The organism is Streptomyces sp. NPDC021093, assembly GCF_044333135.1.
Taxonomy (GTDB): domain Bacteria; phylum Actinomycetota; class Actinomycetes; order Streptomycetales; family Streptomycetaceae; genus Streptomyces.
Window position 1 is genome coordinate 115,343 of sequence record NZ_JBIRQJ010000012.1, and the last position, 57,108, is coordinate 172,450.

Sequence of the window (57,108 nt, forward strand, 5' to 3'; positions counted from 1 at the left end):
CGGACTACGGCATCGTCCGCGCCAACGGCGCGCCGCTGTACACCCTGGTCAACCCGGTCGACGACGCCCTGATGGAGATCACCCACGTCCTGCGCGGCGAGGACCTGCTCTCCTCCACCCCGCGCCAGATCGCCCTCTACCGGGCACTGATCTCCCTCGGCGTCGCCAAGGACACCCCGGCCTTCGGCCACCTGCCGTACGTCATGGGCGAGGGCAACAAGAAGCTCTCCAAGCGCGACCCGCAGGCCTCGCTCAACATCTACCGCGAGCGCGGCTTCCTCCCCGAGGGCCTGCTCAACTACCTCTCCCTGCTCGGCTGGTCCTTCTCCGCCGACCAGGACATCTTCACGATCCCCGAGCTGATCGAGAAGTTCGACGTCGCCGACGTCAACGCCAACCCGGCCCGATTCGACCTCAAGAAGGCCGAATCGATCAACGCCGACCACATCCGCCTGCTGGACCCCAAGGCCTTCGCGGACGCCTGCAAGCCCTGGCTGCGGGCCCCGCACGCCAACTGGGCCCCGGAGGACTTCGACGAGTCCGCCTGGGCGGCCATCGCCCCCCACGCCCAGACCCGCGTCACGGTCCTCTCCGACATCACGGCCAACGTCGACTTCCTGTTCCTCCCCGAGCCGGTCTTCGACGGGCCCTCCTGGACCAAGGGAATGAAGGGCGACCCGGTCGCCCTCCTGACCACGGCCCGCGCCAAGCTGGAAGCCGCCGACTGGTCGGACCCGGAGTCCCTCAAGAACGCGGTCCTGGCCGCAGGCGAGGAGCACGGCCTCAAGCTCGGCAAGGCCCAGGCCCCGGTCCGCGTCGCCGTCACCGGCCGCACGGTCGGCCTGCCCCTCTTCGAGTCCCTCGAAATCCTGGGCAAGGACAAGACCCTGACCCGCATCGACGCGGCCCTGGCGAAGCTCGCCGCGTAAGCGTTTCCCGTACGTAAGCGTTTCCCGTACGCACGCGATTCCCGTACGTACGCGCCGAGGGGCGGCAGCCGGACCGGCTGCCGCCCCTCGCCCGTACCCCCGCCCCGCGGCTAGCCTTGCCCCATGCCGATCCGCGCCGTCCTGTGGGACATCGACGACACGATCTTCGACTACTCCTCCGCCGACCGCATCGGCATGACGCACCACTTCGCGGCCGATGGCCTGCCCGGCGGGTACGACACCGTGGGGCAGGCCCTCGCCCGTTGGCAGGAGCTCACACAGCTGCACTGGGGGCGCTTCGCCGCGGGCGAGTCCACCTTCGACGAGCAGCGCCGCGACCGGATCCGCGACTTCCTCGGTGCGGACGTGCCGGACGCGGAGGCCGACGACTGGTTCGCCCGGCACGTCTCGCACTACGAGGCCGCCTGGGCGCTCTTCCCCGACGCCGTGCCCGTCCTGGACGCCCTCTCCGACGGCTACCGGCACGCCGTCCTCTCGAACTCCAGCATCCGCAACCAGGACCGCAAGCTCCGCGTCCTCGGCGTGCGCGACCGCTTCGAGGCCGTGCTGTGCGCCGCCGAGCTCGGGGTGTCCAAGCCGTCCCCCGCAGCCTTCCACGCGGCCTGTGACGCCCTCGCGCTGCCGCCGCACCAGGTGGCGTACATAGGTGATCACCCGGACATCGACGCACGGGGCGCCGTGGCCGCCGGGCTCACCGGGATCTGGCTGGACCGCTCGGGAGAGGGCGGCCGACCGGATCTGGTCTCCGTGTCCGGACTCGATCAGGTGCCTGAGCTGCTGCGGGGCAATACCCGTTTTGGAGCCCCGGACACCTTCGGGTAATGTTCTTTCTGCGCCGCCCGAGAGGGCCGAAAGGTCCGGCCGGGAAGCGCAAGCCGAACAAAGACCCCCGACCAGGGGGTTGCGTTTTGGTGGGCTATGGTGTAATTGGCAACACTACGGTTTCTGGTACCGTCATTCTAGGTTCGAGTCCTGGTAGCCCAGCTCGCAAGAGCTGTTGAAGTCACGCAAGTGAAGTACATGCAGCTCTGCTAGGGCCCCCGTTGTGTAGCGGCCTAGCACGCCGCCCTCTCAAGGCGGTAGCGCCGGTTCGAATCCGGTCGGGGGTACAGATCCTTTCTTTCCGACACCTTCAGGTCGCTCCTGGATGTATCGACGCGAGGATCGCTAGGGCCCCCGTTGTGTAGCGGCCTAGCACGCCGCCCTCTCAAGGCGGTAGCGCCGGTTCGAATCCGGTCGGGGGTACTGGTAGCAATCAATTCAAAATGGTTGAAACCACCATGGGCTATGGTGTAATTGGCAACACTACGGTTTCTGGTACCGTCATTCTAGGTTCGAGTCCTGGTAGCCCAGCGCAAGTTGATCCCCTTGCTCTGCGAGTGGAAGATCAATCTGCATGTTGCAGGCCCCCGTTGTGTAGCGGCCTAGCACGCCGCCCTCTCAAGGCGGTAGCGCCGGTTCGAATCCGGTCGGGGGTACGCATGGAAGAAGGCCCTCCGCATCACTGATGCGGAGGGCCTTCTCGCATGTCCGGCTCCGTGGCCAACCCGGGCGTATGGTGAAGCAGTTGGGGGCAGAGTCCGACCGTGCTCACCGCGAAGGACGCAGTGCCTTCGCCTCCGCCCACCCGAGGAGCGTGGACGTGGAACCCCTCGTACGCACCGCGGAACTTCGTGTCATCCGCCTCTACCGCCCGCACGGCCTGCGGATCGAGGGCGTCGTCGACGTACAGAGCCACCGGCACCTCCGCGACGCGCTCCAGGCGGTCGAAGGGACCGACGCGGACGTCCATCTCGACCTGTCCCGGCTGGAGTTCCTCGATCTCGGCGGCCTGCGGCTGCTGATCAACTTCGCTCGTTCGCGCACCGCGGGCCGACAGGTGGAACTGGCCGGTCTCGCCCCGCACCTCCAGCAGGTGATCACCCTCGTCGGCTGGGACGAAACCCCCGGCCTGCGGCTGGGGGTCCGGTACGGCGAATGAACTCCCGTGCACAGCACGGGAGTTCATTCGGGGCCGGTGGAAATGCCTTGTGGGCAGGGGCGGTTGGGGCCGCAGGCGGTCAGCTGCCGCCGGAGCGGCGCAGGGACTCCGAGAGGCGCGCCGCCGCGTCGATGACCGCCTGGGCGTGCATCCGGCCCGGGTGGCGGGTCAGGCGCTCGATCGGCCCGGAGACCGAGACGGCGGCGACCACGCGGTTGGAGGGGCCGCGGACCGGCGCCGAGACCGAGGCCACGCCCGGCTCGCGCTCGCCGATCGACTGGGCCCAGCCCCGGCGGCGTACGCCGGACAGCGCGGTGGCCGTGAAGCGGGCGCCCTGCAGCCCCCGGTGCAGGCGCTCCGGCTCCTCCCAGGCCATCAGGATCTGGGCGGAGGAGCCGGCCTTCATGGTGAGGGTGGAGCCGACCGGGACCGTGTCCCGCAGTCCGGACAGCCGTTCCGCAGCGGCGACGCAGATGCGCATGTCGCCCTGGCGGCGGTAGAGCTGGGCGCTCTCGCCGGTCACGTCGCGGAGGTGGGTGAGAACCGGCCCCGCCGTGGCCAGCAGGCGGTCCTCACCGGCCGCCGCGGAGAGTTCGGAGAGGCGGGGGCCGAGAATGAAACGGCCCTGCATGTCCCTCGCCACCAGCCGGTGGTGTTCCAGTGCCACGGCCAGCCGGTGTGCCGTGGGTCGTGCGAGTCCGGTGGCCGCGACCAACCCCGCGAGGGTGGCCGGACCGGACTCCAGGGCGCTCAGCACGAGCGCCGCCTTGTCGAGAACGCCGACGCCGCTAGAGTTGTCCATGCGTCGATACTCGCGTCTCACTCTGTGAAACGCAAGTTCAATTTTCCAACGAACTTGTCACGCTGTACCGGCGGCCGTACAACGGCCCGCGGTCACCGCCCCGTACGGGGGTTCGGGCGGGGTGAACGAACATCTCTAGTTGAGCCGGCAAAGCCGCCGGCCGGAGGGAAAGCGATGGGTAGGACACTCGCGGAGAAGGTCTGGGACGACCATGTCGTCCGGCGCGCCGAAGGGGAGCCCGACCTGCTCTTCATCGACCTTCACCTGCTGCACGAGGTCACCAGCCCGCAGGCCTTCGACGGGCTGCGGAAGAACGGCCGCCGGGTACGGCGCCTCGACCTCACCATCGCGACCGAGGACCACAACACCCCGACCCTCGACATCGACAAGCCCATCGCCGACCCGGTCTCCCGGATCCAGCTGGAGACGCTGCGCAAGAACTGCGCCGAGTTCGGCGTCCGGCTGCACCCGCTGGGCGACGTCGAGCAGGGCGTCGTCCACGTGGTGGGACCGCAGCTGGGACTGACCCAGCCGGGCACCACGGTCGTCTGCGGCGACTCGCACACCTCCACGCACGGCGCGTTCGGCGCACTGGCCTTCGGTATCGGTACGTCCCAGGTGGAGCACGTACTGGCGACGCAGACCCTGCCGATGGCCCGCCCGAAGACGATGGCCATCACGGTCGAGGGCGAACTGCCCGACACCGTCACCGCCAAGGACCTGATCCTGGCGATCATCGCGAAGATCGGCACCGGCGGCGGCCAGGGATACGTCCTCGAATACCGCGGGTCCGCCATCGAGAAGCTGTCGATGGAAGCGCGCATGACCATCTGCAACATGTCGATCGAGGCCGGCGCCAGGGCGGGCATGATCGCCCCCGACGCCACCACCTTCGACTACCTCAAGGGCCGCGACCACGCGCCCCAGGGTGCCGACTGGGACGCCGCCGTGGCGTACTGGAAGACGCTGCGGACGGACGACGACGCGGTCTTCGACGCGGAGGTCCTCATCGACGCCGCCTCGCTGGCCCCGTTCGTCACCTGGGGCACCAACCCGGGCCAGGGCGCACCGCTCTCCGCCAACGTCCCCGACCCTGCTTCGTACGAAGACGCATCGGAGCGCCACGCCGCCGAAAAGGCCCTGGAATACATGGGGTTGACCGCCGGGCAGGCGCTGCGCGACATCAAGGTCGACACCGTCTTCGTGGGTTCGTGCACCAACGGCCGCATCGAGGACCTGCGGGCCGCCGCCTCCGTCGTCGAGGGCCGTTCGGTGGCCGACGGGGTCCGGATGCTGGTCGTCCCCGGTTCCGTACGGGTGGCGCTGCAGGCCATGGACGAGGGCCTGGACAAGGTGTTCACCGCCGCGGGCGCCGAATGGCGGCACGCGGGCTGCTCGATGTGCCTGGGCATGAACCCGGACCAGCTCGCCCCCGGTGAGCGCTCCGCCTCCACCTCGAACCGCAACTTCGAGGGCAGGCAGGGCAAGGGCGGCCGTACCCACCTCGTATCGCCGCAGGTGGCCGCCGCGACCGCGGTCCTGGGCCATCTGGCCTCGCCCGCCGACCTGTCCGACGCAACCGCCCTCGTGGAGGCCTGAGAACCATGGAAGCTTTCACCGCGCACACCGGCCGGGCCGTGCCCCTGCGCCGCTCCAACGTGGACACCGACCAGATCATCCCTGCTCACTGGCTCAAGAAGGTGACCAGGGACGGTTTTGAGGACGGGCTCTTCGAGGCCTGGCGCAAGGACCCTCAGTTCGTGCTCAACAAGCCCGAGCACAAGGGTGCCTCCGTCCTGGTCGCCGGACCCGACTTCGGCACCGGTTCCTCGCGCGAGCACGCCGTCTGGGCCCTCCAGAACTACGGTTTCAAGACAGTTGTGTCCTCCCGTTTCGCGGACATCTTCCGGGGCAATTCGCTCAAGAACGGCCTGCTCACGGTGGTACTGCCGCAGGAGACCGTGGACCGGCTGTGGGAGCTGGTGGAGGCCGACCCGAACGCCGAAATCACCGTTGATCTCCAGGATCGGCAGGTCCGCGCCCAGGGCATCACCGCCGACTTCGAGTTGGACGAGAACGCCCGCTGGCGGCTGCTGAACGGCCTGGACGACATCAGCATCACCCTGCAGAACGAGGGTGCGATCTCGGCGTACGAATCAAGCCGCCCGGCCCACAAGCCGAGTACGATCCGCGCCTGATCGTCGGCGACCCCCCTTCGACGGCCCCTTTCGCGGCGCTCCGGTAGCCCGTTCGGCCTGAGATCCATGCCTCACTTTCGGCGCCCCCCGCCATTCGTGGCGGGGGGCGCCGAACTGTGTTCCGGGTCTCAACTACGCATGTGAGTAAGGGAGTTGGGCAGTGGGGCGGATGTGACTTGAGGGGCTGATGGAGCCTGGAATTCCGTTAGTTGCCCCCGGCGGAGGCGACAACTCGCCCCAGATGGCACAATCGGTGCATGGAACGTGACAGCCAACTCAAGCTCCACGAGGCAGTCGCGGACCAACTGAAAGAAGCACACACACGGGTGCGTGCACTGCAAGTCCCGGAGGGCGTACGGATGGCGCTGTCCCGGAAGCTGCTGGTCATATCGGCCGCGGCGAAACACGATCTCGCGACTGCGGCTAGGCGCCTCGACAGGTTGATGAAGGACCTCGACGAGGGCCGATTCCCCGAAGGCAACTAGGTCTATGGAACTCCACAAGGACTCCCGCAAGGCCTACTTCGTTGCGGCACTAGGGTGATTAGCCCGTTTCGTGTTTGATTTGCGGTATATATCTGCCTAACGTGCGAAAAAGCCTGGACATTTCGTTCCGGCAATGTCTCCGAAGGGGAAGACGTGAACAAGGCCCAGCTCGTAGAAGCGATTGCCGACAAGGTCGGCGGCCGTCAGCAGGCCGCTGACGCCGTGGACGCCGTCCTGGACGCGATCGTCCGCGCCGTCGTCGCAGGTGACCGCGTTTCGGTCACCGGTTTCGGCTCGTTCGAGAAGGTCGACCGTCCGGCCCGCTACGCCCGCAACCCGCAGACGGGTGAGCGTGTTCGGGTCAAGAAGACCTCGGTGCCGCGCTTCCGCGCGGGTCAGGGCTTCAAGGACCTGGTGGCCGGCTCGAAGAAGCTCCCGAAGAACGACGTCGCCGTGAAGAAGGCGCCCAAGGGCAGCCTGTCGGGCGGTTCTTCCACCCGTACGACCGCCAAGGCCGCGGCCAAGAAGGCCACCGCCAAGAAGGCGACCGCCACCAAGAAGGCCACCGCCGCGAAGAAGACGACCGCGACGGCCGCCAAGAAGACCACGGCGACGGCGAAGAAGACCACGGCCAAGAAGGCCACCGCGACCGCCAAGAAGGCGACCGCCACGGCGAAGAAGGCCGCTCCGGCCAAGAAGGCCGCCACCACCGCCAAGAAGGCCGTGGCCAAGAAGACCGCTCCGGCGAAGAAGGCCACCGCCAAGAAGGCGCCCGCGAAGAAGACCACGGCGCGCAAGACCACCGCGAAGAAGACCACCGCCAAGAAGAAGTAGTTCACGGCAGCGCGGTACTCACACGCCGGGCCGGGCTCCCTCCGGGGAGCCCGGCCCGCGGTGCGTTCCTGTGGTGCTTCGTGGTGGTGCGTGCGGCGGTACTGGCGCCAAGAGGGCGCCACAGGCGCCTACAGGGACCACAGGCGCTTGCAGGGACCGCAGGAGCAACAGGAGCCAACAGGAGCTCCAGAGGCCCCAGGGGCCCCACTCAGAACGTCTGGAGCGTCACCAGGGTGATCCGGGCGTCCGTGCCCCCGTCGGCCGTCTCGATCCGTACGCGCTGCCCCGCGCGCAGCAGCCGCAGCCCGCCCGCGTCGAAGGCCGCCGCGTCGAAGGGCACCGGGGTGCCGTCGTCGAGCAGCACACTGCCGCTGCGGGTCTCGGAGTCGTACGTGTACGCGGTCGCCTGCATGGCGGCAGCGTATCCGCCGGACAGGCCTCAGGGCCTGTCCGGCGGCTCAGGCCGCGGTCGCGTGCCATGGCACGCACATCTGCCGCGTTGTCGTCAATCTTCCCCAAGCTCTCAACTTCGTTCGAGCAGGGGAGACCCCACACGCTCCGCGTCGCCTCAATCCTCCGCCTTGCATCTGCACGCACCATGTCCCGCTCAGCCGCACTGAAAAGGCAAGCCACTTGCCGTGCGGCCTGATCCGCCGGACAGGCCCTACAGCTGTGGCTGGCGTACGGAATCGGCGAAGCCGGCGGGCAGGGCGGCGCGCAGGGCCGCCGTGTGCGGGCCGGTCCCCAGGGCGAACGCGGTGTGCAGGTCGTCCCCGGTATCGACGTCCTGCCGCACGGAATCCACCAATTCCAGCAGCAGCTCCTCGGCGCCGGAAAGGATGTGCTGCCTACGGGAAGGTCCCCCGAACGAGGGCCTCAATTCCACTTCTGGCGCAGCGGAAAGGAATGTAGTTCCGATTCCTGCCGCATCGGTCAGAAATGCACGCGGAAATTCTGTCGCCCGGTCGAGCACCCGCTGCAATTCCGCGGGGCGCAGCGCGGGCAGATCGGCGTTCAGGGCGGCCACCGCCGTGCCAGGTCCGGCCGCCCGCACCGACTGTGCGCCGTACGCCAGCGCCGCGTTGAGGCCCGCCGCCGGAGCGTCGGGGACGATGCGCGCCCCCAACTCGGCCAGTGCGACGCCTGCCGCGGCGTCGTCCGTGACGACCACCACATCCCGTACCGCCGCGCAGGCCAGCGCGGCGGAGACGGTGTCCTGTGCGAACGCCAGGGCGAGAGGCGGCCGGAGTGCGCCGGGAACGGCGGCGGCGAGCCTGCTTTTCGCCCGTGCCAAGGGCTTCAGCGGGACGACCAGGGACCACGAGGGGGTCCGGGGCGGGTTCAGTTGCGGGCCTCCGTCCGGGCGCGGCCGGTGCGTCTTCATCACGTGATCGGGAGGGGAACCGGCCCATTGTCGCCCGAGGTCCCGACAACCGAGAGGCCCGGTCCCCGGGCCGGGGCGTACGGTGTTCTCGACAGACGAGGGACCCGGGGCGACACTTGTCCGCCTGATCAGGGCGCACAGGTGCACACGGGGTGCAGTGGCCAGGGTCCTAGAGGAAGGTGTCCCGAGTGTCCCGCCGCAGAATCGGCTTCTGGTACCGCATGGCCGCGGTCATCGCCAAACCCCCGCTGCTTGTTCTGTTCAAGCGGGACTGGCGCGGAATGGAGCACATTCCGGCGGACGGCGGGTTCATCACCGCCGTGAACCACAACTCGTACGTGGATCCGCTGTCGTACGCGCACTGGCAGTACAACACCGGCCGGGTGCCGCGCTTCCTCGCCAAGGCAGGGCTCTTCAAGACGCCGTTCGTCGGCATGATGCTGCGTGGTACGGGCCAGATCCCGGTCTACCGCGAGACCACCGACGCGATGGCCGCCTTCCGCGCCGCCATCAACGCCATCGAGCGCGGCGAGTGCGTCGCTTTCTACCCGGAGGGCACCCTCACCCGCGACCCCGACATGTGGCCGATGGCCGGCAAGACGGGTGCGGCGCGGGTCGCGCTGGAGACCAAGGTGCCGGTGATCCCGGTCGCCCAGTGGGGTGCGAACCTCGCCATGCCGCCGTACGCGAAGGGCAAGAAGACCCACTTCTTCCCGCGCAAGACCCTCCAGGTGCAGGCCGGACCTCCCGTCGACCTGGAGCGGTTCTACGACAAGGACCCCACGCCCGACGTGCTGCGCGAGGCGACCGAGGTCATCATGGCCGCCATCACCGAACTCCTCGCGGAGGTGCGGCAGGAGCCGGTGCCCGCCGAGGTGTACGACCACCGCAAGGCGCGGGCCGAGCAGCGGCGCAGGGCCGCGGCCGCCAAGAAGGCGGATCAGACGCAGGCGAACGAGCCGCGGGCGACGACTGGGGAGAACGAGAAGTGACACGGGTCGCCGTCTTCGGCAATGGCTCCTGGGGGACCGCCTTCGGCATGGTGCTCGCCGACGCGGGCTGCGAGGTGGCCCTGTGGGGCCGCAACGCCTCCCGCGCGGACGTCATCAATTCCACGCGTACGAACCCCGAATACCTGCCGGGCGTCGAACTCCCCGCGGGCATCACGGCCACCGCCGACGCGGCACGGGCGGCCGCGGGTGCGGACTTCGTCGTTCTGTGCGTGCCCTCGCAGACGCTGCGCGAGAACCTGAGCGGCTGGAAGGACCTCCTGCCCGCCGACTCGGTCCTCGTCTCCCTGATGAAGGGCGTCGAGCTCGGCACCGCGAAGCGGATGAGCGAGGTGATCGCCGAGGTCGCGAAGGTGCCGGACGAGCGGGTCGCCGTACTCAGCGGACCGAACCTCTCGAAGGAGATCGCCGCCAGGCATCCCGCCGCCGCCGTGGTCGCCTGCCCCGACGAGGAGGCGGCCGTACGGTTCCAGGCCGCGTGCCACACCCCGTACTTCCGCCCGTACACGACGACCGACGTGGTCGGTGTGGAGCTGGGCGGCGCCGTCAAGAACGTCATCGCGCTGGCCGTCGGCATCGCCAACGGCATGGGCCTCGGCGACAACACCAAGGCCTCGCTCATCACGCGCGGCCTCGCCGAGACCACCCGGCTCGGCCTCGCGATGGGTGCCGACGCGCACACCTTCGCCGGTCTCGCGGGCATGGGCGACCTGGTCGCCACCTGCTCGTCGCCGCTGTCGCGCAACAACACCTTCGGCATGAACCTGGGCCGCGGCATGACCCTCCAGGAGGCCGTCGCCGCCACCAAGCAGACCGCCGAGGGCGTCAAGTCCTGCGAGTCCGTACTGGATCTGGCACAGCGGCACGGTGTCGAGATGCCGATCACCGAGACGGTGGTGAGCATCGTCCACGAGGGCAAGCCGCCGCTGGTCGCGGTGAAGGAGCTGATGTCGCGCAGCGCCAAGCCGGAACGCTGAATTCCGGCGGCTCGGTTGCCTGGGGTGCCTTGGGGCATCTCGGGTACCCTCAAGCCGATATGAGCAGCGAGAACCTCCCCCAGAGCCCTGACCAGGAGCCGCGGAAGCCGCGCGTGGCCGTCGTCTTCGGCGGTCGTAGCTCCGAACACGGCATTTCGATCGTCACCGCCGGCGCCATCATGCAGGCCATCGACCGTGAGAAGTACGACGTGCTGCCGATCGGCATCACCACGGACGGGCGTTGGGTGCTGACCGCCGACGCACCCGACCGGATGGCGATCGCCGACCGCAAGGTGCCCAGCATGGAGCAGCTCGCGGAATCGACCGAGGGCGCCGTGGTCCTGTCCGTCGATCCCGCCAACCGCGAGGTCGTCTACAGCGAGCCGGGCTCCGTGCCCAAGGCGCTGGGCGAGGTCGACGTCGTCTTCCCGATGCTGCACGGCCCGTACGGGGAGGACGGCACCCTCCAGGGCCTCCTGGAGCTCTCCGGCGTCCCGTACGTCGGCTCGGGCGTGCTCTCCTCGGCCGTCGGCCAGGACAAGGAGTACATGAAGCGCGTCTTCACCTCCTTCGGCCTGCCGGTCGGACCGTACGAGGTCATCCGCCCCCGGGAGTGGGACAACGACCCCGCGGCCGCCCGCAGGAAGATCGTGGACTTCGCGGGCGAGCACGGCTGGCCGCTCTTCGTGAAGCCCGCCCGCGGCGGCTCCTCGATGGGCATCACCAAGGTGGGCGACCTGTCGGGGCTCGACGAGGCGATCGAGGAGGCCCGGCGGCACGACCCGAAGGTGCTCGTCGAGTCGCTGCTCACCGGGCGCGAGATCGAGTGCGGGGTGCTGGAGTTCGAGGACGGGCCGCGCGCGAGCGTGCCCGCCGAGATCCCGCCGGTCTCCGCCCACGACTTCTACGACTTCGAGGCCAAGTACATCGACTCGGCGGCCGGGATCGTCCCCGCGCCGCTGACCGACGAGCAGACCGCCGAGCTGCAGCGGCTCGCGGTCGCGGCCTTCGACGCGGCGGCCTGCGAGGGCCTGGTCCGGGCGGACTTCTTCCTCCAGGACAACGGCGAGTTCGTGATCAACGAGATCAACACGATGCCGGGCTTCACCCCGATCTCGATGTACCCGCGGATGTGGCAGGAGAGCGGCGTGAGCTACCCGGAGCTGGTGGACCGGCTGATCACGGCGGCGCTGCGGCGGCCGACGGGGCTGCGCTAGTCAGAACTTCGGGTCGTCCAGGGACTTGGGGATCGTCCTGGCGACCGGCTTCGCGAACTCGACCAGGATCCCCGCGTCCGCGTGGTAGGACGCGGGGACCACGAGTTCCACGTACGCCTCGCGGTACATGGTGATGAAGCGGAGCCCGTCCTCGCCCCGGTCGTCGACCACCCAGCCGACGCCGTTGACCTCCACGCCGTGGGAGTTCGGATCGCCCACCTCGGCGGGCCGGTCGATCCCGCAGCGCAGTACGATCGCCGGGTCGCCCCAGGCCGCGGTGTACGGGGAATCGGGCGACGCCTCGCGGCGTTCGACGTCCTCGATGACCTTCTCCGGAAGTTCCTTGTGGAACGCCTTGCAGTACCCCGCGACCTCGGCGGACGGAGAGGGAACCGTCACGGCCGCTGAACCGTCGGTGGGAGAACAGGCGACGGCCGCCGACAGCAGGATCGCTGCGGCGGCCGATGTGCGGCGGAGCCGGTGGTTCGAAGGCCGGTGGTTCGAAGAAGTCACCGGGCCAGGGTAGACGGGGGTTACAGGTGGACGACCGGGCAGGTCAGCGTGCGCGTGATGCCGTCCACCTGCTGGATCTTGGCGACCACCATGCGGCCGAGTTCGTCCACGGTGTCGGCCTGGGCCCGCACGATGACGTCGTAGGGTCCGGTGACGTCCTCGGCCTGGATGACTCCCGCTATCTGACCGATCAGCTCGGCGACGGTGGACGCCTTGCCGACCTCGGTCTGGATGAGGATGTACGCCTGTACCACGGAACCTCCAAAGCGGCCACGAGGATCATGTGGGGTGGGGGAAAGAGACGCCACCGTATCGCGTCGCCGCGGGCGGTGGGGAGACTTGCGCGGCCGGTGACGCCCGTGGACAAGAGGCGCAAGAGGCGCGTCACGGCATACGACATGACGTACGGCCAACAGAAGTTGACGTACATGTTGACGGTACCTACAGCAGGGTCGGCTCGCGACCGCAAGCGCACTGGGGCAGAAGGGGCACATTGATGAAGGGCACCGTGGGCGAACTGGGGGAGTTCGGCCTCATCCGGGAGCTGACCTCCAGACTCACCTCCACCCCGGCCGTACGGCTCGGGCCCGGGGACGACGCGGCGGTCGTGGCCGCACCGGACCGGCGGGTCGTCGCCAGTACGGACATCCTCCTGGAGGGGCGGCACTTCCGCCGCGACTGGTCGACGGCGTACGACGTGGGCCGCAAGGCCGCCGCGCAGAACCTCGCCGACATCGCCGCCATGGGCGCGGTGCCGACGGCGCTGCTGCTCGGCCTGGTCGTGCCCGCCGAACTCCCGGCCACCTGGCCGACCGAGCTGATGGACGGACTGCGCGACGAGTGCCAGGTGGCGGGCGCCGCCGTGGTCGGCGGGGACGTCGTACGGGGCGACACCATCACCGTCGCGATCACCGCGCTCGGCGACCTGCGCAACCACGACCCCGTGCTGCGCTCGGGCGCCCAGCCCGGCGACGTGGTGGCGGTGACCGGCTGGCTGGGCTGGTCGGCTGCCGGGCACGCGGTGCTCTCGCGCGGCTTCCGCTCGCCGCGGGCCTTCGTCGAGGCGCACCGCAGGCCGGAGCCGCCGTACCACGCGGGTCCCGCGGCGGCCGGGCTCGGCGCGACCGCGATGACCGACGTCAGTGACGGCCTGGTCGCCGACCTCGGGCACATCGCGGAGGCCAGCAAGGTCCGCATCGACCTGCGCTCGGGCCTCATCGACATCCCCACCCAGATGTCGGACATCGGGCAGGCGGTCGGCGTCGACCCGCTGCAGTGGGTGCTGACCGGGGGAGAGGACCACGCGATCGTGGCGACCTTCCCGCCGGACGTGAAGCTCCCGGCCCGCTGGAAGGTCATCGGCGAGGTGCTCAACCCGTCCGCGCTGCCGCAGGTGACGGTCGACGGGGCGCCGTGGACGAGCAAGGGCGGCTGGGACCACTTCGGCGACATCGAGGGCTGAGCCCGCGGCGGTGACCGTGACGGCGGCCGCGTTACATTCGCAGGTATGCGAATAACTCCTGCCGCCCGTCACGGCGTGCTCCCCTGCGTGCTCACCGTCGCCGGATCGGACTCCGGCGGCGGTGCGGGCATCCAGGCCGACCTGAAGACGATGCTGGCGCTGGGCGTGCACGGAATGAGCGTGCTCACCGCTGTCACCGCCCAGAACTCCCTTGGTGTGCAAGGGGTTTGGGACCTTCCGGTCGAGGCGGTACGGGCCCAGTACCGCAGCGTCGTCGACGACATCGGCGTACAGGCCGTGAAGACCGGCATGCTCTCATCGGCCGAGCTCGTCGAGGAGGTCGCGGAACTGCTGGCCGCCACCGACGCCCCCGTGGTGGTCGACCCGGTGGGTGTCTCCAAGCACGGTGACTCGCTGCTCGCCCACTCGGCGCTGGAGTCCGTGCGCAAGAGCCTGCTGCCGACGGCGACCGTGGCGACCCCGAACCTCGACGAGGTGGCCCAACTCACCGGTGTACGCGTCGAGTCGGAGGATGACCTGCGCCGCGCCGCCGACGCGCTCCTCGCCTGCGGGCCGCGCTGGGTACTGGTCAAGGGCGGTCATCTCCCGGGCGACGCAGTCGACTTGCTGACCGACGGCACCGAGGAGCACTGGCTGCGCTCCACCCGCTACGACAACCGCCATACGCACGGCACCGGTTGCACCCTCGCCTCCGCGATCGCCTCCGGCCTCGCGAAGGGGCTCGACGTGCCGCAGGCGGCGCGGGCGGCCAAGGAGTACGTGACGGAGGCGATCGCGGCGGGCTTCCCGCTGGGCGCCGGGATCGGCCCGGTCGACCACGGCTGGCGGCTGCGCAACTCGCCGGAGTAGCCCGTCGCGCCCGGTGCCCTAGGGGTAGTCGCGCAGCACGATGTCCGTCGCCGCCTTCTCGGTCAGCTTCTTGAAGAAGCGGGCCAGCGGGCGGGAGCCGAGGATCCGGTACGTACGGTCGCGCTGCCGGAGCTTCCGCTCGGACGGCGGGGCCAGGAACGGGCCCGCGTTGCCCGCGATCTTCTGGCAGCCCTTCGCGAAGTCCCGGATCCCGGCCTCGTACGCGGCGAAGGCGGTGCGGTGGTCGCCGCGTGCTGCGGCCAGCTCGCCGGCCAGTACGTACGCGGCGACGATCGCGGCCCCGGTGCCCATGCCGCCCATCGTGGCCCCGTATCCCGCGTCGCCGATCAGGACGACGCGGCCGGTGGAGAGCCGGTCGATGTGGATCTGGGCGATGGCGTCGAAGTACAGCTCGTCGACGGATTCGAGGGCGGCGAGGGCCTCCAGCGCCTTCGGGGCCTCCCAGCCCATGTCGGCGAACCGCTCGGCGAGGATCTTCTGCTGCTGGGCGAGGTCGCGCCGGTCGAAGTCCAGCCGCTCGGCGGAGGAGAACACGAAGGAGGCCCCCGCGTGGGACGGTACGCCGTCCGCGTTCCCCATGCTCACCATGCGGCCGGGGTCGCTGTAGAGGCGCGCGGTGCGGTTGAGCCCGAGGTGGTTGGGCACGTCGAAGGCGGCGACGTAGTACCCCAGGTACCGCAGGTACTGGGACTCGTCGCCGAAGGCGAGGGCGCGGGTGCGGGAGTGCAGGCCGTCGGCGCCGACGACGAGGTCGAAGGTGCGGGGGGCCGCCTTCTCGAAGGTGACGTCGACGCCGGTCGCGGTCTCGTGGAGGGTGGCGACCGAGTCGCCGAAGACGTACTCGACGTTGGCCAGGTCCTTGGTGCGCTGGTACATGATCCGGGCGAGATCGCCGCGCGGGATCTCGACGTCGCCGCTCATCATGGCGGCGGGCAGATCGACGCGGGGAGTGCCGTCGGCGTCGACGACGGTCTGCACCCCCATGTGCGTCTGGTGGGCGTGCACCTCGTCCCAGATCCCCATGTCCTGAAGGACCTTGCGGTGTACGTGACCCCGGAAGTCGACGGCGAAGCCACCGGGCCGGAGGGCGGGCGCCTTCTCGACGACGGTGACCCGGGCCCCGCGACGGGCGAGCTGGAGGGCGAGAGCGGGACCGGCGATGCTGGCGCCGGAGATGAGGAGGTGGAGGTGGGAGAGGCTGGTGTTCTGCGGCTTCGTCATGCCGCGCAGCTTGGACAGGGAGGCTTACCGAGAGCTGACCGAGGACTGACCGCCGCTGACGGGAGCGCCCCTACTCGATCCCGATCAGCAGCGGCGCCGCCTGCCGCCCACCCCGGTACGTCACCGTGTCCACCGCCAAGTGCCGTCCCCGCACATGGGATTCGAGCGCATCCGCCAGCCCGTCCGGGACCTCGTCGCCGAGCACGAGCGTGACCAGCTCGCCGCCCGCCGACAGCATCCGGTCCAGCACCGTCCGCGCCGTCGCCGCGACGTCCGTCCCGATGACGGCGACGTCGCCGTCGATCAGCCCGAGGATGTCGCCCGCCTGGCAGACCCCCGCCGTCGTCCACGACTGCCGCTCCGCGACCGCCAGTTCGGCGTAACGGGTGGCGCCCGCCGCCGACGTCATCGCGACCACGTCCTCGTCGAAGCGACGGTCGGGCTCGTGCACGGCGAGGGCCGCGATGCCCTGGACCGCCGCCCGCGTCGGGATCAGGGCGACCCGCACGCCCTCCGTACGCACCTGCTGGGCGGCGGCCGCAGCCGTGTGCCGCAGGTCCGCGTCGTTCGGCAGGAGCACGACCTCGCGCGCGTGCGCCCGCCGGATCGCGTCGACCAGTTCGCCACTGGCCGGCGGCTCCCCGGGCCGCGCCAGCACGGTCGTCGCCCCGGCCTCCGTGCACAGCTCCAGCAGCCCCTCGCCCGGTACGACCGCGACCACGGCCCGCTGGGCGCGCTCACGCGGCGGGGCGACCCGGTCCGCACCGAAGTGCGTGATCCGGATGCGGTACGGACGTCCCGCTTCCACTCCCGCCTCCACGGCCGCACCCGCGTCGTCGACGTGCACATGGACGTTCCACAGGCCGTCGCCGCCGACGACGACCAGGGAGTCGCCGAGCCCGTCGAGCCGGGACCGCAGCCGGTCGACCGCAGCGTCGTCCGCCTCCAGGAGGTAGATCACCTCGAAGGCCGGGCCGCCCTCGTCCGCGTGGTCGGCGGAGCAGTCGTCGCCGACGAGCACGCCGGGCGGCGCCTGCGGACGTACGGCCACGGCCTCCCCGGTCAGCGCCTCGACCAGCGCCCCGAGCACGGTCACCAGGCCCCGGCCGCCCGCGTCGACGACCCCGGCACGGTCCAGCACCGCCAGCTGTCCGGTGGTCCGCGCGAGGGCGGCCCGCGCCCCCTCGTACGCGGCACGTGCGACGTGGGCCGCCCCGTCGGCCTCGTCGGCCGCCGCACCCGCGTCCGCCGCCGCAGTGGCCACCGTCAGCACGGTGCCCTCCACGGGGTGCGCCACCGCCTCGTACGCGGACGACGCCGCCCGCCGCAGCGCCCGCCGCAGGTCCGCGCCGTCGGCGCTCTCCCCGCGGGCCAGCTCCTCGGACATCCCGCGCAGCAGCTGGGAGAGGATCGTCCCGGAGTTCCCGCGGGCGCCTATCAGCGCGCCGTGCGCCATCGCCCGTACGGCATCGGACAGCAGCGGGGCGGACACGGAAGGGCCGGAGACCGTCTCGTGGGCGGCGAAGACCGCCTCCACGGCCTGGGCGGCCGACTCCATCGTCAGATAGAGGTTGGTCCCGGTGTCCCCGTCCGCGACCGGATAGACGTTGATCGCGTCGATCTCCTCGCGCTCCGCACCCAGTGCGTGCAGCGCCAGCGAGCACCAGGTGCGTACCGCGACGGCGTCGAGGTCGTCGGGGGACTGCGGCACCTGGGCCTCCTCCTTGAGCAGCGGGAACGTTCGCAGACTAGCTTCCGGCGGTGGGCCGCAGAGGGAAGGGGCCGGGGCGGGGGTCCCGGGAGCCGTGGTAGTTTCGTTGTACGAGAGCAGTCGTTGTATGCTGCTCCGGTTGCCCGATGAAAATCGGGACATTCCCCCGGCTGCGCCACAGGATCCTCGGATCCTTCGGCCTGCCGGAATTCACTGTAAGTGCATCTGAAGTCTTTGGAGTGACCGTGGCTGCCAACTGCGACGTCTGCGGCAAGGGGCCGGGCTTCGGCAACAACATTTCGCACTCGCACCGCCGTACCCCGCGTCGTTGGAACCCCAACATCCAGCGCGTGCGTGCAGTGGTCGGTCGGACGCCGAAGCGGCTTAACGTCTGCACCTCGTGCATCAAGGCCGGCAAGGTCTCGCGCTGACGTCTAGATAGCGCGGCCACCTAGCTGGTTGCTTAAGGAACCGGTCCACCCTCGGGTGGGCCGGTTCTTTTCTTGCCCGGAAACGGTTACGTAGCCCCAGACCCCCCTCCGCACCCCCTCTGTCCAGCAGAATCGGCGGGTGCGCTTCGGACTGCTGGGCCCCATGGAGATACGTACCGACGACGGAGAGGCCCTCGACCCCGGCGGCGAACGGCCGCGTTCCCTGCTCGCCCTGCTGCTGCTGGACGCGGGCCGCACGGTCGGCACGGAGCGGCTGCTTGAGGGGCTGTACGGGGACGAGCCGCCCACCCGCGCGGCGAACGCCCTCCAGTCGCAGGTTTCCCGGCTGCGGCGGCGGCTCGGGACGCTCGGCGCGGGCATCGAGTCGCTGCCCGCCGGCTACCGCCTCGATGTCGCCCCGGACACGGTGGACGTGCACCTCTTTGAGGCGGCGGCGCGGGCGGGACGCGAGGCGCTGGGCACGGGCGAGCACGGCAGGGCCGCGGAACTGCTGCGCGAGGCGCTCGGTCTGTGGCGGGGGCCCGCCCTGGCCGACCTGGCGTCGGTGCCGTTCGCACACGCGGAGGCGGACCGGCTGGACGCGATGCGGCTGGGCGTACGGGAGGACCTGGCGGAGGCGGAGCTGGGCGGCGGCGCGGGGCCGGGGTCCTGGCTCGTACCTGAGCTGCGCGAACTCGTCGCCGTGCATCCGCTGCGGGAGCGGCTGTACGGGCTGCTGATGCGGGCGCTGCGGGCGGCCGGCAGGCCCGCGGAGGCCCTGGCCGTGTACGAGGACGCCCGGCGGGCCCTCGCCGAAGCCCTGGGCTCCGATCCTTCGCCCGAGCTGGCCGCCCTCCACCTGGAACTCCTGCGCCCGGCAGCGGCCGCCGTACCGCGCCCCGTGCCCGCCCGGCTCACCAGCTTCGTGGGCCGTACCCGGGAGCTGGAGCGCCTCGGTGAGCTCCTTGCCTCCTCGCGCCTGGTGACCCTCACCGGACCCGGCGGGGCGGGCAAGACGCGGCTCGCGGTGGAGGCGGCGGAGCGCTGGCCGGGCGAGGTCTGCTACGCCGAGCTGGCACCGGTGCCGGACGCGGCACGGCTGCCGTACGCCGTGCTGGGAGCGCTCGGCGTAAGGGGCGGCGGCTTCCGGGAACGGACGGGGCCGGGCACGGGACTCGGGCCGGGGGACGCGACGGACCGGCTGCTGTCCGCGCTGGCCGCGTTCGAGGGGCGCCGGCTGCTGCTCCTGCTCGACAACTGCGAGCACCTGGTCGACGAGGTGGCCGGGCTGAGCGCACTGCTCCTCGGGGTTTGTCCTGACATATGGATCCTGGCGACGAGCCGCGAAGGGCTCGGCATCACCGGGGAGACCCTGGTGGCGGTGGAACCCCTGGGCGCCCCGGCGGCGGTGCGGCTCTTCCTGGACCGGGCGGCGGCGGTCCGCCCCGGCCTCGCACTCCGGCCGGGGGACGAAGGCCACGCGCGCGTGGAGCACATCTGCGCCGCTCTGGACGGACTGCCGCTCGCCCTCGAACTGGCGGCGGCCCGGCTGCGCACCCTCTCCGTCGGCGAGATCGCGGACCGGCTCGACGACCGGCTCGGCCGCGGCGGCGACGACCGCTTCCGGCTGCTGTCGCGCGGCGACCGTACGAAGGAGGCCAGGCACCGCACCCTGGGCGCGGTCGTGGAGTGGAGCTGGGAGCTGCTCGACGAGGCGGAGCGGGAACTGGCACGGCGGCTGACCGTGTTCGCCGGGGGCGCGACGCTGGACGCGGTGGAACGGGTCTGCGGGGTCGACGACGCGGACGGCCTGCTGGCCTCGCTCGTCGAGAAGTCCTTCGTGACGGCCGTCGACGGCCGGTACCGGATGCTGGAGACCGTCCGGGCGTTCTGCGCCGCACAACTGGGCGACGCGGAACGGGAGTTCCGGGACGCCCACGTGGCGTACTTCCTCGCGACGGCCGAGACCGCCGAGCCCCTGCTGCGCGGCGGGGACCAGCTCCGCTGGCTGGACCGTCTCGACGCCGAGCACACCAACCTCCTGACCGCACTGCACCACGGCAGCACCGCCGCCTCTTTGAGGCTGCTGGCCTGCCTGTCCTGGTACGCACCGCTGCGCGGCCGGGCGGGCGAACTGGCGGCCGCGGCCCGGGAACTGCTGGCGCGGGCCGGGGACGAGCCGCCCGAGGGACTCCTGGAGGAGTACGCGCTGTGCCTCCTGGCCGCCGTCGGCCACCGGGAGGGGACGGACGGCGGCGCTGCGGACGAGGCGCTGATCGCCCGCGCCGACACCCTGATGGCGGGCCTGGTCGGACGGCTGCGGATGCCGCACGCCCTGACGCTGTGGTCGCTCGCGGCGGGCCCGCAGACCGGTGCTCAGTCGACGGAGGCGGCGCAGGCGTACGGGAACAGCAGTCCGTGGGCGGCCGCGCTGCTGCGGATGGGCCGCGCCTACCAGCACCTCTTCGAGGGACGGCCGGGACCGGCCGAGGAGGGGTTCGCCGCCTCGCTCGACGGGTTCCGCGCGACCGGCGACCGGTGGGGCATCGCCAACGCGCTCGACCCGCTGGCCATGTTCGCGCACTGGCGCGGGGACACCGACCGGGCGCTGGCCCTGCTCGGCGAGGCACTCGGCCTCGTACAGGAGCTCAGAGCGCCAGAGGAGACCGCCGACATGCTGCTGCGGCGGGCCCACGTGCTGCTGCACGCGGGCCAACAGGCGGAAGCGGTCGCCCTGTTCACCAGGTCGGCGGAGCTGGCACGCTCCATCGGCCTGCTGGACAAGGCTGCGGGTGCGGTGCGCGGGCTCGGTGACGCGGCCCGCCTGTCCGGGGACACGGCACGCGCGCGCGTGCACTACGAGGCGGCGCTCGAAGGGGGCTCGGCGGACTGGTTCGGGACGGGGGAGACGCTGCGGGTGTTCCTCGGTCTTGGTCGCACGGCGTCGGCGGAGGGGGACGGGGCACAGGCCCTGGAGTGGTTCGAGCAGGCGGCGGCGCTGGCGGAGGAGACCCCGGGAAGGCTGCTGCTCGCCGAGATCGCCGAGGCGCGGGCGGCTGCGGCAGATCCGCTGCGGGCGGCGGAGCTGCTGGGCGAGGCGGAAGGGCTGCGGGGCACGGCGCTGCTGGGCGACCGGGATGTCGTACGGACGCGGGAGACGGCCCGGGGCGCGCTGTCGGGCGCCGAGTACGGGGCGGCGTACGAGCGGGGGCGCCGGGCCCGCGCTTGAGGGCCTGGGTGAGGAGCCACGTGAGGGCCTGTGGTGAGGGGTCTGCGGGTGAGGTGTCCGCGGGGTTTTCCACAGGGCGCGGGCGTTGTCAGAGGGATGGTGTCCAATGGATCTCGTGCCCTCGCTCGACGAATCACTCAAGAAGACACTCGGCGGCACCACCGCGAAGGTGATGGCCGAGCACCTCGACCTGCACACGGTCGGTGACCTGCTGCACCACTACCCCCGGCGGTACGCCGAGCGCGGCGAGCTCACCCAGCTCGCCGACCTCCCGCTCGACGAGCACGCCACCGTCGTCGCCCAGGTGGCCGACGCCCGCGTCCTGCGCTTCAACAACGGCAAGGGCCAGCGCCTCGAAGTCACCCTCACCGACGGCAGCGGCCGCCTCCAGCTGGTCTTCTTCGGCAAGGCGATCTACCACCACCAGAAGGAACTGCTGCCGGGCCGCAAAGGCATGTTCTCCGGCAAGGTCGGCGTCTTCCGCAACATCCGCCAGCTCTCCCACCCGGCGTACGAGATGCTCGGCAAGGACGCGGGCGAGGACGCCGTCGCGGCCTGGGCGAACCAGCTGATCCCGCTCTATCCGGCCTGCGCCCAGATGGAGAGCTGGAAGATCGCCAAGACCGTCGACCTCGTCCTGGCCTCCATGGAGGCGACCGAGTGGGCCGAGATCGTCGACCCGCTGCCCACCGCACTCCGCGAGGGCCGGGGCCTCGTCGAGCTTCCCGACGCCTTCCGCAAGATCCACCGGCCGCGTACGAAGGCGGAGATCGCCGAGGCCCGCGACCGGCTGAAGTGGGACGAGGCATTCGTCCTCCAAGTCGCCCTCGCCAGACGCCGGTTCGCCGAGACCCAGCTGCCCGCCGTCGCCCGTAAGCCCGTCCCCGACGGCCTGCTCGACGCCTTCGACGCCAAGCTCCCCTTCACCCTCACCGACGGCCAGCGGAAGGTGTCGAAGGAGATCTTCGACGACCTCGCCACCGAGCACCCGATGCACCGGCTCCTCCAGGGCGAGGTCGGATCGGGGAAGGCCCAGCCGCTCGACTCGCTGGTGCTGACGCCACAAGGGTTCCGACGAATGGGAGACCTGGCCGTCGGGGACGAAGTCGTGGCGCCGTCGGGCGAGGTCGCGGTACTGGACGGAGTCTTCCCCCAGGGAGAACGGGACGTATGGCAGATCCAGCTCTCCGACGGCACTTCTGTGGAGTGTGACGACGAACATCTCTGGATCGTCGGTACGAGCTGCGCCTGGGACCGGGGGCAGGCCCCCAAGGTCATGACCACTCGCGAAATCAGGTCGGACACGTACAAGGCCAACGGGAGCTCGAAGTGGTACCTCCCCGTGGCGGCTCCGGTGGATTTGGGAGGTGACCAACCCCTTCCCCTCGATCCGTACCTTTTCGGTCTCCTTCTCGGAGACGGGTCGTTCCGTCACAACCTGCGCTTCAGTTCTGTCGACGACGAACTCATTGCCGCGGTCCGATCCACAGTGGCCCCGGAGTGCGAGCTGCGCCAGGTCCCGGGATCCGGCTGTGACTTCACCATCCGTATGGCGGGGCCGAGGGGCGGGACACGTCGCAATCCCGTCATTGCCGAGCTTCGGGTCCTTGGCCTGTGGGGGGCTTCCGCGCACGACAAATTCGTCCCGATGGAATTCAAGGAAACGTCGATCAAGAACCGCTTGGCGGTCCTACAGGGCCTGATGGACACCGATGGCACGGTGCAGGCCAACGGCATGACCGCTTCGTTCTGTTCCGCTTCCCGGCGGCTGGCTGACGACGTCGCGTGGCTCGTACGGTCCCTCGGCGGGAGAGCGAGGGTTCTTCCGAAGAAGGCCGCGTACAACGTGTCCGTGGCCCTGCCCGACCACTGCCCGCCCTTCCGATTGGAGCGGAAGGCGCAACGGATGACGGGCAGGCCGAAGTACAACACCTTCCGGCGGGGAATCCGCGCGGTCGAGTACGTCGGCCGCAAAGAGGTGCAGTGCATCAGCGTTGCCCATCCGAGCCACGCATACGTGACGGACCACTTCACCGTCACCCACAACACCATGGTCGCCCTGCGCGCCATGCTCGCCGTCGTCGACGCGGGCGGGCAGGCCGCCATGCTCGCGCCCACCGAGGTGCTCGCCCAGCAGCACCACAGGTCCATCACCGAGATGATGGGCGATCTTGCGGAGGGCGGCATGCTCGGTGGCTCCTCGCTCGGCACCAAAGCGGTGCTGCTCACCGGGTCGATGGGGATGCCCGCCCGGCGCCAGGCCCTCCTCGACCTGGTCACGGGCGAGGCAGGACTCGTCATCGGCACGCACGCGCTGATCGAGGACAAGGTCCAGTTCCACGACCTCGGCCTGGTCGTCGTCGACGAACAGCACAGGTTCGGCGTCGAGCAGCGCGACGCGCTCCGCTCCAAGGGCAAGCAGCCCCCGCACCTCCTCGTCATGACGGCCACGCCCATCCCGCGCACCGTCGCCATGACCGTCTTCGGCGATCTGGAGACCTCCGTCCTGGACCAGCTCCCCGCCGGGCGCTCGCCGATCGCCACCCATGTCGTCCCCGCCAAGGACAAGCCCCACTTCCTGGCCCGCGCCTGGGAGCGCGTCCGGGAGGAGGTGGAGAACGGGCACCAGGCGTACGTCGTCTGCCCGCGCATCGGCGACGGCGAGGACGAGCCCAAGAAGAAGTCCAAGAAGGCGGCCGAGGACGCGGAGGATCCCGAGAAGCGGCCCCCGCTCGCCGTCCTGGAGATCGCCGAGCAGCTCCGTGCGGGACCGCTCGCCGGGCTGCGCGTGGAAGTCCTGCACGGACGCATGCAGCCCGACGACAAGGACGACGTGATGCGCCGCTTCTCCGCGGGCGAGGTCGACGTCCTGGTCGCCACCACCGTCATCGAGGTCGGGGTCAACGTCCCCAACGCCACCGCCATGGTGATCATGGACGCGGACCGGTTCGGCGTCTCCCAGCTGCACCAGCTGCGCGGCCGGGTCGGACGAGGCTCGGCACCCGGCCTGTGCCTCCTGGTCAGCGAGATGCACGAGGCCAGCCCTGCCAGGGCCCGGCTGGCTGCCGTGGCCGCCACCCTCGACGGCTTCGAGCTGTCCCGCATCGACCTCGAACAGCGCCGCGAGGGAGACGTCCTCGGCCAGGCCCAGTCCGGAGTCCGCTCCTCGCTGCGCGTCCTGGCCGTCATCGAGGACGAGGAGGTCATCGCCGCCGCCCGCGAGGAGGCCGTCCGGATCGTCGCCGACGACCCCGAACTGGAGCGGCTGCCGGAGCTGCGGACGGCGCTGGACGCGCTGCTGGACAAGGAGCGGGAGGAGTACTTGGACAAGGGCTGATTGTGCGCCGCCTGCCCCAACTGCCCCTTATGGCAATGAGGTTGACGCGCGCACGGGAGGTGCACAGGATCACCGCGACATCTCCGAATCCTTGAGGGGCACGATGAACAGCGGCACCACCCACAGCACCGGCAGACGTACGCTCGGACGCGCCGCCGCCGCCCTCGGCCTGACCCTGGCCCTGGTCTCCGGCGCGCTCGCCACAGCGGGCACGGCACAGGCCAGTCCGAACGACACGGGGTCGTTCAGCTTCTCGGGCGACGAGGGTGACTTCATCAGCCAGGGCCGGTCGTACGCGTACTCCACCGCGAACAAGGACACCGTCCAGGCGGCGGGCAGCGAGACCGGCAGCTCTCTCTATCTCCGGGTCGAAGCCGCCGACAGCTCCACCTGGACCCTCCGGTTCCAGGCCGACGAGGCCCTCAAGCCGGGCAAGTACACCGCCGGCGCCAAGGGCAACCCCCACATGGAGCTGTACGGGAACGGCCGCGCCTGCTTCGACGGCGCCACCGGCACCTTCGAGATCAAGGAGCTCGTCCTCGGCCCCCGCGAGTACGTCGAGAAGCTGGACGTCGCCTTCGAGTACCACTGCGGGGGCGGCGAGGCCGCCTCCCGGGGCGAGTTCCACGTCACCAACCCGCCCCCGCCCGCCGAACTGGCCGTCGGTATCGACGTGGCCCCCAAGGGGCAGGCCAACGCCCTGAACGGCAAGGCCACCGTGCACGGCGCGGTGAGCTGCAACGTGCCGAGCGAGACCCACATCTACGTCGACCTCACCCAGGTGAAGAACAAGGTCATCATCCGCGGTGCGGCCGGTGACACCGTGGCCTGCGTGCCCGGAGCACCGGTCCCCTGGACCCTCACGGTGGTGCCCACGGGAACCACCCCGTTCCAGCAGGGCAAGATCGAGGCGGTCGCCAGCGTGATGGCGGACGACCCGTTCTACGGCGGCACCACTACGGCGGGGAAGACCGGCGTGCTGCAGCTCGTCAAGAGCTGAACCCCACCCGCCCCACCGGCCCCGGTCGCACCCCACCCGTGCGGCCGGGGCCGACGCCTGCCGGTCCGACGGCGAGCTGAGAGACTGGCCCGGTAGGCAGCCCGTACCGACCAAGGACTTGAGCAGATGACCCGCGTGATCGCAGGTACCGCCGGCGGACGACGTCTGGCCGTCCCGCCGGGCGACGGCACCCGCCCCACCTCCGACCGTGCGCGCGAGGGCCTGTTCTCCACCTGGGAGGCGCTCCTCGGCACCCTCGAAGGCATCCGGATCGCCGATCTGTACGCGGGGTCCGGCGCCGTCGGCCTCGAAGCGCTGTCCCGCGGCGGGGTGCACGCCCTGCTCGTCGAGGCCGACCAGAAGGCCGTCCGTACGATCCGGGACAACGTCCGGACCCTGGGCCTGCCCGGCGCCGAGGTCCGCGCGGCCAAGGCGGAGCAGGTCGTGACGGGCCCGGCGCCCGCCGAGCCGTACGACATCGTCTTCCTGGACCCCCCGTACGCCGTCACCGACGACGATCTTCGCGAGATTCTCCTCACACTCCACGCCCAGGGCTGGCTCGCCGAGGACGCCCTGGCCACCGTGGAACGCAGTACGAGGGGCGGAGAATTCAACTGGCCCAAGGGATTCGAGCCACTGCGGGCCCGTCGCTACGGCGAAGGAACGCTTTGGTACGGTCGCGCCGCCTCACCGTGCGAAGACGCACGATGACCGGACCGGAGAGACAGGGACCACAGATGCGCCGAGCAGTCTGTCCCGGGTCGTTCGACCCCATCACCAACGGACACCTCGACATCATCGGCCGAGCCTCCAGGCTGTACGACGTGGTGCACGTCGCGGTGATGATCAATCAGTCGAAGCAGGGCCTCTTCTCCGTGGAGGAGCGGATGGAGCTGATCAGGGCGGCCACCGCCGACTACGGGAACATCGTGGTGGAGTCCCACCACGGCCTTCTGGTCGACTTCTGCAAGGACCGCGACATCCCCGCGATCGTCAAGGGTCTGCGCGCCGTCAGCGACTTCGACTACGAGTTGCAGATGGCCCAGATGAACAACGGCCTCTCGGGCGTCGAGACCCTGTTCATACCGACCAACCCCACCTACAGCTTCCTCTCCTCCAGCCTGGTCAAGGAGGTCGCCGCCTGGGGCGGTGATGTCGCCCACCTGCTGCCGGAGAACGTCCACGAGGAGCTGACGAAGCGCCTCGCGGAGAAGCGCGTCGAAGCGCGGGGGAACTGACAGACCGTCACCCGGTGTCGGACGGGAGGCGACTGGCCTTACAGTCGTCCCGTCCGTCTCCAAACCAGGCCGAGAGAGTGGCGAGCACACGGTGGACGTGCAGAACAAGCTCGATGAGATCGTCCAGGCGATCGGCAACGCCCGTTCGATGCCCATGTCGGCCTCGTGCGTGGTCAACCGCGCCGACCTGCTCGACATGCTCGAAGAGGTACGGCAGGCACTGCCCGGCTCGCTGGCCCAGGCCCAGGAGCTGATCGGCGGCCGCGAGCAGGTGGTCGAGCAGGCCCGCCAGGAGGCGGAGCGGATCATCGAGTCCGCCCAGGCCCAGCGCGGCGACCTGATCTCCGACACCGAGGTCGCCCGCCGCTCCCAGGCCGAGGCCGACCGCATTCTCGCGGAGGCCCGCCAGGACGCCGAGGAGATCCGCGCGGAGGCCGACGAGTACGTCGACTCCAAGCTCGCGAACTTCGAGGTCGTCCTCACCAAGACCATCGGCTCGGTCGGCCGCGGCCGCGAGAAGCTGCTCGGCCGGGGCCCCGGCCTCGACGAGCAGGGCTACACGGACGAGGACGCCCCGGACTACAGCCCGGACCCCTCCACTCTGCTGCACCGCGCCGACGAGTACGTCGACACCAAGCTGGGCGCCTTCGAGGCCGTCCTCGCCAAGACCCTCGAAGCGGTCGGCAAGGGCCGCCAGAAGCTGCACGGCCGGGTGGCGTCCGACGAGCTCGGCATGCACATGGCGGAGCAGGACGGCCTGGACCACTCGCAGCTGCGCGGCAGCGACGCCGACTTCCTCGCCGACCTCGCGGAGCCGCAGCCCGCGTCCCCGGCCAGGGCCCCGGAGTCCCCGCAGGTCCAGCCCCAGATCCCGGCCCAGCAGCCGTACGACCCGTACGCGGCGCAGTACGGCCAGCAGCCCCAGGCCCAGCCGCAGGCCGTCCAGCCCCAGGCCCAGCCGCAGGACGCCTACGCGGCCTCGTACGGCCAGCAGCAGGATCCGTACGGCTACCAGCAGGACCCGTACGCGGCCTCCTACCCGCAGCAGGGCTACGACCAGTACGGCCAGCCCGTACAGCAGCAGTCCCAGCCGCAGCAGCCCCAGATGCCTCAGCACCAGCCCCACCAGACCCAGCAGGCCCACCAGTCCCAGCCGTCGCAGCAGGGCGCCCTCGACGAGACCAGCATGTTCGACACGAGCATGATCAATCTCGACCAGCTGCGCGAGTACGAGCAGGGCCGCTAGGCCCCTGCGACCAGGGTCGCCGGGACCGGATTGGGCCCAGGGCGAAGCGTCCAGTATCCTGGCCATTCGTCGCGGACCACGTCTGCGATTTCGGCTGCCCGATTCGCCATGGACCTTACGTCCTGCGACGTTACGGCGGCCCTTCTCCACAGCAATCCGAAAGCAGGAAGTCCCCTGAGTACGCACCTCGACCACCGCAACCCCCTCGTGTTCGACACACACGAGCTGGGCCGGCGTCCCGGTGCGCTCCAGCGGCTGACCCGCTCCGCGGAGGCCCCCAAGGACTTCGGTGTCGAAGGGGTCATCGGCGTACCGGAAGGTGCGCCCTTGGAGATCAGGCTCCGCCTCGAATCCGTCATGGAAGGGGTGCTTGTCACAGGCACCGCCCGTGCCACGGCCGAGGGGGAGTGCGTAAGGTGTCTGGAGCCGGTGCGACTTGACGTCAAGGCGGACTTCCAGGAGATGTTCTCGTACCCTGACGCCGACGACCGGGGCCGTGCAAAAGCGGAACCGGGCGACGACGCCGAGGACGACGAGGACACGCTTTTTCTTGAGGACGGCTTGTTCGACCTCGAACCGGTGCTGCGTGACGCGGTAGTGCTTGCACTGCCGATGCAGCCGGTGTGCCGGGAAGACTGTGCAGGGCTGTGCTCGCAGTGCGGGACCAGCCTGAACGAGAACCCCGACCACCACCATGACGCCGTCGACATCCGTTGGGCGGCGCTGCAGGGACTCGTCGAGACCGGCCAGGTCGACGAGAAGGACAACGTGAACGACGCTGAATCTGGCGTCGACGAGAAGCAGGAGAAGTAGCCGTGGCTGTTCCGAAGCGGAAGATGTCGCGCAGCAACACGCGCCACCGCCGGTCGCAGTGGAAGGCTGCGGTCCCCACCCTGGTGTCGTGCGAGCGCTGCCAGGAGCCGAAGCTCCAGCACATTGCGTGCCCGAGCTGCGGCACGTACAACAAGCGCCAGGTCCTCGAGGTCTGAGCGGCTGGTGAGAGGCACCATGTCTGAGTCACACAAGACGGACAATGCCTCGTCTCACACGCTTCTGGAAGGGCGGCTCGGGTATCACCTCGAGTCCGCCCTTCTGGTGCGTGCGCTGACCCATCGTTCGTACGCGTACGAGAACGGCGGCCTGCCGACGAACGAGCGTCTGGAGTTCCTCGGGGACTCCGTGCTCGGCCTCGTCGTCACGGACACGCTGTACCGCACCCACCCCGACCTCCCGGAAGGCCAGTTGGCCAAGCTCCGGGCCGCGGTGGTCAATTCTCGTGCGCTGGCGGAAGTGGGCCGCGGCCTCGAACTCGGCTCCTTCATCCGGCTCGGCCGGGGCGAAGAGGGCACGGGAGGCCGGGACAAGGCATCCATCCTTGCCGACACCCTGGAAGCGGTGATCGGCGCGGTCTATCTCGACCAAGGTCTTGAGGCAGCTTCCGAGCTGGTGCACCGGCTCTTCGATCCACTGATCGAAAAGTCGTCCAGTCTCGGCGCCGGTCTGGACTGGAAGACCAGTCTCCAGGAGCTCACCGCGGCCGAGGGGCTCGGTGTTCCCGAGTACCTGGTCACGGAGACGGGCCCGGACCACGAGAAGACCTTCACTGCTGCCGCCCGCGTCGGTGGTGTCTCGTACGGCACCGGCACCGGCCGCAGCAAGAAGGAAGCGGAACAGCAGGCGGCGGAGTCCGCATGGCGCGCGATCAGCGCGGCTGCGGCGGAGCGCGAGGCAGCGGCGAAGGCCGAGGCCGAGAATCCGACGCCACCGGCCGAGCCGGAGGCCTCCGCGGCTCCGGCTTCCGAGTCGGAGGACGACAGCAAGTCGTCGGTCGTCTGACCCGTAGCAGTCCGTCCGGCCCCGGTACCACCCCCGCAAGGGGCGGCACCGGGGCCGGACGCATATGACCCTGCAAGAGACGCATCACACGCATCACGCGAGGAGTGCCGCCGTGCCCGAGCTGCCCGAAGTGGAAGTCGTACGCCGTGGACTGGAGCGGTGGGTCGCCGGGCGGACCGTCGCCGAGGTCGAGGTGCTGCACCCGCGCGCGGTGCGCCGCCATCTCGCCGGCGGTGCGGATTTCGCGCTGAGGCTGCGGGGACAGCGCATCGGGACGGCCCGACGCCGCGGCAAGTACCTCTGGCTGCCTCTTGAGGGCGAGCCGCTGGCGGTGCTCGGCCACCTCGGGATGAGCGGGCAGCTGCTCGTGCAGCCCGAGGCGGCGCCCGACGAGAAGCACCTGCGGGTCAGGCTGCGCTTCACGGATTCGATCAGCGGCTCCGCCGCGGGCGGTCCCGGTACGGAGCTGCGCTTCGTCGACCAGCGGACCTTCGGCGGCCTTTCGCTGCACGACACCACCCCCGACGGCCTCCCCGACGTCATCGCGCACATCGCGCGCGACCCGCTGGACGAGGCGTTCGACGACGCGGCCTTCCACACGGCACTGCGGCTGCGGCGTACGACGATCAAGCGGGCGCTGCTCGACCAGTCGCTGATCAGCGGGGTCGGCAACATCTACGCGGACGAGGCCCTCTGGCGTTCGCGACTGCACTACGACCGGCCGACCGCGAACCTGACCCGGCCGCGCTCCACCGAACTGCTCGGTCACGTACGGGACGTGATGAACGCGGCACTCGCCGTCGGCGGCACCAGCTTCGACAGCTTGTACGTCAACGTGAACGGCGAATCGGGGTACTTCGACCGGTCCCTCGACGCGTACGGGCGCGAGGGCGAGCCGTGCGGCCGGTGCGGCACCGCGATGCGGCGGCGCCCGTGGATGAACCGGTCCAGCTACTTCTGCCCGCGCTGCCAGCGACCGCCGCGCATCACGGCGTGATCATTGCGGCGGAACGGCGGAGGGCTCAGAACCCGAATGCGGCCTGTGGGCTGAGCTAGAACCCGAAGTCCTGCGTCCACCACGGGCCGCCGTCGCCCATGTGCACGCCGACACCCAGCGTCGTGTAGTCGCAGTTCAGGATGTTCGCGCGGTGGCCCTCGCTCTTCATCCAGGCGTCCATCACCGCCTGGGCGTCGGCCTGGCCGCGGGCGATGTTCTCGCCGCCGAGGTCCTTGATGCCCGCTTTCGCGGCACGGTCCCACGGGGTCGCGCCGTCCGGGTCGGTGTGCTCGAAGAAGCCGCGGGAGGCCATGTCGCGGCTGAAGTTCGCGGCCAGCGTCGCCAGACCGGTGTCCGGGCGGACCGGGCTGCAGCCCGCCTTCGCGCGCTCCTGGTTGACCAGGGAGAGGACGGCGGCGGCCGCGTCGTTCGCGGAGGCCGGGGCCTTCACCGGCTTCTTCCGCGCAGGGGCCTCGGCCGGGGGTGCGCTCCTGGTGCGCTCAGGGGCGGTGGTCTCCGGAGCCTTGGCGGGCTCCTTCTTTGCGTCCTCAACCGTCTGCTTCTGCGAATTCTCGACAGGCTTCCGGTCCTTGGCCGCCGGAGTGGAAGGCGCGGGAGCGGGGGTCTTCGAGGGACCCTGGGGCCGCTCCCCGCCCCGCGCGGAGGCAGGGGTGGACGCACGGTCGGTGGGGCTCGCCGAAGCACCGCCCTGGGCCCTGAGGTCCACCGCACCGCCCGCGGTCACGCGGTCGCCGGAGCCGTTCCCGCTGCTGCCGAGGGTGTAGTTGTCGCCGCCGGGAAGGATTCCGGAAGCAACCGCCACGGCCCCGAAGGCCACGGCCGCTGAGACTCCGAGCAGCCCGGTCCGCACGGGCACGGCCCGCTTCTTCCGGCGGCCGGCGCCCCGGTTACCACCTGTCGGAGCGTCCGTGCAGTCTTCTGCGGCGGGCCCGGCGGCAGTGCGTCGATGGCGTCCCATCTGCTGTGCCCTTCCTCAAAACTCGACGGTCAATGTGTTCACCCATATGGATGAGGCTCATTGGGTCGGGACTGTACGGCATGACGGGTGGGGGCGAAGTGCCTCGTGAGGATTTGGCCGGTTAGCGTGCAGGCATGAACGAAGATGCACGGGCGGACGCGCGGCTCACCGCCTGGGTACGCGGCCGAGTACAGGGAGTGGGCTTTCGCTGGTTCACCAGGGCAAACGCACTGGAGATCGGCGGCCTCACCGGCTTCGCCCTCAACCTCGACGACGGCCGGGTGCAGGTGGTGGCCGAGGGCCCGCGTGAGAATTGCCACCGGCTCCTTGAGTGGCTGCGCTCCAGCGACACTCCCGGCCGGGTCGACGGTGTCACTGAGATATGGGGCACACCGCGTGGGGGTTACACCGGCTTCGCGATCCGCTGACCGGGCCGGCTCCGAGGTGCTTCCCGCCGCCTCTCGTACGGGCCGCGGAAGGCTCGTACACGAGGCGGCAGGTGCGTGCGTTCCGTGGAAAGGCCCTGGTGGTTGCCAGATTGGGCTTGCCGTGGAAGGCTGCCCGTACGAGGATGATCTCTACGCCCCCAGGGCCCCGCAGGAGATGCGTCGCCGGTGCCAGCGCTCGTCGCGGCACGGCAGTACGCCCCCGGGTTTGCCCGTTGATACGGGGTGTGATCGTGTTGACCGTCAAACTTTTTGGTGAGACTCTGGAATCCCCGCGCACCTTAGCTGTTTGGCAGCGAGAACCAGTGAGAACCGCAGTGAAACAAACATCACTGCCAAGCACCGCGGGTGCGATTCCCTCACGACCCACACCGCTCTCGGTCGGTCACTCAGTGTGGAGGACCACTCATCATGGCAAAGGCGCTTCTCGGTTACGTCGGCGGCTCCGATCCGCGACTCCTCGCCGAGATGCGACGGCTTCAGCAGCGTGTTCAGGATCTTGAATCCGAGCTCAACCGGATTCAGAACGAGAACGACACGCTCACCGCCGCCGCTCAGCACCGCGGAGATTCTTCTCTGCTCGACGAGGACTTCGACATCGACGTCCCGCGCGCGGAGCCCGCGCTCACCTGATTCAGTTGTTTCCGCCCCAGGTCGTCACCTGTGCCGGTCTCCACGGATCTGCAAGGGACGTTTCGGCGTCCCTTCTTTCTTTCCTTCTTCGGCCTCGGTCTCTCTTCGGCCTCGGTCAACCCCCCGGTCGCACCGCGTTTTCTTAACGTCTGATGTGCCCTGCACGTTCATCGGTGAAACCGCGACAGCCCGGTAGAGTCCGGCTGCGTGCATCTCAAGGCCATGACCCTCCGAGGTTTCAAGTCATTCGCGTCCGCCACGACGCTCCGCTTCGAGCCGGGCATCACCTGTGTCGTGGGGCCCAACGGGTCGGGCAAGTCCAATGTGGTGGACGCGCTCTCCTGGGTCATGGGAGAGCAGGGCGCCAAGTCGTTGCGCGGCGGCAAGATGGAGGACGTCATCTTCGCCGGCACGACCGGGCGGCCCCCGCTCGGCCGGGCCGAAGTCTCGCTCACCATCGACAATTCCGACGGCGCGCTGCCCATTGAGTACGCCGAAGTCACCATTACGCGGATCATGTTCCGCAACGGCGGCAGCGAATACCAGATCAACGGCGACACCTGTCGGCTGCTCGACATTCAGGAACTCCTCTCCGACTCCGGTATCGGCCGGGAAATGCATGTCATCGTCGGGCAGGGCCAGCTCGATTCCGTTCTGCACGCCGATCCGATGGGCCGCCGCGCTTTCATCGAGGAGGCGGCGGGCGTTCTCAAACACCGCAAGCGCAAGGAGAAGGCGCTGCGGAAGCTGGAGTCGATGAAGGCGAACCTGGCGCGGGTGGAGGACCTGACCGGTGAACTCCGGCGCCAGCTCAAGCCGTTGGGCCGACAGGCGGCCGTGGCCCGGCGGGCCGCCGTCATCCAGGCCGACCTCCGCGACGTCCGGCTGCGGCTGCTCGCCGACGATCTCGTCACACTCCAGGAGGCGCTCGGCGCGGAGATCGCCGACGAGGCCGCGCTGAAACAGCGCAAGGAGGCTGCCGAGGCGCAGCTCAAGGCCGCCCAGCAGCGCGAGGCCGAGCTGGAGGAGGAGGTGCGGCGGCTCGCGCCGAGGCTCCAGCGGGCACAGCAGAGCTGGTACGAGCTGTCGCAGTTCGCCGAGCGGGTACGCGGCACCATTTCGCTCGCCGACGCCCGGGTGACCAGCGCGAACGCGGCTCCCGATGAGGAACGGCGGGGCCGCGACCCCGAGGACATGGAGCGCGAGGCCGCCCGGATCCGCGAGCAGGAGGCCGAGCTGGAGGCCGCTCTGGAGGCGGCGCGGCACGCCCTGGAGAACACCGTCGAGCACCGCGCCGAGCTGGAGCGGGACCTGGCGGCGGAGGAGCGCCGGCTCAAGGACCTGGCGCGGGCGATCGCCGACCGCCGCGAGGGTCTCGCCCGGCTGAACGGGCAGGTCAACGCGGCCCGCGGCAGGGCGGGTTCGGCCCAGGCCGAGATCGACAGGCTCGCCGAGTCCCGGGACGCGGCGCAGGAACGTGCCGTCACGGCCCAGGAGGAGTACGAGCAGCTCAAGGCCGAGGTGGACGGGCTGGACGCGGGCGACGAGGAGCTGGCCGTACGGCACGAGGACGCGAAGCGTGAACTGGCCGACGCCGAGCGTGAGTTGGCGTCCGTACGGGAGGAGCTGACGACCGTCGAGCGCAGCCGTGCCGCGACCTCCGCCCGCCGCGAGGCCCTCGCGCTCGGGCTGCGCCGCAAGGACGGGACGGGTGCGCTGCTCGGTGCGGGGGAGGGGCTCTCCGGGCTGCTCGGACCGGCCGCCGAGCTGCTGACGGTCACACCGGGCTACGAGGTCCCGGTGGCGGCCGCCCTCGGTGCGGCTGCCGACGCGGTGGCGGTGACCGGCCCGGCGACCGCCGCCGGGGCGATCCGGCTGCTGCGCAAGCAGGACGCGGGGCGGGCGGCGCTGCTGCTCGCGGGGGAGGGGAGGGCTCTCGACGCCCTGCCGCAGGCCCCCGCACCGTATGCCGTCGAATTCGTCCGGGGCCCCGACGATGTGATGCCGGCCGTGCGGCGGCTGCTGCACGGTGTCGTCGTGGTGGACTCGCTGGAGGAGGCCGAGGGCCTGGTCTACGCGCACCCGGCGCTGACCGCCGTGACGGCCGAGGGGGATGTGCTGGGGGCGCACTTCGCGCAGGGCGGTTCGGCGGGTGCGCCGAGCCTCCTCGAAGTGCAGGCGTCCGTCGACGAGGCCGACGCGGCCCTCGCGGAGCTGGGCGTTCGGTGCGAGGAGCTGGCGGTGACGCAGCGGGCCGCCGGGGAGCGGAAGGCCCAATGCGCCGCACTGGTCGAGGAGTTGGGGGAGACGAGGCGGGCCGGGGACCGTGAGAGGTCGGCGGTCGCGCAGCAGCTGGGGCGGCTCGCCGGGCAGGCGCGCGGCGCCGCGGGCGAGGCCGAGCGGTCGGCAGCCGCGGCCGCCAAGGCGCAGGACGCGCTGGAGCGGGCCACCGAGGAGGCCGAGGAGCTGGCGGAGCGGCTCGCGGTCGCCGAGGAGGCCCCGGTGGAGGAGGAGCCGGACACCTCGAAGCGGGACCGGCTCGCGGCCGACGGGGCGAACGCGCGCCAGACCGAGATGGAGGCCAGGCTCCAGGTCCGTACCCACGAGGAGCGGGTCAAGGGCCTGGCCGGACGGGCCGAATCGCTCGACCGGGGCGCCCGCGCCGAGCGCGAGGCCCGGGCGCGGGCCGAGCAGCGACGGGCCCGGATGCGGTACGAGGCGCAGGTCGCGGCGGCCGTGGCGGCGGGCGCCCGGCAGCTGCTCGCGCACGCCGAGGTCTCTCTCGTACGGGCCGGCGAGGAGCGGTCGGTGGCGGAGACGGCGAAGGCAGGGCGGGAGCGGGAACTGGTCGCCGAGCGCGGCCGGGGCCGGGAGCTGAAGCAGGAGCTCGACAAGCTGACCGATTCGGTGCACCGGGGCGAGGTGCTCGGAGCGGAGAAGCGGCTGCGGATCGAGCAGTTGGAGACCAGGGCCCTGGAGGAGCTGGGCGTGGAACCGGCCTCGCTGGTGGCGGAGTACGGGCCCGCGCAGCCGGTGCCGCCGTCGCCGCCCGCCGACGGGGAGGAGCTGCCGCAGGACCCGGAGGACCCCCGCAACCTGCCCCGCTCCTTCGTGCGCGCCGAGCAGGAGAAGCGGCTGAAGGCCGCCGAACGGGCGTATCAGCAGCTCGGAAAGGTGAATCCGCTGGCTCTTGAGGAGTTCGCGGCGCTGGAGGAGCGGCATCAGTTCCTCTCCGAGCAGCTGGAGGACCTCAAGCGGACCAGGGCCGACCTGATGCAGGTGATCAAGGAGGTCGACGAGCGGGTGGAGCAGGTCTTCACCGAGGCGTACCGGGACACGGCGCGGGAGTTCGAGGGCGTCTTCTCGCGGCTGTTCCCGGGCGGCGAGGGGCGGCTGATCCTGACCGATCCCGAGAACATGCTCACGACCGGGGTCGATGTGGAGGCGCGTCCTCCGGGCAAGAAGGTCAAGCGGCTCTCGCTGCTGTCGGGCGGGGAGCGGTCGCTGACGGCGGTGGCGCTGCTGGTGTCGATCTTCAAGGCCAGGCCCAGTCCCTTCTATGTGATGGACGAGGTCGAGGCGGCGCTGGACGACACCAACCTCCAGCGCTTGATTCGGATCATGAAGGAACTCCAGGAGAGCTCCCAGCTGATCGTGATCACGCACCAGAAGCGCACGATGGAGGTGGCGGACGCCCTCTACGGCGTATCGATGCAGGGTGACGGGGTCTCGAAGGTGATCAGCCAGCGGCTGCACTAAGTCCTGAATTCACGCCTTTCCGGGTTTTTCAGGTCTATTTCGGGCTGCCTGGGTCCATGGGGGTGCCCTGCTATTGACTTCAAAAGGTGAAGGATTACGATCTCCTCCAGCCCTTTTGGATTCAAGTAGAAGCAACCGGCTGCAAGAGGCTTCAAGTGGTGAGCGACCCGGAGTTGTGACCCACTGGTAGTCCGCTTGAAGTGCCTGCCCCCCACGGACATGCCCGGCAACGCGGCCGGGCCCAGGAGTTCACGTGACCAGCACCACGACACCGTCGTCATCCGGAGGCCAGCAGGCCGCTCCGGAGCACCTCGGCCATGTCATCTTCATCACGGCCGCGGCCGCGATGGGCGGCTTCCTCTTCGGCTACGACAGCTCGGTGATCAACGGCGCCACCAAGGCCATCGGTGCCAAGTACGACATCGGTTCCGGAGCCCTCGGGCAGGTCATCGCCGTCGCACTGATCGGTTGTGCCGTGGGTGCCGCGACCGCAGGCCGGATCGCCGACCGGATCGGCCGCATCCGGGTCATGCAGATCGCCGCCGTGCTGTTCACCATCAGCGCCGTCGGTTCCGCACTGCCCTTCGCGCTGTGGGACCTCACCATGTGGCGCTTCCTCGGCGGCATCGCGATCGGCATGGCCTCGGTGATCGGCCCGGCCTACATCGCGGAGGTCGCCCCGCCCGCCTACCGAGGGCGCCTCGGCTCCTTCCAGCAGGGCGCGATCGTCCTCGGCATCGCGATCTCCCAGCTCGTCAACTGGGGCATCCTCAACTGGGCCGGAGGCGACGACCGCCACAAGGTCTTCGCCGGTCTCGAAGCCTGGCAGGTCATGCTCGGCGTGATGGTCATCCCCGCCGTGATCTACGGTCTGCTGTCCTTCGCCATTCCCGAGTCACCCCGCTTCCTGATCTCCGTCGGCAAGACCGAGAAGGCCAAGAAGATCCTGGCCGAGGTCGAGGGCGAGCACATCGACCTGGACGCCCGGGTCGCCGAGATCGAGCAGGGCATCCGCAGCGACCACAAGTCGACCTTCAAGGACCTCCTGGGCAGCAGGTTCGGCTTCCTGCCGATCGTCTGGATCGGCATCGGCCTCTCCGTCTTCCAGCAGCTGGTCGGCATCAACGTCGCCTTCTACTACTCGGCGACGCTGTGGCAGTCGGTGGGCATCGACCCGAGCGACTCGTTCTTCTACTCGTTCACCACGTCGATCATCAACATCGTCGGCACCGTGATCGCGATGATCTTCGTCGACCGGATCGGCCGCAAGCCGCTCGCCCTGATCGGCTCCGTCGGCATGACGGTCGCCCTCGCCTTCGAGGCCTGGGCCTTCTCCGCCGACATGGTGAACGGCAAGCTGCCCGACACCCAGGGCATGGTGGCCCTGATCGCCGCCCATGTCTTCGTGCTCTTCTTCGCCCTGTCGTGGGGTGTCGTCGTCTGGGTCTTCCTCGGCGAGATGTTCCCGAACCGGATCCGCGCCGCGGCCCTCGGTGTGGCCGCGGCCGCCCAGTGGATCGCCAACTGGGCGATCACGGCGAGCTTCCCGTCCCTGGCGAGCTGGAACCTCTCCGGGACGTACGTCATCTACACGTTCTTCGCGGCCCTCTCGATCCCCTTCGTGCTCAAGTTCGTGAAGGAGACCAAGGGCAAGAGGCTGGAGGAGATGGGCTAGTCCTGGCCCGCTTCACCTGCTCCGCCCGCTCCACCCGCTGCCCCGGCTCGTTCCTTGAGCCGGGGCAGCGCCCTTTCTGCGAAGAGGCTGAGGCTGCTACGGCCCTCCTCCACCGGCATCCCGCCGCACAGCGGGTGCAGGACGAGGCTCTGCGCGTCCAGGTCCGCGCACTGCTCCGGCGTGAGGATCCGGTAGACCCCCTCGGCGCGCAGCTCCTCGACGGTGCGCGCGGTGGAACGTACCGCCGAGCGGATGTCCTTCGACTGCCAGGAGGCGTACGTCCTGGCCTCGTGCAGGAAGTGCTTGCCGTACGTCGCCCAGGCGCGGTCCGGGTCCTCGCTGAGGTGCAGCAGCGGGGTCTCGGCGCCGGGCATCATGCAGAAGCCCCGGGTGCCGTGGGCCGTGCACTGCTCCTCGTAGTACGCGGCCAGCTCCGGCAGGTGCGCGCTCGGGAAGAACGGCAGCCCGAGCCTGGCCGCACGCCGGGCGGCCGCCCGGGAGCTGCCGCCGACCAGGAGCATCGGATGCGGCTGGGTGTACGGGCGCGGAGTGACGCGGACGGTCCGGCCCCGGAAGGTGAAGGGCTCGCCCGACCAGGCCTTGAGCAGCGTCTCCAGGAGCTCGTCCTGGAGCTTGCCGCGCCGGCCCCACTCCGCGCCCAGCTGCTCGTACTCCTCGGGGCGGTAGCCGATCCCTGCGACCGTGACCAGGCGGCCGCCGCTCAGCAGGTCGAGCACGGCGATGTCCTCGGCCAGGCGCAGCGGATCGTACAGCGGGCCGATGATCGCGGAGACGGTGACGGCGATGCGCTCCGTCGCGCCGAAGACGGCGCCCGCGAAGGCGAAGGGGGAGGGCAGCCAGCCGTTGGCGGCGCCGTGGTGCTCCTCGGTCTGGACCGTGTCGATGCCGTGCTCGTCGGCGTACGCGGCCATCTCCAGGGCGGCGCGGTACCGCGCCCTCAAAGAGGCGGGGGTCGCATCGGGCTCGACCAGGTTGAACCGGACCACTGAATGGGCCATGACGCGAAGTCCCCCTCCGCCGGTGTGGGATGGCGAAGGGGGACGTTAGCTGGCGATGCGTCAGATGGACAGGCTTTCGGCGGCCTCGGTGGACTTGGGGCCGGGCTCCGGGGCCTGGGCCCGCGGCAGCACCGCGTACAGGACGGCCGCGGCGACGATCGTGACGACCCAGCCGAGGCCGTTCGCGCCGAGCCAGGTGGTGGCCAGCGGGCCGGTGAACCACTCGACCTTCGTGAAGAGCAGACCGACCACCAGCGCCACGCCCCACGCGATCATCGCGGACCAGGCGAAGCCGCCGCTGTACCAGTACGCGCTGGTGCGCGTGGTGTCCATCAGCGCCTCGCCGTCGTACGAACGGCGCTTGAGCATGTCGACGCCGAAGACGCCGATCCACGCCGAGAACGCCACCGCGAGCAGCGTCAGGAACGAGATGAACGAGCCGATGAAGCTGGTCGCCACCACCATCAGCAGGAAGCCGAAGATCAGGCTGATGATCGCGTTCACGCTGACCGCCCAGGCGCGCGGCACCTTGATGCCGAGGGTCTGCGCGGTGAAACCGGCCGAGTACATCGACATCGAGTTGATCAGCAGCATCCCGATCAGGGCGATGACCAGGTACGGAACGGAGATCCACATCGGCAGCAGCTCACCGATGAAGGACACCGGGTCCTGCGCGCTCGCCAGGTTCGGGGTGGAGACCGCCATCACCGCGCCCATCAGGACCATCGGCAGGACGACGATGTCGGCGCCGCCGATCGACGCACCGACCATGCCCTTCGACGAGGCGTTGCGCGGCAGGTAGCGGGTGAAGTCGGGACCGGAGGGGACCCAGCTGATGCCGCCCGCGGCGATCGTGCCGATGCCCGCGATCAGCATCGCCGTCGAACCGGCGGGCTTGGCGAAGACGGACGACCAGTCGGTGTTGGCGATCAGGTAGACGAGGACCAGCACGCTGAAGACGCCGAAGAGGTACGTCGACCACTTCTGGCAGACGCGCAGCGCGTTGATGCCCAGACCCGACACGACGAAGGTGCAGGCCACGAAGAGGAGCAGGGTGACGACCACGAGGGTGGTGTTGCTCTTCACACCGAAGAGCAGGTCGAGCACGGTCAGGACGGCGTACGCACCGGTGACCGCGTTGATCGTCTCCCAGCCCCAGCGCGCCACCCAGATCAGCGAACCGGGGAAGAGGTTGCCGCGCTGGCCGAACACGGCCCGCGAGAGCGCCATGCCGGGCGAGCCGCCGCGCTTGCCGGCGATCGAGATCAGGCCCACCAGGCCGTACGAGACGATCGGCGCGGTGATCGCGACGACCAGCACCTGCCAGAAGTTCAGGCCGTTGAACACGATCAGCCCGGCGCCCATGGTGAGCAGCAGCACACTGATGTTCGCCGCCACCCAGGTCGGGAACAGCTCACGGACGTGACCGTTGCGCTCGTTGTCGGGGACCGGTTCGAGTCCTCGGGTCTCGACCGTGCCTTCGGATGCGGCGGTGGGTTCGGCAGTGGTGCTCATGGTGTGGGGGTTCCGTGCCTCTCGCTCGGCGCGCGACGTTGCGGGCCGGTGGGGGAGTAATCGGTTTGGACTCTACGCGCGTGGATAGGGGTGCGGCCATCGTACTTTGACCCGACTGCGCCCCGGAAAAGGGGTATGTCGCTTGGAGGAAGTGCCAAGGAGGGCCCGGGGATGCCCGGTGGCCGATACTGGGGGGGTTATGGACATCCTCATCCTTGCTGTAGTCATCGCCCTGGTCGCGGTCGGCGCGATCAGCGGGCTCGTGGTCAGCAGCCGCAAGAAGAAGCAGCTGCCGCCCTCCACGCCGCCGAGCACGCCGACCATCACTGCCCCGCCCGCCGAACCTCAGGTCGGCGAGGACGCCGCTCCGCCGAAGGACGAAGCGCGCCGCACCATCGAGGAGGTCGACCTCCCCGCGGCTCCCGACGCGCCCGTCGCCGCCGAGGAGCCGGTCGTCGAGCCGGTGCCCGAAGCACCCGTGCTCGACGTGCCCGAGCCCACCGCCGGCCGCCTGGTCCGCCTGCGCGCCCGGCTCGCCCGCTCCCAGAACTCGCTCGGCAAGGGTCTGCTCACGCTGCTCTCGCGCGACAACCTCGACGAGGACACCTGGGAGGAGATCGAGGACACCCTCCTCACCGCCGACGTCGGCGTCGCCCCCACCCAGGAGCTCGTCGAGCGCCTGCGGGAGCGGGTCCGGGTCCTCGGCACCCGCACCCCCGACGAACTGCGCAACCTGCTCCGCGAGGAGCTGCTGAACCTCATCGGCACCGACTTCGACCGCGCCGTGAAGACGGAGAGCGGCGTCGACACCCCGGGCGTCGTCATGGTCGTCGGCGTCAACGGCACCGGCAAGACCACCACCACCGGCAAGCTCGCCCGCGTGCTCGTCGCCGACGGCCGCTCGGTCGTGCTCGGCGCGGCCGACACCTTCCGTGCCGCCGCCGCCGACCAGCTCCAGACCTGGGGCGACCGGGTGGGCGCCCGTACGGTACGGGGCCCGGAGGGCGGCGACCCGGCGTCGATCGCCTTCGACGCGGTCAAGGAAGGCATCGCCGAGGGCGCGGACGTCGTGCTCATCGACACGGCGGGACGCCTGCACACCAAGACCGGGCTCATGGACGAGCTCGGCAAGGTCAAGCGCGTCGTCGAGAAGCACGGCCCGCTCGACGAGGTGCTGCTCGTACTCGACGCCACCACCGGGCAGAACGGCCTGGTCCAGGCGCGGGTGTTCGCGGAGGTCGTGGACATCACCGGCATCGTGCTGACCAAGCTCGACGGCACCGCCAAGGGCGGCATCGTCATCGCCGTCCAGCGTGAACTGGGCGTACCGGTGAAGCTGGTGGGTCTCGGCGAGGGCGCGGACGACCTGGCTCCGTTCGAGCCGGAGGCATTCGTGGACGCGCTGATCGGGGACTGAGTCCCGGACGCGCGAGGGACTTCGGTCCGGTCGTGCGAGGGACTTCGGTCCGGACGCGTACGTATGAGGAGGGGCGCCACCTGAATTCAGGTGGCGCCCCTCCTCATACGTACGGCCGTCAGGCCAGGTGCCGGTGGCAGATGTACGCCAGCGTGCCCAGCAGCAGTCGTGCCTGCGGGGGCTTCGTCGCCGTGTCGAGGGACGGCGGGCGCAGCCACTGGACGTGGCCCAGGCCCGCGTGGTCCGACGGGGGAGCGGTGACGTACGAACCGGGGCCCAGACAGCGCAGGTCCAGGTCCGCGTCGTCCCAGCCCATCCGGTAGAGCAGCTCCGGCAGCGCCGCCGCGGCGCCGGGCGCCACGAAGAAGTGCGCGCGGCCGTCCGGCGTCACGCTCACCGGGCCGAGCGGAATGCCCATCCGCTCCAGCCTGATCAGCGCCCGCCGGCCCGCGGCCTCCGCCACCTCCAGCACGTCGAACGACCTGCCCACCGGCAACAGCACCGCGGCGCCGGGGAACTGCGCCCAGGCCGCCGTCACCTCGTCCAGCGTCGCCCCGGCGGGCACCACCTGCGCGAAGTCGAAGGGGTGGGCGCCGGGCGCCGGGCAGGACGCGTCGCCGCAGGAGCAGACGCCCGCCGCGGCCCTCGCTCCCGGGACGACGTCCCAGCCCCACAGTCCGGTGTACTCCGCCACCGCCGTGCCCTCTGACGTACGGCCGCGCCGCCGCGTGCCGGAGCGCATGTCCCGGATGCCGCCGATCGTGAAGCCCATGCCCCCTCCAACGGGTCGAACTCGCCGGTGGTTACGACGCGGAACAGGCCGATGACACTCCGTCATGCCGCGTCATGTCGGCGGTACCGCCGATCCGGCCTCGGCGGCGCTCCGGGACGCCCGGGGTGGTGCGGAGGCCGCGCGCGCTCCGGCGTGCGTCGCTCCACCCGCTCCTGATCGTCCTGTGTCAAGTGAATCGCGCCTGCCCGCAGGGGAGTTCACTCGGAGGGGTGGCGAATGGTGGCGTTTCTGTAAGTGCCCTCGCCGGAGGGGTGATCGTAGGATTACTTTCGGTGCATGGACCCCGGAGGTGCGCGCATTCATGGGTATGCCGGAGGCAAGCCGGATTCCCGTTCGAGGGGGCGCATTCTGCGGACAGAAGGGCCCAACTCACGGCATTCTGTAAGGGGTTCACACGGAGGATGTGTGTACGCACAGGATTTCCGGAGCGCGGTGTGCGGCCCGCTCCGGGCGACGGAATGGGGGCGCTCCCGTGGGCGGCAGCACCGCTAGTGGTGGAAACGCTGGAAAGCGCCCGAACGAGCAGCTCGGTTCGTGGTTCGCGCGCAGCGGCTGGTCCAAGGGCGAGCTGGCGCGCCAGGTGAACCGCCGGGCGCGCCAGATGGGCGCGCACCACATCAGCACCGACACCTCCCGGGTGCGCCGCTGGCTGGACGGCGAGAACCCGCGCGAGCCCATTCCACGCATCCTCTCGGAGCTGTTCTCCGAGCGCTTCGGCTCCGTCGTCGCCATCGAGGACCTCGGTCTGCGCGCCGCGCACCAGTCGCCCTCCGTGTCCGGCGTCGACCTCCCGTGGGCCGGGCCGCAGACCGTCTCGCTGCTCAGCGAGTTCTCCCGCAGCGACCTGATGCTGGCCCGCCGGGGCTTCCTCGGCTCCTCCCTCGCCCTGTCGGCGGGGCCCGCGCTCATCGAGCCGATGCAGCGCTGGCTGGTCCCCTCGACGCCGGGCGACCCCGGGCCCGCGGAGTCGTCCGCCACCTCCCGCCGGCCGTCCAGACTGTCCGAGCCGGAGCTGCAACTCCTCGAATCCACCACCGTGATGTTCCGCCAGTGGGACGCCCAGTGCGGCGGCGGACTGCGCCGCAAGGCCGTCGTCGGCCAGCTGCACGAGGTCACCGACCTGCTCCAGGAACCGCAGTCCACCGCCACCTCGAAGAGGCTGTTCCGGTGCGGGGCCGAACTGGCCGAGCTGGCGGGCTGGATGAGCTACGACATCGGGCTCCAGCCCACCGCCCAGAAGTACTTCGTGCTCGCCCTGCACGCCGCCAAGGAAGCGGGCGACAAGCCCCTGGGCTCGTACATCCTCTCCAGCATGAGCCGGCAGATGATCCACCTCGGGCGCCCCGACGACGCACTGGAACTGGTCCATCTCGCCCAGTACGGCAGCCGTGACTGCGCCACCTCGCGCACCCAGGCCATGCTGTATGCGATGGAGGCCCGGGCGTACGCCAACATGGGCCAGCCCAGCAAGTGCAAACGGGCCGTGCGGATGGCCGAGGACACCTTCACCGACGCCGGACTCGACGACGAGCGCGATCCCGACTGGATCCGCTTCTTCTCCGAGGCCGAACTCAACGGCGAGAACTCGCACTCCTACCGCGACCTCGCCTACGTGGCCGGCCGCAGCCCGACGTACGCCTCGCTCGCCGAGCCCGTCATGGAGCGCGCCGTACAGCTCTTCGGGAAGGACACCGAGCATCAGCGGTCGTACGCACTGAATCTCATCGGCATGGCCACCGTGCACCTCCTCAAGAGGGAGCCCGAACAGGCCGTCCGGTACTCGCAGGAAGCCCTGACCGTCGCGGGGATGGTCAGGTCCGAGCGGGTCAACAACCGGCTCCGCAAGACGGTCGAAGGGGCCGTCCGGGAATTCGGCGACGTGGCCGAGGTGCACGATCTCACCGACCAGTTGGGAGCACAGCTGCCCGAAGCCGCCGAAGCGGTGTAGGGCGCACCTACCCCGGCCGCGACAGCAACCCGATGAAGCCCGACTCGGCTCCCCCACGCCAGGTCACCCGGGCGGCTGTCGCGGTCGGTCCATGTCCACCCGGGATGATCGGCCTGTTCATTTCCGCGTAACACGCACGACGCCATCGTCACTGCGGCGAAACATCCAGCTCCATCCGCCGAAACCGCGCTCCGCCACTCTCTGGGTCCATAACCAGCCACCCCGCACTGGCCGCCCCGAGGACGAGGAGACGCCGATGCCCCCAGGCATCACGACGTTGACGCTTGCCGCAGACGCTCCGACGCTGTCCGCCGCCAACACCGGCTTCATGCTCATCTGCTCCGCCCTGGTGATGCTGATGACACCCGGCCTCGCCTTCTTCTACGGAGGCATGGTCCGCGTCAAGTCCACCCTGAACATGCTGATGATGAGCTTCATCAGCCTCGGGATCGTCACGGTCCTGTGGGTGCTCTTCGGCTTCAGCCTCGCCTTCGGCGACGACATCGGCTCCGTGATCGGCTGGAGCTCGGACTTCGTCGGACTGAGCGGCATCGGCCTCACCGAGCTGTGGGACGGCTACACGATCCCCGTGTACGTCTTCGCCGTCTTCCAGCTGATGTTCGCCGTGCTGACCCCCGCACTGATCAGCGGTGCGCTCGCGGACCGAGTGAAGTTCACCGCCTGGGCGCTGTTCGTCGTGCTCTGGGTGACCGTCGTGTACTTCCCCGTCGCGCACTGGGTGTGGGGCGCGGGCGGCTGGCTCTTCGAGCTGGGCGTCATCGACTTCGCGGGCGGCACGGCGGTCCACATCAACGCCGGTGCGGCGGCCCTCGGCGTCATCCTCGTCATCGGGAAGCGGGTCGGCTTCAAGAAGGACCCGATGCGGCCGCACAGCCTGCCGCTGGTGATGCTCGGGGCGGGGCTGCTGTGGTTCGGCTGGTTCGGCTTCAACGCCGGTTCGTGGCTGGGCAACGACGACGGCGTGGGCGCGGTCATGTTCATCAACACCCAGGTGGCGACGGCGGCGGCGATGCTCGCCTGGCTGGCGTACGAGAAGATCCGGCACGGCGCGTTCACCACGCTGGGCGCCGCGTCGGGTGCGGTCGCGGGCCTCGTCGCGATCACCCCGTCCGGCGGCTCCTGCTCGCCGCTCGGCGCGATCGCCATCGGTGTCGTCGCCGGTGTGGTGTGCGCGATGGCCGTCGGCCTCAAGTACAGGCTGGGATACGACGATTCGCTGGACGTCATCGGCGTCCACCTGGTCGGCGGTGTGCTGGGCTCGCTGCTCGTCGGGTTCTTCGCGACCGGCGGCGTACAGTCCGACGCCAAGGGCCTCTTCTACGGCGGCGGCCTCGAACAGCTCGGCAAGCAGGCGATCGGCGTCTTCGCCGTCCTCGCCTACTCCCTGATCGCCTCCGCGCTCCTCGCCCTCGTCATCGACAAGACCATGGGCATGCGGGTCGAGGAGGACGTCGAGGTCTCCGGCATCGACCGGACCGAGCACGCCGAAACGGCATACGACTTCACCGGGGCGGGCGGTGGCGCGGCCCCGCGCACTCCCCTCCCCGGTCCGACCGTCGCAGCCGGCCCCGCCGCTGAAGCCGGTCCCCCTGCCGAGGCGGGCCCAGCTGCCGAAGCGGGCCCCGCTGATGGCACGAGCAAGAAGGTGGACGCATGAAGCTGATCACGGCGGTCGTCAAGCCGCACCGGCTCGACGAGATCAAAGAGGCGCTGCAGGCCTTCGGGGTCCAGGGTCTGACAGTGACCGAGGCCAGCGGTTACGGCCGCCAGCGCGGGCACACCGAGGTCTACCGGGGCGCCGAGTACACCGTCGACCTCGTACCGAAGATCCGTATCGAGGTCCTGGCCGAGGACGGGGACGCCGAGCAACTGATCGACGTGGTCGTCAAGGCGGCCCGCACCGGCAAGATCGGCGACGGCAAGGTGTGGAGCGTTCCGGTGGAGACGGCGGTCCGGGTACGGACCGGCGAGCGCGGGCCTGACGCGCTGTAACCGTTCCGAACAGTTAGGGAGCCACTGGGTGACGAGCGTGGAAGTGACCGAAGAACCGAACCCCCCGGGACCCAGCGGCTATGCGGCGGCCCGGCTGCGACTCCTCCAGGAGGAGTCGCGGTCCGGGCCGCCGCGCCGTTCCGCCCTCGCCCGCATCACCGACGAATGGGTGGCGGAGCTGTTCCGCATCGCCGCCCGCGAATCGGGGGTGCGGTCCGCCGCGCTGGTCGCCGTCGGCGGGTACGGGCGCGGTGAACTCTCCCCGCGCAGCGACCTCGACCTGCTCCTGCTGCACGACGGCTCCTCGCCGGCCGCGGTCTCGGCCCTCGCCGACCGCGTCTGGTACCCGGTCTGGGACCTCGGGATCGCCCTCGACCACTCCGTACGCACCCCGGGCGAGGCCCGCAAGGTCGCGGGCGACGACCTCAAGGTCCACCTCGGCCTCCTCGACGCCCGGCACGTCGCGGGAGACCTCGGCCTCACGACGGCCCTGCGCACCACCGTCCTCGCCGACTGGCGCAACCAGGCGGTGCGGCGGCTGCCCGAACTGCGCGAGCTGGGCAGGGAACGGGCCGAGCGGGCAGGGGAGTTGCAGTACCTCCTGGAACCCGACCTCAAAGAGGCGCGCGGCGGACTGAGGGACGCCACCGCCCTGCGCGCCGTCGCCGCCTCCTGGGTCGCCGACGCACCGCGCGAGGGCCTCGCCGAAGCCCGCCGCACCCTCCTCGACGTACGCGACGCACTGCACCTCACCACCGGACGGGCCACCGACCGCCTCGCACTCCAGGAGCAGGACCAGGTCGCCGCCGCACTGGGCCTCCTCGACGCGGACGTACTGCTGCGGAAGGTGTACGAGGCGGGGCGCACGCTGTCGTACGCGAGCGACGTGACGTGGCGGGAGGTCGAGCGAGTGCTCAGGTCCCGTTCCGTACGGCCGAGGCTCAAGGCGCTCCTCGGCGGCAGGCCCGCACCCGACCGGACGCCGCTGGCCGACGGGGTCGTGGAACAGGACGGCGAGGCGGTCCTCGCCCGCACCGCCCGGCCGGAGCGGGACGCGGTGCTCCCGCTGAGGGCGGCGGCCGCAGCGGCGCAGGCCGGGCTGCCGGTCAACCTCCATGCCGTACGGCAACTGGCCAAGGTCTCCCCGCAGCTGCCCGTGCCGTGGCCGGCCGAGGCCCGCGAGGAACTGGTCACGCTGCTCGGGGCGGGGGAGAGCGCGGTGCCCGTGTGGGAGGCGCTGGAGGCGGAGGGGCTGGTCACCCGGCTCCTCCCGGACTGGGAGCGGGTGCGGTGCAGGCCGCAGCGCAACCCCGTGCACACCTGGACCGTGGACCGTCACCTCATTGAGGCGGCGGTGCAGGCGGCGCGCTTCACCCGCCGGGTGGGGCGGCCCGACCTGTTGTTGGTGGCCGCGCTGCTGCACGACATCGGCAAGGGCTGGCCCGGCGACCACTCGGTGGCAGGGGAGACCATCGCCCGCGACATGGCGGCCCGGATCGGCTTCGACGCGGCGGACGTGGCGGTCGTCGCCACCCTCGTCCGCCATCACCTGCTGCTCGTCGAGACGGCGACGCGGCGCGACCTGGACGACCCGGCGACGGTGCGGTCGGTCGCGGAGGCGGTCGGATCGGTGTCGACGCTGGAGCTGCTGCACGCGCTGACGGAGGCGGACGCGCTGGCGACCGGGCCCGCGGCGTGGTCGGCGTGGCGGGCCTCGCTCGTCACGGACCTGGTGAAGCGGGTGGTGGCGGTGCTGGCGGGGGACCCGCTGCCGGATCCGGAACCGGTCGCTCTGAGCGCGCAGCAGGAACGCCTGGTGATCGAGGCGCACCGCACGGGCGGGCCCGTACTGGCGCTGCGGGCGCGGGAGGAGGGGGACGCCGGGCTGGGGGTCGAGCTGGTGATCGCCGTCCCCGACCAGCCGGGGGTGCTGCCGGCGGTGGCGGGGGTCCTCGCCATGCACCGGCTGACGGTGCGGGCGGCCGAACTGCGCTCGGCGGAGCCCCCCTTGGCGGGGGCGGCACCCGTCCTGCTGCTGGACTGGCGGGTGGCGGCGGCGTACGGGGGGCTCCCGGAGGCGACGCGGCTGCGGGCGGATCTCGTACGGGCGCTGGACGGGTCGCTGGACCTGCGGGCACGGCTGGCCGAGCGGGAGAAGGCGTACGCGACCGGACGTGCGCGGCGGCGCAGCCAGCCACCCGCGCCGCGCGTGACGGTCGCCCCGACGGCGTCCCGGCACGCGACGGTCCTGGAGGTGCGCGCCCAGGACGCCCCGGGCCTGCTGCACAGGATCGGCCGGGCGCTGGACGCGGCGGGGGTACGGGTGCGCAGTGCGCACGTGTCGACGCTGGGGGCGAGCGCGGTGGACACGGTCTACGTCACGGACCCGGAGGGGGCGGCACTGCCGGGCGGTGAAGCGGCGCGGGTGGCCAAGGCGTTGGAGGACGCCTTGCGGTGAGGCACGAAGGGAACGGCGCCTTCCCACGCACCTCACGGAACGCCGTCGCCCCTGGGGCTCACAGTCCCCGCCCCTGGGCCATCGGTCCCCGTCCGCCGAAAACCAGCGGGCGGGGACTGACGTTTCGGCGGGCCGGATACTCTGGGGGGCCAAGGACTCCGCCCCCAACCCGAGGATCTGCGACCACAGTGTTCGATACCCTCTCCGATCGCCTTTCCGCGACTTTCAAGAATCTCCGGGGCAAGGGCCGCTTGTCCGAGGCGGACATCGACGCCACCGCCCGTGAGATCCGTATCGCGCTGCTGGAAGCGGACGTCGCCCTGCCCGTCGTCCGGGCCTTCATCAAGAAGGTCAAGGAGCGCGCCGCGGGTGCCGAGGTCTCCAAGGCGCTCAACCCGGCCCAGCAGATCGTCAAGATCGTCAACGAAGAGCTGGTAGGCATCCTCGGCGGCGAGACCCGTCGCCTCCGGTTCGCCAAGACCGGCCCGACCGTGATCATGCTCGCGGGTCTCCAGGGTGCCGGTAAGACGACCCTCGCCGGAAAGCTCGGCCTCTGGCTGAAGGGGCAGGGCCACTCCCCGCTCCTCGTCGCCTGCGACCTCCAGCGCCCCAACGCCGTCAACCAGCTGAGCGTCGTCGCCGACCGCGCCGGCGTCGCGGTCTACGCGCCCCAGCCGGGCAACGGCGTCGGCGACCCGGTCCAGGTCGCCAAGGACTCCGTCGAGTACGCGAAGACCAAGCAGTTCGACGTGGTCGTCGTCGACACCGCCGGCCGCCTCGGCATCGACCAGGAGCTGATGCAGCAGGCCGCGGACATCCGCGACGCCGTCAGCCCGGACGAGATCCTCTTCGTCGTCGACGCGATGATCGGTCAGGACGCGGTCAACACCGCGGAGGCCTTCCGCGACGGCGTCGGCTTCGACGGCGTCGTGCTCTCGAAGCTCGACGGCGACGCCCGCGGTGGTGCCGCGCTCTCCATCGCGCACGTCACCGGCCGCCAGGTCATGTTCGCCTCCAACGGCGAGAAGCTGGACGAGTTCGACGCGTTCCACCCGGACCGCATGGCCTCCCGCATCCTCGACATGGGTGACCTGCTCACCCTCATCGAGCAGGCGGAGAAGACGTTCAGCCAGGAAGAGGCCGCCAAAATGGCCTCCAAGCTGTCGTCCTCCAAGGGGGGCAAGGACTTCACGCTCGACGACTTCCTGGCCCAGATGGAGCAGGTCCGGAAGATGGGCTCGATCTCCAAGCTGCTCGGCATGCTGCCGGGCATGGGGCAGATCAAGGACCAGATCAACAACATCGACGAGAAGGACGTGGACCGCACCGCGGCCATCATCAAGTCGATGACCCCGGGCGAGCGCGCCGAGCCCACGATCATCAACGGCTCGCGCCGCGCCCGTATCGCCAAGGGCTCCGGCGTCGACGTCAGCGCGGTGAAGAACCTGGTGGAGCGGTTCTTCGACGCCCGCAAGATGATGTCCAAGATGGCCCAGGGCGGCGGAATGCCCGGCATGCCGGGGATGCCCGGGATGGGTGGCGGTCCCGGCAAGCAGAAGAAGCAGATCAAGCAGGCCAAGGGCAAGCGCAAGAGCGGCAACCCGATGAAGCGCAAGGCCGAGGAGCAGGCGGCGGCCGAGCGGCGCGAGCAGGCGGCGCAGAACGGCGGCGCGTTCGGTCTTCCGGCGGGTCAGGAAGGCAAGGACTTCGAGCTCCCGGACGAGTTCAAGAAGTTCATGGGCTGACGGCCGGTACCGGCCGGACCGGCCGGACGGCTTTCGTACGACACCGTGGGCGCCCTCTTCCGAGGGTGCCCACGGTGTTTTTCTGTCGTAACGTCCGAATATGAGCAACCCTGTGCCGCCGCGCCAGACCCCTGACCAGCCGTGGCGTTCGGAGGGTGCGCCGCCACCGCCGCCCGAGAAGAAGAAGATGCCCGGCGGCTGGGGCAGGCTCGCGATGACCGCGCTGCTCGTCTATCTGCTCACCAACATCGTGCTGGGCTTCTTCAACGAGGGCGACGAGCCCACGATCGCGTACACGGAGTTCAGCAAGCAGGTCACCTCCAACAACGTCTCCAAGATCTACTCCAAGGGCGACGCGATCCAGGGCGAGCTCAAGAAGGAACAGGCCGTTCCGGACGGCGACAAGGACGCGAAGTACACCAAGTTCGTCACCCAGCGCCCGGCCTTCGCCGACGACAAGCTCTGGGACGAGCTGACGAAGGACGGTGTGACCGTCACCGCGAAGCCGGTCGTCGAGGAGCGCAGCTTCCTCGCCAACCTGCTGATCTCGCTCGCGCCGATGCTGCTGCTCGTGGCGCTGTGGGTGGTCATCGCGCGGCGGATGAGCGGTGGCATGGGCGGCGGTGGCATGGGCGGTCTCGGCCGGAAGGCGCCGCCCAAACCGGTCGACGTCGCCGCCGACAAGCGGACCACCTTCGAGGACGTCGCCGGCATCGACGAGGTCGAGGGCGAGCTGTCGGAGGTCGTCGACTTCCTCAAGCATCCGGAGGAGTACCGGAAACTGGGTGCCCGGATGCCCGGCGGCGTACTGCTCGCAGGTCCGCCCGGCACCGGAAAGACCCTGCTCGCGCGGGCCGTCGCCGGTGAGGCGGGGGTTCCGTTCTTCTCCGCCTCCGCCTCGGAGTTCATCGAGATGATCGTGGGCGTGGGCGCGGGGCGGGTGCGCGAGCTGTTCGCGGAGGCCCGCAAGGTCGCCCCGGCGATCATCTTCATCGACGAGATCGACACCATCGGCCGCGCCCGCGGCGGCGGTTCCGGCATGGGCGGCCACGACGAGCGCGAGCAGACGCTCAACCAGATCCTCACCGAGATGGACGGCTTCTCCGGCTCCGAGGGCGTCGTCGTCATCGCCGCAACCAACCGCGCCGACGTCCTCGACCCCGCCCTCACCCGCCCGGGCCGCTTCGACCGCGTCGTCACCGTCAGCCCGCCCGACCGGGGCGGCCGCGAGGCCATCCTCAGGATCCACACCCGGGCGATCCCGCTCGCCGAAGGCGTCGACCTCGCCCAGGTGGCCCGTACGACACCGGGCATGACCGGCGCGGACCTCGCCAACCTCGCCAACGAGGCGGCCCTCCTCGCCGTCAAGCGCAAGCAGACCGCCGTCACCCAGTCCGACCTGTCCGACGCCCTGGAGAAGGTCCAGCTCGGCGCCGAACGCCCGCTCGTCATGCCCGAGGAGGAGCGCCGCAGGACCGCTTACCACGAGAGCGGACACGCCCTGCTCGGCATGGTGCAGCCCGGCGCCGACCCGGTCCGCAAGATCACCATCGTGCCGCGCGGCCGGGCACTCGGCGTCACCCTCTCCACGCCGGACGCCGACAAGTACGCGTACACCGAGGCATACCTACGCGGCAGAATCATCGGCGCGCTCGGCGGAATGGCAGCCGAGCAGGTTGTCTTCGGGGTGATTACGACGGGTGCCGAGAACGACCTGGAACAGGTCACCAACCTGGCCAGGGGAATGGTCGGCCGCTGGGGGATGAGCGAGCGGGTCGGCCGTCTCACCGCGATCCCGTCCGATGCGCAGCAGGCGTACGGACTGTCCGCGGCCCCCGCGACGCTCGACGCGGTCGACAGCGAGATGCGCCGCATCGTCGACGAGTGCTACGCCGACGCGCTGCGCCTCCTGGAGGAGAACCGGCCCAAGCTGGACGCCCTTTCCCGGGCGCTGCTGGAGAACGAGACCCTGGAGGAGGCGGCGGCGTACCGCGCGGCGGGCATCACGCGCCTGACGAAGCCGGACGCGTGACGCCTCTATGAGGAGCGCGGCGCCTTCGTGGTGAGTGCGGCGCCTCTTTGAGGAGGGCGCGCGACAGGGAGGGTCGCGCGGCGAGCCACGGCTCCCGCGCGACGAGCCGCGGCTGCCGCGAGAGCTACGGCCTGCGGGCGAGAGCTAGGGCTTGCGGGCGATCAGATACCGGAAGACGTTCGGCATCCACACCGTCCCGTCCGCGCGCAGATGCGGGTGCAGCGCCTCCGCCAGTTCCTTCTCCACCTGCGCCGGATCGGTCGCCCGTACCGCCGCGTCAAAGAGGCCGGTGGACAGCAGCCCGCGCACCGCACTGTCCATGTCGCCGTACCCGAAGGGGCAGGCCACCCGCCCCGATCCGTCCGGCTTGAGTCCGGCCCGCGCCGCCACGTCCTCCAGGTCGTCCCGCAGCGCGGGCCGCCAGCCGCCGGACGTACGCAGGGTGTCGGTCAGCCGGCACGCCACCCGCAGCACCGCCGACGTGGCGCAGCGCTCCGGAGGACCCCAGCCCGTCAGGACGACCGCGCTGCCGCGGCCGACGAGCGGCACGGCGGCGTCGAGCGCCGGGGTGAGGCCGTCGGTGTCGCCGGCCGCACAGCCGATCGGCTCGAAGGCGGTCACCAGGTTGTACGGAGCAGGGCCGGTGGCGTCCGAGGGGCAGCCGTGGATCACGGCGGCCGCCGTGTCCGGGGCGACCGCGCCGTCGACCAGCCGTTCGCGGGCGAGCGCGATCAGTGCGGGATCGGTGTCGACGCCGGTGACCTTCGCACCCCGGGAGGCCGCGACGAGCAGGGCCAGGCCCGCGCCGCAGTCGAGGCCGAGCAGCCGGGTGGCAGGGCCTACCTCAAGCCGCTCGTACACCGCTTCGTAGAGCGGAACCAGCATCCGTTCCTGGATCTCGGCCCAGTCACGCGCGCGCGTACACACGCGCGTGTACGCAGTGGGCGAGGTCGTGTTCGGGTGGTGCTGGACGAGCGTCGGTGTCATCGAAAGCGCCCCAATCCGCCGAGAGGTCGGTCGTGCTCCGGTGTGCAACCCCCGTGCTGCGTGCGCGTCGGCACATCCCCCCGTATGTCAGGGAACTCCGCATCCGTCCCCACGTCCAGTGGGCAGCGGGCAATGCTTGCGCGCTCCGTGCGTGCGCCCCCACCGACCGCCCCGGCTGCGCCCCCGTACGGGCGGACGGACGTACGGCGTCTGTCCGACGCACCCCGGCCGGTGTGCGGGCGGTTCCGGAGCGCCGGTACTGTCGGCCCCGGGTTCGGCCGTTCCGGTGGGCCGGAGCAGGGACCGCGGACGGCGCACGTGCCACGGGAGCCGACTGCCGCCTCCCAGCAGGCAGTTCGGGTACATGCGGGGACGTACCCGTGGATACGTACCGGCTTGACGCGAGCTGCGTGGGTCCTCCGCAGATCGGCGCACCCTCCCTCGTCGGGAAGCATCAGCGGGAACTGACTGGTACGTGCAAATTATTTGGGATGCCCCGGAATAGGAACACGGGGGCCCTCCGGCTCGTTGTCACGTCGTGAGCACGACACCACCTGTCCTCGCCGCAGAACTGGCGCAGGCGTGGGCCGACATCCAGCGGTACCACCCCGAGCTGCCCGATCTTGCCGCGCCCGAGTCCCTGATCGGAGAGTCCTCGTCCGCCTGCGGCGCGGCTCTCTCCTTCGAACGACTGCTGCACGAGGCAGTCCACGGCATCGCCGCAGCCCGCGGCGTCCGTGACACCTCGCGTGCCGGTCGCTACCACAACCGCCGATTCCTCGCGATCGCCGAGGAGTTGGGCCTGGACCACCCGGAGGAGCCGCATCCCAGCAGCGGATTCTCCCTGGTCGCGCTCAACCCCGAGGCGAAGCGACGCTACCGTCCCACGATCGAGCGACTGTCCCGCGCGCTGAAGGCGCACACGGTCGCCACGGCCGCGGACACCAAGCGCTCCTTCCGCGGCCCCGCCGCCCGGCACGGATCCTCCGGGGGAGGGGTGCGGGTCAAGGCCGTCTGCGACTGCGGGCGCAATGTCCGCGTCGTGCCTTCGGTGCTGGCCCAGGCCCCGATCGTGTGCGGCGGCTGCGGCAAGCCGTTCCGCATCCCGGACGTGGTGGGCGCCGCGAGCTGAGGCCGTCGACCGAGCCCCCGGCCGGGGACCGGCGCTTCGCTGGTGTGTGGCACAATGGACAGCTGTACTCGACAGCCGCACAGGACCCCTCTCTCCTCCGGCTGACGCGTCCATCGGGCACCCCGAGTACCGCAACCCCACGTGGCATCCCGTTGTGCCCAACCACGTCAATACCAGGAGAGACCACTCCAGTGCTCAAGATCAAGCTGAAGCGCCTTGGCAAGATCCGTTCGCCTCACTACCGCATCGTCGTCGCCGACGCCCGCGTGCGTCGTGACGGTCGTGCCATCGAAGAGATCGGCCTGTACCACCCGGTGCAGAACCCCTCGCGCATCGAGGTCAACGCCGAGCGTGCGCAGTACTGGCTGTCTGTCGGCGCCCAGCCGACCGACGCCGTCCTCGCCATCCTGAAGCTCACCGGCGACTGGCAGGCGCACAAGGGCCTTCCGGCCCCGGCGCCGCTGCTGCAGCCGGCGACGAAGGAAGACAAGCGTGCTTCCTTCGACGCTTTCGCGAAGGCTCTCGAGGGTGGCGACGCCAAGGGCGAGGCCATCACCCCGAAGGCGAAGAAGGCCGACAAGAAGGCGGACGAGGCCCCGGCTGACGCCGCCGCTGAGTCGACCGAGGCCTGAGCATGCTCGAGGAGGCTCTTGAGCACCTCGTGAAGGGCATCGTGGACAACCCCGACGACGTGCAGGTCGCCTCGCGCACCCTGCGTCGCGGACGCGTCCTTGAGGTTCGGGTGCACCCCGACGACCTCGGCAAGGTGATCGGCCGCAACGGCCGTACCGCCCGCGCCCTGCGCACCGTCGTGGGGGCCATCGGTGGCCGTGGAATTCGCGTCGACCTCGTCGACGTGGACCAGGCCAACTGAGCATCAGGCAGTAGAGCATTACCGGCAGGGGCCGGGGAGGGCTGAGGCCCGCCCCGGCCCGCTGTCGTTTCTGCCCGAGAGCACAGTTCCCGCCGGAGGGCACGGCCTCTGCCGGAGAGCACGGCATTTCTGTCGGAGAGACAGTCGTACACACAGGTACGAGAACAGGTACGAACAGGAGAGAACGAGAGTGCAGCTGGTAGTCGCGCGGATCGGCCGCGCCCACGGAATCAAGGGCGAGGTCACCGTCGAGGTGCGCACGGACGAGCCGGAGCTTCGGCTCGGGCCCGGCGCCGTACTGACCACGGATCCCGCAGGAGTGGGCCCGCTGACCGTCGAGACCGGCCGGGTGCACAGCGGCCGGCTGCTGGTGCGTTTCACGGGCGTCAAGGACCGCACGGCGGCCGAGGCCCTGCGCAACACCCTCCTGATCGCGGACGTCGACCCCGAGGCGCGTCCCGAGGACCCCGAGGAGTTCTACGACCACCAGCTCGTCGACCTCGACGTGGTTCTTGCCGACGGCACGGAGATCGGGCGGATCACGGAGATCACGCACCTGCCCTCGCAGGACCTGTTCATCGTGGAGCGCGTGGACGGCAGCGAGGTGATGATCCCGTTCGTGGAGGAGATCGTCACCTCGATCGACCTGGAGGAGCAGCGCGCGGTCATCGACCCGCCGCCGGGCCTGATCGACGACAGCCAGGCGGTCGTGGCCTCCGCCAGGGATGCGGAA

General features: G+C 70.4%; 50 protein-coding genes and 5 tRNA genes (2 of these 55 only partly in view). 43 read left to right on the forward strand and 12 right to left on the reverse strand.

Translation table 11 applies throughout. The features are described 5' to 3' along the window. From gltX to ACH4SP_RS33200, 8 genes are all read left to right on the forward strand, one after another. A protein-coding gene (gene gltX / locus ACH4SP_RS33165; protein WP_398420476.1) for a glutamate--tRNA ligase crosses the window boundary here: on the forward strand, window positions 1-929 show its 3' portion. Its footprint begins 580 nt before the window's first position; only the last 929 of its 1,509 coding nucleotides appear in the window; its start codon lies beyond the left edge, outside the window; it ends in the stop codon at window positions 927-929. A gap of 123 nt (window positions 930-1,052) precedes the next feature. Continuing rightward, the gene (locus tag ACH4SP_RS33170) at window positions 1,053-1,772 is read left to right on the forward strand and encodes an HAD family hydrolase (RefSeq protein WP_398420478.1); all 720 of its coding nucleotides are present in this window, start codon (window positions 1,053-1,055) and stop codon (window positions 1,770-1,772) included. Between the two features lie 90 nt (window positions 1,773-1,862). Further along, window positions 1,863-1,934, forward strand: a tRNA-Gln gene (locus ACH4SP_RS33175). Between the two features lie 52 nt (window positions 1,935-1,986). Continuing rightward, a tRNA-Glu gene (locus ACH4SP_RS33180) sits at window positions 1,987-2,059 on the forward strand. A gap of 63 nt (window positions 2,060-2,122) precedes the next feature. Beyond that, window positions 2,123-2,195: transfer RNA gene (locus tag ACH4SP_RS33185), tRNA-Glu, on the forward strand. Window positions 2,196-2,231: 36 nt separating this feature from the next. After that, window positions 2,232-2,303, forward strand: a tRNA-Gln gene (locus ACH4SP_RS33190). 52 nt (window positions 2,304-2,355) lie between these two features. Continuing rightward, window positions 2,356-2,428: transfer RNA gene (locus ACH4SP_RS33195), tRNA-Glu, on the forward strand. Between the two features lie 164 nt (window positions 2,429-2,592). Then, the gene (locus ACH4SP_RS33200) at window positions 2,593-2,931 is read left to right on the forward strand and encodes an STAS domain-containing protein (protein ID WP_398420480.1); all 339 of its coding nucleotides are present in this window, start codon (window positions 2,593-2,595) and stop codon (window positions 2,929-2,931) included. Window positions 2,932-3,010: 79 nt separating this feature from the next. Here the strand turns inward: ACH4SP_RS33200 and ndgR are convergent, their stop codons facing one another. Next, window positions 3,011-3,733 carry an IclR family transcriptional regulator NdgR gene (gene ndgR, locus ACH4SP_RS33205; protein WP_398420482.1) on the reverse strand — a complete coding sequence of 241 codons (723 nt, stop codon included), beginning with the start codon at window positions 3,731-3,733 and terminating at the stop codon, window positions 3,011-3,013. 174 nt (window positions 3,734-3,907) lie between these two features. On the opposite strand from ndgR, the gene leuC reads away from it, so the two are divergent. The 4 genes from leuC to ACH4SP_RS33225 all read left to right on the forward strand — a co-directional run bounded on the left by leuC (window position 3,908) and on the right by ACH4SP_RS33225 (window position 7,250). Then, window positions 3,908-5,332 (forward strand): 3-isopropylmalate dehydratase large subunit, encoded by a 1,425-nt coding sequence (gene leuC / locus ACH4SP_RS33210; protein ID WP_398420484.1) that lies wholly within the window; start codon window positions 3,908-3,910, stop codon window positions 5,330-5,332. Between the two features lie 5 nt (window positions 5,333-5,337). Next, the gene (gene leuD / locus ACH4SP_RS33215) at window positions 5,338-5,931 is read left to right on the forward strand and encodes a 3-isopropylmalate dehydratase small subunit (protein WP_398420486.1); all 594 of its coding nucleotides are present in this window, start codon (window positions 5,338-5,340) and stop codon (window positions 5,929-5,931) included. A gap of 257 nt (window positions 5,932-6,188) precedes the next feature. Beyond that, a complete protein-coding gene (locus ACH4SP_RS33220; protein ID WP_398420488.1) occupies window positions 6,189-6,416 on the forward strand; it encodes a hypothetical protein in 228 nt (75 codons plus the stop codon). 153 nt (window positions 6,417-6,569) lie between these two features. Beyond that, complete coding sequence (locus tag ACH4SP_RS33225) at window positions 6,570-7,250, forward strand: HU family DNA-binding protein (protein ID WP_398420490.1); 681 nt, start codon at window positions 6,570-6,572, stop codon at window positions 7,248-7,250. Between the two features lie 208 nt (window positions 7,251-7,458). Here ACH4SP_RS33225 and ACH4SP_RS33230 read toward each other — a convergent pair whose 3' ends face one another. Further along, window positions 7,459-7,662 carry a hypothetical protein gene (locus ACH4SP_RS33230; protein ID WP_398420492.1) on the reverse strand — a complete coding sequence of 68 codons (204 nt, stop codon included), beginning with the start codon at window positions 7,660-7,662 and terminating at the stop codon, window positions 7,459-7,461. Window positions 7,663-7,914: 252 nt separating this feature from the next. Then, the gene (gene cofC / locus ACH4SP_RS33235; protein ID WP_398420494.1) at window positions 7,915-8,634 is read right to left on the reverse strand and encodes a 2-phospho-L-lactate guanylyltransferase; all 720 of its coding nucleotides are present in this window, start codon (window positions 8,632-8,634) and stop codon (window positions 7,915-7,917) included. Between the two features lie 188 nt (window positions 8,635-8,822). Between cofC and ACH4SP_RS33240 the strand changes: the two genes are divergently transcribed. The 3 genes from ACH4SP_RS33240 to ACH4SP_RS33250 are packed head-to-tail and all read left to right on the forward strand — an operon-like array spanning window position 8,823 to window position 11,838. Beyond that, window positions 8,823-9,626, forward strand: a complete 804-nt coding sequence (locus ACH4SP_RS33240; RefSeq protein ID WP_398420496.1) for a lysophospholipid acyltransferase family protein — start codon at window positions 8,823-8,825, stop codon at window positions 9,624-9,626. Then, window positions 9,623-10,621, forward strand: a complete 999-nt coding sequence (locus ACH4SP_RS33245; RefSeq protein ID WP_398420498.1) for an NAD(P)H-dependent glycerol-3-phosphate dehydrogenase — start codon at window positions 9,623-9,625, stop codon at window positions 10,619-10,621. The genes ACH4SP_RS33240 and ACH4SP_RS33245 overlap by 4 nt, the downstream gene beginning before the upstream one ends. A 59-nt stretch (window positions 10,622-10,680) precedes the next feature. Continuing rightward, on the forward strand, window positions 10,681-11,838 hold the full coding sequence (locus ACH4SP_RS33250) for a D-alanine--D-alanine ligase family protein (protein WP_398420500.1): 1,158 nt from the start codon (window positions 10,681-10,683) through the stop codon (window positions 11,836-11,838). Here ACH4SP_RS33250 and ACH4SP_RS33255 read toward each other — a convergent pair whose 3' ends face one another. Both ACH4SP_RS33255 and ACH4SP_RS33260 read right to left on the reverse strand, forming a co-directional pair. Next, window positions 11,839-12,351 (reverse strand): DUF3515 domain-containing protein, encoded by a 513-nt coding sequence (locus tag ACH4SP_RS33255; RefSeq protein WP_398420502.1) that lies wholly within the window; start codon window positions 12,349-12,351, stop codon window positions 11,839-11,841. Between the two features lie 20 nt (window positions 12,352-12,371). Then, on the reverse strand, window positions 12,372-12,605 hold the full coding sequence (locus ACH4SP_RS33260; protein ID WP_398420504.1) for an Lrp/AsnC ligand binding domain-containing protein: 234 nt from the start codon (window positions 12,603-12,605) through the stop codon (window positions 12,372-12,374). A gap of 242 nt (window positions 12,606-12,847) precedes the next feature. On the opposite strand from ACH4SP_RS33260, the gene ACH4SP_RS33265 reads away from it, so the two are divergent. Together ACH4SP_RS33265 and thiD are read left to right on the forward strand one after the other, a co-directional pair. Next, complete coding sequence (locus ACH4SP_RS33265; protein WP_398420506.1) at window positions 12,848-13,813, forward strand: thiamine-phosphate kinase; 966 nt, start codon at window positions 12,848-12,850, stop codon at window positions 13,811-13,813. 45 nt (window positions 13,814-13,858) lie between these two features. Next, on the forward strand, window positions 13,859-14,683 hold the full coding sequence (gene thiD, locus ACH4SP_RS33270; RefSeq protein WP_398420508.1) for a bifunctional hydroxymethylpyrimidine kinase/phosphomethylpyrimidine kinase: 825 nt from the start codon (window positions 13,859-13,861) through the stop codon (window positions 14,681-14,683). 18 nt (window positions 14,684-14,701) lie between these two features. Here thiD and ACH4SP_RS33275 read toward each other — a convergent pair whose 3' ends face one another. After that, window positions 14,702-15,925 carry an FAD-dependent monooxygenase gene (locus ACH4SP_RS33275; RefSeq protein WP_398420510.1) on the reverse strand — a complete coding sequence of 408 codons (1,224 nt, stop codon included), beginning with the start codon at window positions 15,923-15,925 and terminating at the stop codon, window positions 14,702-14,704. Between the two features lie 70 nt (window positions 15,926-15,995). Further along, window positions 15,996-17,636: a DAK2 domain-containing protein gene (locus tag ACH4SP_RS33280; RefSeq protein WP_398420512.1), complete on the reverse strand. Its 1,641-nt coding sequence runs from the start codon at window positions 17,634-17,636 to the stop codon at window positions 15,996-15,998. 245 nt (window positions 17,637-17,881) lie between these two features. On the opposite strand from ACH4SP_RS33280, the gene rpmB reads away from it, so the two are divergent. The 11 genes from rpmB (at window position 17,882) to mutM (ending at window position 30,950) form a co-directional block, all read left to right on the forward strand. After that, window positions 17,882-18,067 (forward strand): 50S ribosomal protein L28, encoded by a 186-nt coding sequence (gene rpmB / locus ACH4SP_RS33285; protein ID WP_015036441.1) that lies wholly within the window; start codon window positions 17,882-17,884, stop codon window positions 18,065-18,067. A 139-nt stretch (window positions 18,068-18,206) separates the two neighbouring features. After that, window positions 18,207-21,296: a BTAD domain-containing putative transcriptional regulator gene (locus ACH4SP_RS33290; RefSeq protein WP_398420514.1), complete on the forward strand. Its 3,090-nt coding sequence runs from the start codon at window positions 18,207-18,209 to the stop codon at window positions 21,294-21,296. Between the two features lie 106 nt (window positions 21,297-21,402). Then, entirely contained in the window at window positions 21,403-24,633 is a 3,231-nt protein-coding gene (locus ACH4SP_RS33295) for a helicase-related protein (RefSeq protein ID WP_398420516.1), read from the forward strand. Between the two features lie 103 nt (window positions 24,634-24,736). Continuing rightward, window positions 24,737-25,633, forward strand: coding sequence for a hypothetical protein (locus ACH4SP_RS33300; protein ID WP_398420518.1), 897 nt, complete (start codon window positions 24,737-24,739; stop codon window positions 25,631-25,633). A 126-nt stretch (window positions 25,634-25,759) separates the two neighbouring features. Then, complete coding sequence (gene rsmD / locus ACH4SP_RS33305) at window positions 25,760-26,344, forward strand: 16S rRNA (guanine(966)-N(2))-methyltransferase RsmD (RefSeq protein ID WP_398420520.1); 585 nt, start codon at window positions 25,760-25,762, stop codon at window positions 26,342-26,344. Window positions 26,345-26,370: 26 nt separating this feature from the next. Further along, the gene (coaD, locus tag ACH4SP_RS33310; protein ID WP_398420522.1) at window positions 26,371-26,871 is read left to right on the forward strand and encodes a pantetheine-phosphate adenylyltransferase; all 501 of its coding nucleotides are present in this window, start codon (window positions 26,371-26,373) and stop codon (window positions 26,869-26,871) included. A 91-nt stretch (window positions 26,872-26,962) separates the two neighbouring features. Further along, the gene (locus ACH4SP_RS33315; RefSeq protein ID WP_398420524.1) at window positions 26,963-28,117 is read left to right on the forward strand and encodes an ATP synthase F0 subunit B; all 1,155 of its coding nucleotides are present in this window, start codon (window positions 26,963-26,965) and stop codon (window positions 28,115-28,117) included. 108 nt (window positions 28,118-28,225) lie between these two features. Continuing rightward, entirely contained in the window at window positions 28,226-28,930 is a 705-nt protein-coding gene (locus ACH4SP_RS33320; protein WP_398420525.1) for a YceD family protein, read from the forward strand. A gap of 2 nt (window positions 28,931-28,932) precedes the next feature. After that, window positions 28,933-29,106, forward strand: a complete 174-nt coding sequence (gene rpmF, locus ACH4SP_RS33325) for a 50S ribosomal protein L32 (protein ID WP_003965982.1) — start codon at window positions 28,933-28,935, stop codon at window positions 29,104-29,106. 19 nt (window positions 29,107-29,125) lie between these two features. Next, entirely contained in the window at window positions 29,126-29,953 is an 828-nt protein-coding gene (gene rnc, locus ACH4SP_RS33330; protein WP_398420527.1) for a ribonuclease III, read from the forward strand. A 112-nt stretch (window positions 29,954-30,065) separates the two neighbouring features. Further along, complete coding sequence (mutM, locus tag ACH4SP_RS33335) at window positions 30,066-30,950, forward strand: bifunctional DNA-formamidopyrimidine glycosylase/DNA-(apurinic or apyrimidinic site) lyase (protein WP_398420529.1); 885 nt, start codon at window positions 30,066-30,068, stop codon at window positions 30,948-30,950. A 55-nt stretch (window positions 30,951-31,005) separates the two neighbouring features. Here the strand turns inward: mutM and ACH4SP_RS33340 are convergent, their stop codons facing one another. Next, window positions 31,006-31,929, reverse strand: a complete 924-nt coding sequence (locus tag ACH4SP_RS33340) for a CAP domain-containing protein (protein WP_398420531.1) — start codon at window positions 31,927-31,929, stop codon at window positions 31,006-31,008. Between the two features lie 134 nt (window positions 31,930-32,063). Here ACH4SP_RS33340 and ACH4SP_RS33345 point away from each other — a divergent pair, with 134 nt between their 5' ends. The 4 genes from ACH4SP_RS33345 (at window position 32,064) to ACH4SP_RS33360 (ending at window position 38,442) form a co-directional block, all read left to right on the forward strand. Continuing rightward, window positions 32,064-32,357 (forward strand): acylphosphatase, encoded by a 294-nt coding sequence (locus ACH4SP_RS33345; protein WP_398420533.1) that lies wholly within the window; start codon window positions 32,064-32,066, stop codon window positions 32,355-32,357. A 429-nt stretch (window positions 32,358-32,786) separates the two neighbouring features. Beyond that, window positions 32,787-33,008 carry a hypothetical protein gene (locus ACH4SP_RS33350; RefSeq protein WP_266658765.1) on the forward strand — a complete coding sequence of 74 codons (222 nt, stop codon included), beginning with the start codon at window positions 32,787-32,789 and terminating at the stop codon, window positions 33,006-33,008. 207 nt (window positions 33,009-33,215) lie between these two features. Beyond that, the gene (gene smc / locus ACH4SP_RS33355; protein ID WP_398420536.1) at window positions 33,216-36,767 is read left to right on the forward strand and encodes a chromosome segregation protein SMC; all 3,552 of its coding nucleotides are present in this window, start codon (window positions 33,216-33,218) and stop codon (window positions 36,765-36,767) included. A gap of 253 nt (window positions 36,768-37,020) precedes the next feature. Continuing rightward, window positions 37,021-38,442: a sugar porter family MFS transporter gene (locus tag ACH4SP_RS33360; RefSeq protein ID WP_398420538.1), complete on the forward strand. Its 1,422-nt coding sequence runs from the start codon at window positions 37,021-37,023 to the stop codon at window positions 38,440-38,442. On the opposite strand, the gene ACH4SP_RS33365 is transcribed toward ACH4SP_RS33360, so the two are convergent. Both ACH4SP_RS33365 and ACH4SP_RS33370 read right to left on the reverse strand, forming a co-directional pair. Beyond that, window positions 38,439-39,461 carry an LLM class flavin-dependent oxidoreductase gene (locus tag ACH4SP_RS33365; RefSeq protein WP_398420540.1) on the reverse strand — a complete coding sequence of 341 codons (1,023 nt, stop codon included), beginning with the start codon at window positions 39,459-39,461 and terminating at the stop codon, window positions 38,439-38,441. The two genes, ACH4SP_RS33360 and ACH4SP_RS33365, sit on opposite strands and share 4 nt — an antisense overlap. Before the next feature lie 60 nt (window positions 39,462-39,521). Then, window positions 39,522-40,976, reverse strand: coding sequence for a cytosine permease (locus tag ACH4SP_RS33370; protein WP_398420542.1), 1,455 nt, complete (start codon window positions 40,974-40,976; stop codon window positions 39,522-39,524). Window positions 40,977-41,175: 199 nt separating this feature from the next. Between ACH4SP_RS33370 and ftsY the strand changes: the two genes are divergently transcribed. Continuing rightward, entirely contained in the window at window positions 41,176-42,393 is a 1,218-nt protein-coding gene (gene ftsY, locus ACH4SP_RS33375; RefSeq protein WP_398420544.1) for a signal recognition particle-docking protein FtsY, read from the forward strand. A gap of 118 nt (window positions 42,394-42,511) precedes the next feature. Here ftsY and ACH4SP_RS33380 read toward each other — a convergent pair whose 3' ends face one another. Further along, window positions 42,512-43,165 carry a bifunctional DNA primase/polymerase gene (locus ACH4SP_RS33380; RefSeq protein WP_398420547.1) on the reverse strand — a complete coding sequence of 218 codons (654 nt, stop codon included), beginning with the start codon at window positions 43,163-43,165 and terminating at the stop codon, window positions 42,512-42,514. A gap of 493 nt (window positions 43,166-43,658) precedes the next feature. Here ACH4SP_RS33380 and ACH4SP_RS33385 point away from each other — a divergent pair, with 493 nt between their 5' ends. The 6 genes from ACH4SP_RS33385 (at window position 43,659) to ftsH (ending at window position 53,382) form a co-directional block, all read left to right on the forward strand. Then, window positions 43,659-45,134, forward strand: a complete 1,476-nt coding sequence (locus ACH4SP_RS33385) for a hypothetical protein (protein WP_398420549.1) — start codon at window positions 43,659-43,661, stop codon at window positions 45,132-45,134. Window positions 45,135-45,390: 256 nt separating this feature from the next. Beyond that, window positions 45,391-46,812 (forward strand): ammonium transporter, encoded by a 1,422-nt coding sequence (locus tag ACH4SP_RS33390; RefSeq protein WP_398420550.1) that lies wholly within the window; start codon window positions 45,391-45,393, stop codon window positions 46,810-46,812. Further along, on the forward strand, window positions 46,809-47,147 hold the full coding sequence (locus ACH4SP_RS33395) for a P-II family nitrogen regulator (RefSeq protein WP_398420552.1): 339 nt from the start codon (window positions 46,809-46,811) through the stop codon (window positions 47,145-47,147). The genes ACH4SP_RS33390 and ACH4SP_RS33395 overlap by 4 nt, the downstream gene beginning before the upstream one ends. A 28-nt stretch (window positions 47,148-47,175) precedes the next feature. Next, window positions 47,176-49,605 carry a [protein-PII] uridylyltransferase gene (locus tag ACH4SP_RS33400; protein ID WP_398420554.1) on the forward strand — a complete coding sequence of 810 codons (2,430 nt, stop codon included), beginning with the start codon at window positions 47,176-47,178 and terminating at the stop codon, window positions 49,603-49,605. A gap of 188 nt (window positions 49,606-49,793) precedes the next feature. Further along, on the forward strand, window positions 49,794-51,350 hold the full coding sequence (gene ffh, locus ACH4SP_RS33405; protein WP_398420555.1) for a signal recognition particle protein: 1,557 nt from the start codon (window positions 49,794-49,796) through the stop codon (window positions 51,348-51,350). A 100-nt stretch (window positions 51,351-51,450) separates the two neighbouring features. Continuing rightward, window positions 51,451-53,382, forward strand: a complete 1,932-nt coding sequence (gene ftsH / locus ACH4SP_RS33410) for an ATP-dependent zinc metalloprotease FtsH (protein WP_398420557.1) — start codon at window positions 51,451-51,453, stop codon at window positions 53,380-53,382. Window positions 53,383-53,526: 144 nt separating this feature from the next. On the opposite strand, the gene ACH4SP_RS33415 is transcribed toward ftsH, so the two are convergent. Next, entirely contained in the window at window positions 53,527-54,369 is an 843-nt protein-coding gene (locus ACH4SP_RS33415) for an SAM-dependent methyltransferase (protein WP_398420559.1), read from the reverse strand. Window positions 54,370-54,907: 538 nt separating this feature from the next. Here ACH4SP_RS33415 and ACH4SP_RS33420 point away from each other — a divergent pair. From ACH4SP_RS33420 to rimM, 4 genes are all read left to right on the forward strand, one after another. After that, window positions 54,908-55,501, forward strand: coding sequence for a hypothetical protein (locus tag ACH4SP_RS33420; RefSeq protein WP_398420561.1), 594 nt, complete (start codon window positions 54,908-54,910; stop codon window positions 55,499-55,501). A gap of 191 nt (window positions 55,502-55,692) precedes the next feature. Then, entirely contained in the window at window positions 55,693-56,133 is a 441-nt protein-coding gene (rpsP, locus tag ACH4SP_RS33425) for a 30S ribosomal protein S16 (RefSeq protein ID WP_398420563.1), read from the forward strand. 2 nt (window positions 56,134-56,135) lie between these two features. Further along, on the forward strand, window positions 56,136-56,375 hold the full coding sequence (locus tag ACH4SP_RS33430; protein WP_362416302.1) for an RNA-binding protein: 240 nt from the start codon (window positions 56,136-56,138) through the stop codon (window positions 56,373-56,375). Window positions 56,376-56,565: 190 nt separating this feature from the next. Beyond that, window positions 56,566-57,108: the 5' portion of a ribosome maturation factor RimM gene (gene rimM, locus ACH4SP_RS33435; protein WP_398420565.1), read on the forward strand. 57 nt of this gene lie beyond the right edge of the window; only the first 543 of its 600 coding nucleotides appear in the window; it begins with the start codon at window positions 56,566-56,568; its stop codon lies beyond the right edge, outside the window.

Bases quoted from the DNA above. Each gene is read 5' to 3' on its own strand.
- ACH4SP_RS33170 (WP_398420478.1), top strand. From the start codon at position 1,053: ATGCCGATCCGCGCCGTCCTGTGGGACATCGACGACACGATCTTCGAC.
- ndgR (WP_398420482.1), bottom strand. From the start codon at position 3,733: ATGGACAACTCTAGCGGCGTCGGCGTTCTCGACAAGGCGGCGCTCGTG.
- leuC (WP_398420484.1), top strand. From the start codon at position 3,908: ATGGGTAGGACACTCGCGGAGAAGGTCTGGGACGACCATGTCGTCCGG.
- leuD (WP_398420486.1), top strand. From the start codon at position 5,338: ATGGAAGCTTTCACCGCGCACACCGGCCGGGCCGTGCCCCTGCGCCGC.
- ACH4SP_RS33220 (WP_398420488.1), top strand. From the start codon at position 6,189: ATGGAACGTGACAGCCAACTCAAGCTCCACGAGGCAGTCGCGGACCAA.
- ACH4SP_RS33230 (WP_398420492.1), bottom strand. From the start codon at position 7,662: ATGCAGGCGACCGCGTACACGTACGACTCCGAGACCCGCAGCGGCAGT.
- cofC (WP_398420494.1), bottom strand. From the start codon at position 8,634: ATGAAGACGCACCGGCCGCGCCCGGACGGAGGCCCGCAACTGAACCCG.
- ACH4SP_RS33250 (WP_398420500.1), top strand. From the start codon at position 10,681: ATGAGCAGCGAGAACCTCCCCCAGAGCCCTGACCAGGAGCCGCGGAAG.
- ACH4SP_RS33265 (WP_398420506.1), top strand. From the start codon at position 12,848: ATGAAGGGCACCGTGGGCGAACTGGGGGAGTTCGGCCTCATCCGGGAG.
- thiD (WP_398420508.1), top strand. From the start codon at position 13,859: ATGCGAATAACTCCTGCCGCCCGTCACGGCGTGCTCCCCTGCGTGCTC.
- ACH4SP_RS33275 (WP_398420510.1), bottom strand. From the start codon at position 15,925: ATGACGAAGCCGCAGAACACCAGCCTCTCCCACCTCCACCTCCTCATC.
- ACH4SP_RS33295 (WP_398420516.1), top strand. From the start codon at position 21,403: ATGGATCTCGTGCCCTCGCTCGACGAATCACTCAAGAAGACACTCGGC.
- ACH4SP_RS33300 (WP_398420518.1), top strand. From the start codon at position 24,737: ATGAACAGCGGCACCACCCACAGCACCGGCAGACGTACGCTCGGACGC.
- rsmD (WP_398420520.1), top strand. From the start codon at position 25,760: ATGACCCGCGTGATCGCAGGTACCGCCGGCGGACGACGTCTGGCCGTC.
- coaD (WP_398420522.1), top strand. From the start codon at position 26,371: ATGCGCCGAGCAGTCTGTCCCGGGTCGTTCGACCCCATCACCAACGGA.
- ACH4SP_RS33320 (WP_398420525.1), top strand. From the start codon at position 28,226: ATGGACCTTACGTCCTGCGACGTTACGGCGGCCCTTCTCCACAGCAAT.
- rnc (WP_398420527.1), top strand. From the start codon at position 29,126: ATGTCTGAGTCACACAAGACGGACAATGCCTCGTCTCACACGCTTCTG.
- ACH4SP_RS33340 (WP_398420531.1), bottom strand. From the start codon at position 31,929: ATGGGACGCCATCGACGCACTGCCGCCGGGCCCGCCGCAGAAGACTGC.
- ACH4SP_RS33345 (WP_398420533.1), top strand. From the start codon at position 32,064: ATGAACGAAGATGCACGGGCGGACGCGCGGCTCACCGCCTGGGTACGC.
- ACH4SP_RS33350 (WP_266658765.1), top strand. From the start codon at position 32,787: ATGGCAAAGGCGCTTCTCGGTTACGTCGGCGGCTCCGATCCGCGACTC.
- ACH4SP_RS33365 (WP_398420540.1), bottom strand. From the start codon at position 39,461: ATGGCCCATTCAGTGGTCCGGTTCAACCTGGTCGAGCCCGATGCGACC.
- ACH4SP_RS33370 (WP_398420542.1), bottom strand. From the start codon at position 40,976: ATGAGCACCACTGCCGAACCCACCGCCGCATCCGAAGGCACGGTCGAG.
- ftsY (WP_398420544.1), top strand. From the start codon at position 41,176: ATGGACATCCTCATCCTTGCTGTAGTCATCGCCCTGGTCGCGGTCGGC.
- ACH4SP_RS33380 (WP_398420547.1), bottom strand. From the start codon at position 43,165: ATGGGCTTCACGATCGGCGGCATCCGGGACATGCGCTCCGGCACGCGG.
- ACH4SP_RS33390 (WP_398420550.1), top strand. From the start codon at position 45,391: ATGCCCCCAGGCATCACGACGTTGACGCTTGCCGCAGACGCTCCGACG.
- ACH4SP_RS33395 (WP_398420552.1), top strand. From the start codon at position 46,809: ATGAAGCTGATCACGGCGGTCGTCAAGCCGCACCGGCTCGACGAGATC.
- ftsH (WP_398420557.1), top strand. From the start codon at position 51,451: ATGAGCAACCCTGTGCCGCCGCGCCAGACCCCTGACCAGCCGTGGCGT.
- ACH4SP_RS33415 (WP_398420559.1), bottom strand. From the start codon at position 54,369: ATGACACCGACGCTCGTCCAGCACCACCCGAACACGACCTCGCCCACT.
- ACH4SP_RS33430 (WP_362416302.1), top strand. From the start codon at position 56,136: ATGCTCGAGGAGGCTCTTGAGCACCTCGTGAAGGGCATCGTGGACAAC.